Consider the following 46074-nt stretch of genomic DNA (forward strand, 5'->3'; position numbering starts at 1 on the left):
CCCGACGTCCCGGGCACGGCCACCACCGGGGTCACCGACGACCCGGTCGTCATCGTCTCCATGGCCTGCCGCTTCCCCGGCGGCGTGCGCTCGCCCGAGGATCTGTGGCAGCTGCTCACCGAAGGCCGCGACGGCATCGCGGAGTTCCCCACGGACCGTGGCTGGAACCTCGATGTCCTCGCGGGCGACGGCCAGGGCCGCAGCGCCACGCGCGAGGGCGGCTTCCTCTACGAGGCCGCCGACTTCGACCCGGGCTTCTTCGACATCTCGCCGCGTGAGGCCCTTGCCATGGACCCGCAGCAGCGGCTGCTGCTGGAGACCGCGTGGGAGGCGTTCGAGCGCACCGGGACCGATCCGGCCTCGCTGCGCGGCAGCCGGACCGGGGTGTTCGTCGGTACCAACGGCCAGGACTACGCCAATCTGATCCTCCGGGCGAACGAGGACGTGGAGGGCCACGCCGGCACCGGACTGGCCGCCAGCGTCATCTCCGGCAGGCTCTCCTACGCCTTCGGCTTCGAGGGCCCCGCCGTCACCGTGGACACCGCCTGCTCCTCCTCCCTGGTCGCGCTGCACTGGGCCGCCCAGGCTCTGCGCGCGGGAGAGTGCTCCATGGCACTGGTCGGCGGGGTCACCGTCATGTCGACCTCGACCAGCTTCGCCGGGTTCACCCGCCAGGGCGGTCTGGCCCCGGACGGGCGCTGCAAGGCGTTCTCCGACTCGGCCGACGGCACCGGCTGGTCCGAGGGCGTCGGCGTGGTGGTCGTCGAGCGGTTGTCGGATGCCCGGCGCCATGGCCACGAGGTGCTGGCCGTGCTGCGCGGGTCCGCCGTCAACCAGGACGGCGCGTCGAACGGACTGACCGCCCCCAACGGCCCCTCCCAGCAGCGGGTCATCCGCCAGGCCCTCGCCGCCGGCGGTCTCACGCCCTCGGACGTGGACGCGGTCGAGGCCCATGGCACCGGCACCACCCTGGGCGACCCCATCGAGGCGGGGGCCCTCCTCGCGACGTACGGACGTGACCGCGATCCCGAGCGGCCTCTGCTGCTGGGCTCCGTGAAGTCCAACCTCGGCCACACCCAGGCCGCCGCGGGCGTCGCGGGTGTGCTGAAGATGGTCCTGGCGCTCCGGCACGGCAGGTTGCCCCGGACACTGCATGTCAGCGAGCCCTCGACCCGGGTCAACTGGGCCTCGGGCGCCGTGCGGCTGCTCACCGAGCAGCGGGAATGGCCGGAGACCGGGCACGCCCGCCGGGCCGGTGTGTCGTCCTTCGGGATCAGCGGCACCAACGCGCATGTGGTCCTGGAACAGGCACCGCCGGCCGAGCCGGTGGCGCCGGCCCCGGCCCCCGAGGTGACGCCGGCCGCCGTGCCTTGGCCCGTCTCGGCCAAGAGCGAAGCCGCGCTGGACGCACAGCTGGACCGGCTGCGCTCCTTCGTGGCGGACCGCCCCGGGCTCTCCCCGCTCGACCTCGGTCTCTCACTGGCCGAGAGCCGGTCGGCCTTCGAGCACCGGGCGGTGCTCATCGCCCCGGGCGGCGGCGCGGACGCGTCCGCGCCGCAGGTCGCCAGGGGAGTGGCCGTGGAGCGGCCGACGGCCGTCCTCTTCTCGGGCCAGGGCAGCCAGCGGCCGGGAATGGGCCGCGAGCTCTACGAGCGCTTCCCGGTATTCGCCGACGCGCTCGACTCCGTACTCGCCCAGCTGGACGGGGAGTTGCCCCGTCCGCTGCGCGAGGTGATCTGGGGCGACGACGCGGGGACGCTGAACCGCACCGCGTACACCCAGCCGGCGCTGTTCGCCATCGAGGTGGCGCTGTTTAGGCTGGTGGAGTCGTGGGGCGTGACCCCGGACTTCGTGGCGGGTCACTCGATCGGCGAGATCGCCGCCGCCCATGTGGCCGGAGTGTTCTCACTGCCGGACGCGGCCAGGCTGGTCGCGGCCCGCGCCCGGCTGATGGAGGCGCTGCCCGAGGGCGGGGCCATGGTCGCCGTGGAGGCCACCGAGGACGAGGTACGGCCGCTGCTCACCGCCGGGGTGGCGATCGCCGCCGTCAACGGCCCCATGGCGGTGGTGATCTCCGGCGCCGAGGACCAGGTCCTGAAGGTCGCGGAACGCCTGGCCGCCGGGGGACGAAGGACGACCGGGCTCCCGGTGAGCCACGCGTTCCACTCGCCCCTGATGGACCCGATGCTGGCCGGATTCCGGGCGGTCGCCGAGAAGATCGCCTTCGAGGCGCCCCGTATCCCGGTCGTCTCGAACCTGACCGGCGAGCCGGCCACGGCCGGCGAACTGTGCTCCGCCGACTACTGGGTACGGCACGTTCGCGAGGCGGTCCGCTTCGCCGACGGGGTGAGGACCCTCGTCGGCCAGGGGGTCGGCACCTTCCTGGAGCTGGGCCCGGACGGTGTGCTCTCCGCCCTGGTCCGCGCGTCCGTACCGGACGACGCCATGGTCGTGCCCGTCCTGCGCAAGGACAGGCCCGAGGAACTGACCGCCGTCACCGCGCTCGCCCGGCTGCACGCGCACGGTGTCACCACCGACTGGGCCGGGATCTTCGCAGGCACGGGCGCGCGGCGGGTGGAGCTGCCGACGTACGCCTTCCAGCGCGAGCGCTACTGGCCCTCGGTGTCCCCGGCCGCCGTCGGCGACCCCTCCGGTCTTGGACTGGTGGCCGCAGGACATCCGCTGCTGGGCGCGGCGATGACGGTGGCCGGCTCCGACGATGTGGTGCTGACGGGCCGGCTGTCGCTCCCGGCGCACCCCTGGCTGGCCGCGCACCGGAACTCCGACGGGCCCGTGCCGCTGCCCGCGGCGGCCTTCGCCGAGCTGGCCGTACGCGCCGGTGACGAGGTGGGCTGCGCACTGGTCGACGAACTGACCGTGGAGAACGGGCTGTTCGTGCCCGAGCAGGGCGCGGTACGGGTCCAGGTGCGGGTGGGCGCCGCCGACGGGACCGGCCGCCGCACCCTGGACATGCACGCCCGCCCCGAGGCCGGGGCGGATCTGCCATGGACCCGGCATGTCACCGGAGTACTGGCCTCCGTCGACGCGGCGGCGACACCGGACGCGGAGTTCGACACCTCCGTCTGGCCGCCCGCGGGCGCCCGGGCCGTGGACCTCGAACAGGACGACGCCGGCCCGCGCGCCGCCTGGCGGCGCGACGGCGTGGTGTTCGCGGAGATCGCACTGGACGAGGAGACCGGCGGGGACAGCGCGTTCACGATCCACCCGACGCTGCTGGACACCGCCGTCCGCGCGGCGGGACTGCTGGACACCGACGCCACGGCCGGAGACGTCGAAGCGTTCGCCTGGCAGGGACTGACCCTGCACGCGGGCGCCGCCACGGCGCTGCGGGTACGGGTGACCGCCGCCGGCCGGGACACCGTGTCGCTGGCGGCCGTCGACGCGGACGGCGCGCCGGTGATCTCCGTACGCTCGCTCGCCCTGCGCCCGGCCGCCGTCGCGGCTCCCGTCGCGGCGGGAGCCACCGGAGAGCGGACCTCGCTGTTCGGGGTCGGCTGGGAGGCGGCGCCCGCCCCGGCGGTCTCCGCGTCCCCGGCGGCCCCGCGCTGGGCGGTCGTCGGCGCGGACCCGGCGGGCCTGGCGACCGCGCTGGACGCGTCGGCCCCGGCGGGCGCGGTGCCCGCCGTACGATCCGGGTCGCTCGCCGAACTCCTGGACGGCGAAGGGCCGTTGCCGGACGTCGTGCTGGCCCCGGTCATCGGCGACCCGTCCGGCACCGGGAACGTACCGGCGGCCGTGCGGACCACGACGGCCACCGCCCTGGACCTGCTGCACGGCTGGTCCGCCGATCCGCGGACTGCCGGATCGCGACTGGTGTTCGTCACCCGGCGCGCGGTCGCCGTCGGCGCCGAGGAGGTACGGGACCTGGCCGCCGCCCCCGTATGGGGCCTGGTCCGCACCGCCCAGTCGGAGGAGCCGGGCAGCTTCCTGCTGCTCGACACCGACGACCGCGACGGCATCGACGACCGTGACGGCATCGACGCCCTCGGCGCCGCGCTCACCGCCCTGCCCGGGCTGCTGGACGCCGGTGAGACCCAGGCGGCGCTGCGCGACGGCGCCCTACGGGTCGCCCGGCTCGCCCGGCTGCCCGAGAGCGGTGTCACCCCGCCCCCGGACCAGGTCCGGACCTGGGACCGCGACGGTACGGTGCTGATCACCGGTGGCACCGGCGGCCTCGGCAGCGCGCTCGCCAGGCATCTGGTGACCGCGCACGGCATGAAGCATCTGCTGCTGGCCGGGCGGCGCGGCCCCGACGCGCCCGGCGCCGAGGAGCTGCGGGCCGAACTGACCGCCCACGGCGCCGAGGTGACCGTCGCCGCCTGCGACGTCGCGGACCGTACGGCGCTCGACGCGCTGCTGGCCGCCGTACCGGCCGAACACCCGCTGACCGCCGTGGTGCACACCGCCGGTGTGCTCGGCGATGCCACGATCGGCTCGCTCACCCCCGCGCTGCTCGACCGGATACTGCGTCCGAAGGCGGACGCCGCCTGGGAGTTGCACGAGGCGACCCGCGAACTCGCCCCCGAACTGGCCGCGTTCGTCCTGTACTCGTCGGTCGCGGGCCTCACCGGAGGACCGGGACAGGCCAACTACGCCGCCGCCAACACGTTCCTGGACGCGCTGGCCGCGCATCGCGCCGCCCTCGGCCTGCCCGCGGTATCGCTCGCCTGGGGCCCCTGGACCTCGGACACCGGTATGACGGGCACGCTGAGCGACACCGATCTGCGCCGGATGGCCCGCTCGGATCTCGCCCCGCTCTCGGTGGACCAGGGCCTCGCGCTGTTCGACGCGGCGAGCGCCCGCGACGAGGTACTGGTCGTGCCCGCACGGATCGCCGTCGGCGCGGGCCCGGAGACCGCGCCCGAGGTGGCCGAGGTCCCCGCGCTCCTGCGCGGACTGCTGCGCACCAAGCGCCGCACGGCCGCCACCCGGAGCCGTGCCACCGGCCTGGCCCGGCGCCTGGAAGGACTGAACGCTCGGGAGCGGGAAACCGCCCTGGTGGAGCTGGTACGGACCGAGACCGCCGCCGTACTGGGACACCCCACCCCGGACGCCGTCCCGGCCGACCGGGACTTCAGCCGGCTGGGCTTCGACTCGCTGATGGCGGTGGAGCTGCGCACCAGGCTGACGGCTGCCACGGGCGTACGGCTCTCCGCCACCCTCGTGTTCGACCACCCCACGCCGCTCGCCGTCGCCGGGCATCTGACGCCGGCGCTGTTCGGCGCGGACACCTCCGGCACGGACGGCTCGCCGCTCGCGGTGCTCGACCAGCTGGAGGCCGCGCTCACCGACGGCGAACTCGACGAGGTCACCAGGACCGGGGTCGCCGGACGGTTGCGCCGGCTCCTCGCGCGGTGGGACGGAGCCGCCCCGGAGACCGGCGCGGCCGTGGTCACCGAACGGATCGAGGCCGCGAGCGCCGACGAGATCCTCGCCTTCATCGACAACGAGCTCGGCAGGTCAACGGATTCCTGACAGGGGCCCACTCCCTTCGCACGCGATACATCTGAGGAAGGTTCACGGACGATGCCGGACGAAAAGAAACTCGTCGATTACCTGAAGTGGGTCACGACGGATCTGCACCAGACCCGCCAACGACTCGAAGAGGCCGAATCCGGCCGCCACGAACCGGTGGCGATCGTCGGGATGGGATGCAGGTTCCCCGGCGGGGTCCGGTCCCCCGAGGACCTGTGGGAACTGCTCGCCGAAGGCTGCGGCGCCATCTCCGGATTCCCCGAGGACCGCGGCTGGGACCTGGACGCGCTCGCCGGTGACGGAGAGGGACGCAGCGCCACCCAGGAGGGCGGCTTCGTCCACGACGCGCCGCGGTTCGACCCGGGATTCTTCGACATCTCGCCACGCGAGGCCCTTGCCATGGACCCGCAGCAGCGACTCCTCCTGGAGGTGGCCTGGGAGGCCATCGAGCGCTCCGGCATCGACCCGGCCACCCTGCGCGGCAGCAGGACCGGCGTGTTCGTCGGCACCAACTCCCAGGACTACGCGCACCTGGTGCTCGCCTCGCGTGACGACATGGGCGGCTACGCGGGCAACGGCCTCGCGGCGAGCGTCATGTCGGGCCGGCTGTCCTTCGTCCTCGGACTCGAAGGCCCCGCGGTCACGCTCGACACCGCGTGCTCGTCCTCGCTGGTGACCCTGCACCTCGCCGCGCAGGCGGTACGCAACGGCGAATGCTCACTGGCGCTGGCCGGCGGGGTGACCGTGATGGCCACCTCCTCCAGCTTCGCCGGATTCAGCGTGCAGGGAGGACTGGCCGCCGACGGGCGCTGCAAGGCGTTCTCCGACGCGGCGGACGGCACCGCCTGGTCCGAGGGCGCGGGTCTGCTGGTCGTCGAGCGGCTGTCAGACGCCCAGCGCAACGGACACCCGGTTCTCGCGGTGCTGCGCGGCAGCGCGGTCAACCAGGACGGCGCGTCCAACGGTCTGAGCGCGCCCAACGGCCCTTCCCAGCAAAGGGTGATCCGCCAGGCGCTGGCCGGCGCCGGACTCTCCCCGTCCGATGTGGACGCGGTCGAGGCGCACGGTACGGGCACGACGCTGGGTGACCCGATCGAGGCGGGCGCCCTGCTCGCCACCTACGGCCAGGACCGCGAACCGGACCGTCCGCTATGGCTCGGCGCGGTCAAGTCGAACATCGGACACACCCAGGCGGCGGCGGGCGTCGCGGGGGTGATGAAGATGGTGCTCGCGCTCCGCAACGGCGTGCTGCCCCGGACGCTGCACGTGGACGCGCCCTCCTCGCATGTGGACTGGACGGCCGGTGACGTACGGCTGCTGACCGAGCCGGTGACGTGGCCGGAGAGCGACCGGGTGCGGCGCGCCGGGGTGTCGTCGTTCGGCATCAGCGGCACCAACGCGCATGTGCTCATCGAGCAGGCGCCGCCCGCCGAGGCGGCGGACGAGCCCGGGCCCGCGCCCGGCGTCACGCCGAAGGCCGTGCCCTGGCCGGTGTCGGGCCGCGGCGGGGCCGCGCTCGACGCGCAGCTCGACCGGATCCGCGCCTTCGCGCACGCGCGCGGCGGCGACCCGCTCGACCTCGGCTTCTCGCTCGCCACGACCCGTACCGCGTTCGAGCACCGCGCGGTGCTGCTGGCCACCGCGGACGCCGAGGACGGGGCGCCCGTCGAGGTGGCGCGCGGGGTCCCCGGCAAGGGCGCGCTCGCCGTGCTCTTCTCCGGCCAGGGCTCGCAGCGCGTCGGGATGGGCCGGGAGCTGTACGCGCGCTTCCCCGTCTTCGCGGAGGCCCTGGACGCCGTACTGGCCCTGCTGGACGGGGAGTTGGACCGTCCGCTGCGCGAGGTGATCTGGGGCGAGGACGCGGACGCGCTGAACGACACGGGCTTCACCCAGCCCGCGCTGTTCGCCGTCGAGGTGGCGCTGTACCGGCTGGTCAGCTCCTGGGGCGTCACACCGGACTTCCTCGCCGGGCACTCCGTCGGCGAGATCACGGCCGCGCATGTGGCCGGGGTGTTCTCGCTGGAGGACGCCTGCCGGCTGGTCGCCGCGCGGGCCCGGCTGATGCGGGCGCTGCCCGCCGGTGGCGCCATGGTCGCCGTACGGGCCACCGAGGACGAGATCACGCCCCTGCTGACCGACCGTGTGTCGGTCGCCGCGGTCAACGGTCCCGACGCGGTGGTAGTCTCCGGCGACGAGACCGCGGTGCTCGACCTCGCGGCCCGGCTGGCGGACGAGGGCCGCAAGACCACCCGGCTCGCCGTCAGCCACGCGTTCCACTCGCCGCTGATGGAACCCATGCTCGACGCGTTCCGCGCGGTCGTGGCGGGCCTGGCCTTCCAGGAGCCGTCCGTACCGGTCGTCTCGAACCTGACCGGCGAGGTGGCCACCACCGGCGAACTCACCGACCCCGGCTACTGGGTGCGCCATGTCCGCGAGGTCGTACGGTTCGGCGACGGTGTGCGCGCGCTCGCCGGGCGCGGCGTACGGACCTTCCTGGAACTGGGCCCGGACGCCGTGCTCTCCGCCCTCGTAACGGAATCCGTCCAGGACCCGGCCGTGACGGCGCTGCCGGTCCTGCGCAAGGACCGGCCCGAGGAGACCGCGGCCGTCACCGCGCTCGCCGGGCTGTACACCCGCGGTGTCGCGGTGGACTGGGCCCAGCTGTTCGCCGGTACGGGCGCGCGCCGGGTGGAGCTGCCGACGTACGCCTTCCAGAGCGAGCGGTACTGGCCCACGGTCCGCGCGGTCAGCGGCGACGCCTCGGGTCTCGGCCTGGTGGCCGCCGGGCATCCGCTGCTCGGCGCCACCGTCACGATCGCCGGGTCGGACGAGATCGTGCTCACCGGCAGGCTGTCGGCGCAGTCGCATCCCTGGCTCGCCGACCACCGGATCTCCGGCCGGATCGTGCTGCCCGGCGCGGCCTTCGCGGAGCTGGCGATCCGGGCCGGCGACCAGGCGGGCCTGGACCGCGTGGCGGAACTGACCCTGTCCGCCCCTCTCGTACTGACCGGTCGCGACGCGGTCACGGTGCAGGTACGGGTGGGCGCGCCGGACGACTCCGGCAACCGGGCGCTCACAGTGCACTCCCGCCCCGCCGACCGCGACACGGACGGCTGGACTCCGCACGCCCGAGGTGTGCTCACGACGGCCGGACAGGCCGAGGAGACCGGCGGATTCGACACCGCCGTCTGGCCGCCGCGCGACGCCAGGCCGGTCGCCCTGGACGGACTGTACGAACGGCTCACCGGAGCCGGCCTGGCCTACGGGCCCGTGTTCCAGGGCCTGTCGGGCGGCTGGCGGCGCGAGGGCGAGATCTACGCCGAGGTGGCGCTGCCCCCGGTGGCCGAGGACGCCGGCGCGTTCGGCATCCACCCGGCGCTGCTGGACGCCGCCGCCCGCGCGGCGGGCTTCCTCGACCCCGACGGCGCGCCCGCCGCCGTCCCGGTGTCCTGGAGCGGACTGACCCTGCACGCCGCGTCGGCTTCCGCCCTGCGCGTACGGATCACCGCGACCGGCCCGCAGGAGGTGGCGCTGAGCGCGGTCGACACGACGGGCGCCCCGGTGCTCTCGGTCGATTCGCTCGTTCTGGGCCCGCCCTCCGGCGAGCCCCGGCAGGCCGCTTCCACGACCGGCGGCATCGAGCGCGGCTCGTTCCTCACACTCGACTGGGTGCCCGTCCCCGAGCCGGTGGCCGCCACCGGCACCCGCTGGGCGGTCGTCGGCGTCGACGAACTCGACCTGGGCTACGCGATGCACCGCGCCGACGAGACCGTCAGCGCGTACGCGGAGTCCCTGACCGGCGCGGTCGGCGACAGCGGTGTCGCCCCCGATGTCTTCCTGGTGCCGGTGGTCGGCGACCCGGCGGCGGCCGGACCCGAGTCGGTGCGCGCCCTCACCACCTTCGCGCTCGGCCTCCTCCAGGAGTGGCTGAACGAACCGTCGCTGTCCCGCGCACGGCTGGTCTTCGTCACCCGGGGCGCCGTCGCCGTCGACGGCGAGGACGTCAAGGACGTGGCCGCCGCCGCCGTCTGGGGCCTCGTACGGTCCGCGCAGACCGAGAACCCCGGCAGCTTCCTGCTGGTCGACATGGACGACACGTTCCTGTCGGCGGGCGTCCTGCCCGGTCTGCTCGGCCTCGACGAACAGCAGCTGGTCGTCCGCTCCCACACGGTCAGGGCCGGCCGGCTCACCCGGCTGCCCGAGATCGACGAGACGCCCGCGACGGACGGCGCGGCGCGCCCCTGGGACCCCGAGGGCACCGTACTGATCACCGGCGGAACCGGTGGCCTCGGCAAGGAACTGGCGCGCCATCTGGTCGCCGAGCACGGCGTACGCCATCTCCTGCTGGCCAGCAGGAGCGGCCAGGAGGCCCCGGGCGTGCCGGAACTGCTCGCCGCGCTGGCCGAGCGGGGCGCCGAAGTCTCCGTGGTCTCCTGCGACCTGGGCGACCGGGAGTCGGTGACCGCGCTGATCGCCGGGGTGCCCGAGGAGCGCCCGCTGACCGCCGTCGTCCACACCGCCGGTGTGCTGGGCGACGCGCTGACCGGCTCACTGACGCCGGAGCTGCTGGAGCGCGTACTGCGGCCGAAGGTGGACGCCGCCTGGTATCTGCACGAGGCGACCCGCGATCTCGATCTGGCCGCCTTCGTGCTGTACTCCTCCGTCTCCGGTGTGCTGGGCGGCCCCGGCCAGGGCAACTACGCCGCGGCCAACGCCTACCTGGACGCTCTCGCCCAGCACCGCAGGAGCGAGGGTCTGCCCGCGGTCTCCCTCGCCTGGGGACCCTGGGGCCGGGGCAGCGGCATGACCAGCCATGTCAGCACCGCCGACCTGGAGCGGATGGCCCGGGGCGGTATGCCGCCGCTGGCCATCGACCAGGGCCTGGCGCTCTTCGACGCCGCGCTCGTCCGGAACCGGGCCACGGTGGTGCCGACCCGGATCAATGTCGCCGGACTCCAGGAACAGCAGGCCCTGCCGGCGCTGTGGCGGGAGCTGGTACCCCGTACCCGCCGCTCCGCCGCCGCGGCCGACCGCTCGCCGGTCACCCTGCGCGAGCGGCTGCGGCACCTGGCCGCGGCCGAGCAGGAGAGCCTGCTCACCGAGCTGGTGGTGGGCTACTCCGCCGCGCTCCTCGGCCACCCCGACCCGAGCGGTGTCGACCCCGAACGCGGCTTCCTGGAGCTGGGGTTCGACTCACTGGTCTCCGTCGGGCTGCGCAACCAGCTCGCCGAGGCGCTTGGGCTGCGGCTGCCGAGCTCGGTGGTCTTCGACAACGCGACCCCCGTGAAGCTCGCCCGCTGGCTCCACGGGGAGCTGGCCGGGCAGCTCGCCCCCGGCACCCCGGGCACCGCCGCCGGAGCTCCCGCCGCCGCGCGTGGCACCCAGAACCCGGACGAGACACTGGAGGGCCTGTTCTACGCGGCGGTGCAGGCCGGAAAGATGGTCGAGGGCATGCGCATGCTCAAGGCCGTCGCCAACACCCGCCCCACCTTCGAGACCCCCGCCGACCTGGAGGAACTGTCGGCGCCCGTCGTCCTGGCGGACGGTCCGAGCAGCCCCCGGCTGGTCTTCGTCAGCGCCCCGGGCGCCACCGGCGGCGTACACCAGTACGCGCGCATCGCGGCGCACTTCCGCGGCAAGCGGCATGTCTCCGCCCTGCCGCTCATGGGGTTCGCCCCCGGTGAGCTGCTGCCGGCCACGAGCGAGGCCGCGGCCCGTATCGTCGCGGAGAGCGCCCTGCACGCCAGCGACGGCGAACCCTTCGTCCTGGTGGGCCACTCGACGGGCGGCTCGCTCGCCTATCTGGCCGCGGGCGTACTGGAGGAGACCTGGGGCATCCGCCCCGAAGCGGTGATCCTGCTGGACACCGCGAGCATCAAGTACCAGCCGGGCGAGGGCAAGGACCTCGACAGGACCACCCGGTACTACCTGGCCGACATCGACTCGCCGTCGGTGACGCTGAACAGCGCCAGGCTCTCCGCGATGGCGCACTGGTTCATGGCGATGACCGACATCGAAACGGTGCCCACCACCGCGCCGACGATGCTGGTCCGGTGCGTGGAGTCGCTGGACGGCTTCCTGTTCGACACCGCCGGCGTCCCCGCGGACGACATCCGCGAGATCCAGGCCAACCATCTGTCCCTCGCCAAGGAGCACTCCGCGCTGACGGCGCGGACCATCGAGGAGTGGCTCGGCGGCCTGCCCGCCGGCGAGGCGTAAGCCCCTGGCGGGGCCGGGCGGGGCGGCGGTCGTACGAGGCCGCCCCGCCCGGTCCCGCCCCACAGGTAACGGGCCCCGGGGAACAACGGACCCGCGCACCACCGTCCGACCGTCCAGAGGAGAGACCCCCCATGACCACATCCCAAGAGCTGCCGTCGCTCAGGGGCGTGCCGCCCACCGTGCTGCGGCTGAGCCCGCTGCTGCGCGAACTCCAGACCCGGAGCCCCGTCTGCAAGGTGCGCACCCCCGCAGGCGACGAGGGATGGCTGGTGACCCGCCACGCCGAACTCAAGGAACTGCTCCGTGACGAGCGGCTGGCCCGTGCGCACCCCGACCCGGCGAACGCCCCGCGCTATGTCCAGAACCCGTTCCTGGACATGCTCGTCTCCGACGACGCCGAGCTGGCGCGGAAGCTGCACACCGAGACCCGCGCGATGCTCACCCCGAACTTCTCGGCCCGGCGCGTGCTCAATCTGATGCCGAAGGTCGAGGCCATCGCGGAAGGCCTGCTGGAGAGCTTCATCGCCCAGGGGCCGCCCGCCGATCTGCACGGCGGGTTCTCCCTGCCGTTCTCGCTGTCCGTGCTCGGCGAACTCATCGGTGTGCCCGCCGAGGACCGGGGCCTGCTCGTCACCCTGCTGTCCCGGATGGGCGGGCTGGACGACCCGAACACCGTCCAGGGCGGACAGCAGGACCTCTTCGGCTATCTGGTGGAGCTGGCGGGCCGTAAGAGGGCCGAGCCCGGCGACGATGTGATCTCCCGGCTGTGCGTGAACGAGCCCTCGGACGAGCGCATCGGGCCGATAGCCGCCGGAGTGCTCTTCGCCGGCCTGGAGGCCGTCGCCAGCCATATCGACCTCGGAGTGGTGCTGTTCACCCTCTACCCCGAGCAGCGCGACGCGGCGCTGGGGGACCCGAAGCTGATGTCGGGCGCCGTGGAGGAGATCCTGCGCTCGGCGAAAGCGGGCGGCTCGGTGCTGCCTCGGTACGCCACCGAGGACGTCGAGATCGGCGGGGCCACCATTCGATTCGGTGATCTGGTCCTGCTCGACTTCACCCTCTCCAACTTCGACACCCAGGTCTTCGACGACCCCGAGCTGTTCGACATCACCCGCTCGCCCAACCCGCATCTGACGTTCGGCCACGGGATGTGGCACTGCATAGGCGCGCCGCTGGCCCGTATGCAGCTGAAGACGGCGTACACCCTGCTCTTCACGCGCCTGCCCGAGCTGCGCCTGGCCCTCCCGGTCGAGGAGCTTCAGGTGCTGGGCGGCCAGCTCTCGTCCGGGCTCACCGAACTGCCGGTCACCTGGTAGCACGGCCGGTCCCGGCCGGACGGCACAACGGGCTCTGCCCCCACCGCCGGTGGGGGCAGAGCCCGTTGTGGGCGCGAGTCCGCCGCTCAGTCTTCCTTCACGGTGATCGCCTGGGACGGGCAGATCAGCCCCGCCTGCCGTGCGGCCTCCCGCCCCGGCTCGTCCGCCGGCTCCTCCAGGACCAGGACGATCCCGGAATCGTCCTGGTCGAAGACATCGGGAGCCGACAGCACGCACTGCCCCGCTCCCACACAGCGTTCGGTGTCCACGCTGATGTGAACCATCATTCCTCCGTCGGTTTCCTGCGGTCGTGCGGGCGTCGCCCGGTCTACCAGCGGACGGGCAGGGCGTGCAGCCCGTACAGCACTCCGTCGTACTTGAGCGGCAACTCCTCCACCGGCACGGCCAGTTCCAGCGTCGGGATCCGCTCGAACAGCGTCCGGTAGGCGATGTCCATCTCGACCCTGACCAGGTTCTGGCCGAGGCACTGGTGCACTCCGTACCCGAACGCCACATGCGAACGGGCGGACCTGCTCGGGTCGAACTCGTCGGGGCGGTCGAAGACGGTCCCGTCGTGGTTGGCCGCGGCGACCAGCGGGATGATGCCCTCGCCCGCCCTGATGAGCTGCCCGCCGATCTCGACATCCTCGACGGCCACCCGGAAGGCGACCAGATCGGCGACCGAGTAGTAGCGCAGCAGCTCCTCCACCGCCCGCTCGTCGCCGATCCACCGCGGGTTGGACAGCAGCGTGACCACACCGAGTCCGATGTTGTTCGCCGTCGTCTCGTGCCCGGCGATCAGCAGCAGCATCGACACACCGGACAGTTCCTGCTTGCTCAGCGTCCCCTCGGCCAGGAGCTGACTGATCAGATCGTCGCCCGGCCGCTTCTGCTTGATGGTGATCAGCCGGTTGAGATAGCGCAGCAGCGCCATGGACGCCGCCTGCCGCTGCTCGTCCGTGGAGGTGAGCGTCACCAGCACCCGGGTCTTGGTCTCGAAGAAGTCCCGGTCGGCGTTGGGCACCCCGAGCAGACTGGAGATGACCAGGGACGGCACGGACAGCGCGAAGTCCGCGATCAGATCGGCGGTGTTCCCCGCCGCGAGCATCGCGTCGATACGCTCGTCGACGATCTGCTGGATGGCCGGCCGCATCTCCCTGACCTTGCGGACGGTGAACTCGGGAATCAGCGTCTTGCGGAACCGCCCGTGCTCCGGCGGGTCCAGTGCCACGAACCAGCCGGGCACCTCGTCCTGGGACGGGACCCCGCCGGTCTTCGCCGCCCGGGGGAAGCCCGGATGCGAGGGGTTGGAGCTGATCCGCGGATCGGTGAGGACCGTACGCACGTCTTCGTGCCGGGTCACCAGCCACACCTGGACGCCGGAGGGCAGCGTCGTGCGCACCAGTCCGTCCTGCTCGCGGAAGTCCTGGTACTCCGGTGGCGGAAAGGTCCGGCCGGGCCGCCGCAGCGGGAAGGCGACCGGGCACCTGTCGGTAGTCGTCATCTTCTCAATTCCCCTGGGGATCGGAACGTCACAGGTCGCAGGTCACACGCCCTAGCCGCCGTAGAACTTGCGGATCTTTCCCGTGATGAACTCCTGGTCCTCCGCGGTGAGCCCGGTGTGGGTCGGGAGGTAGAAGCCGTCCTCGCTGAAGCGGCTGGCCTTCAGCGAGGGCCAGTCGGGGTGGAGGTAACCGGGCTGCCGGCTCATCGGCTTGAAGAAGAGCCGTGTCTCGATGCCCTCGTCGGCGAGGAAGTCCCGCAGCTCCTCCCGGCGTTCGGCCCGCAGGTCATACATCCACAGCACATCGCGCGGCGGCATCAGCGTGATCCCGTCGATACCGCTCAGGCCCTCGTCGTACCGCCGCTCGATCTCCCGGCGGGTCTCCAGGATCGTGTCCAACTGCTCGGTCTGCGCCAGGGCGACGGCCGCCTGCATGCTCGTCATACGGAAGTTGTAGGCCAGCTTCTTGTGCAGGAAGCTGTGGTCCTTGGTGAAGGCCATCGCCCGCAGATGCGCCATCTGATCGGCGAGGTGCTGGTCGTCGGTGAGACAGATACCGCCCTCACCAGCGGTGATGATCTTGTTGGCGAAGAGCGAGAAGCAGGCGATGTCGGCGACCGGCCGCACGCCGTGCGCCTCGGCGGAGTCCTCCACGACCCGCAGGTTGTACTCATGGGCCAGATCCATGATCTTGTCCATGTCGCAGCGGCGGCCGTAGATGTGCACCGGCATGATCACCTTGGTGCGGGGGGTGATCTTCTCCTCGATGAGCGAGACATCGATATTGAGATCGTCCCCGCAGTCCACGAAGACAGGCGTGGCACCGGTGTAGGTCACCGCCCACGCCGTCGCGATCATCGTGAACTCGGGAACGATCACCTCGTCGCCCGGGCCGACTCCGAGGGCGCGCAGAGCCAGCGTGAGCGCCGTCGTACCGGACGAGCAGGCGACGCCGTACGCACTCCCGTTGTAGTCGGCGAACTCGCTCTCGAACTTGCGGACGTAGGGCCCCTGCGAGGAGATCCAGCCGTCGCTGACGGCGTCCGTCACATATTCGAGCTCACGCCCGCCGAGCCAGGGCTTGGACACAGGATGGGTGTATGACATGGAAGGCCTCGATCAGTCGGTGGCGGGAGCGGGCTCGGTGAGGGCCGGAAGGCCCAGAATCAGATCCGCGGCGGCGGACCGGCCGCCCGCGGCGCGCAGCAGCTCCGCGAAGTGCTCGGCGCGCTCACGGAACGCGCTGTCGTCGAGCACCCGCGTGAGCTTGTCGAACACATCATCCGGATCGACGGTCTCCGGACGGTCGAGGGTCAGGCTGACCCCGAAGTCCTGGCCGCGGATCGCCTGGTCGTCGCAGTCGACCCAGAGCGGACGCACCACCAGCGGCTTACCGAAGTACAGTCCCTCGTGGTAGCCGTTGCCGCCGGCGTGGGTGAAGAAGACCTTGACGTTCGGATGGGCCAGCACATCCAGCTGGGACGGGACCCAGTTCTCGATCCGCAGACCGTCCGGCAGTTCGTCCCGGTGCGGCAGCAACTCCTGCTGCTCCTTGGGCAGTTTCCACAGGACCGCGTGCTTGCCCGCCAGCCGCCGCGTCACGTCCACCAGCGCGCCGACCTGTTCCCTGGTCAGCCGGGTGATCGTGCCGAACCCCATGTAGACCACGGACTCCTGGGCGTCGAGCCAGTCGGACAGCCCGTCGTCCTCCGGCGCCTGCGGCAGCGGCGGCACCATCGCGCCCACCAGCCGCATCTTCTCCGGCATCGGGAACGGATAGTCCAGCTCGGGCACCGAGTAGCAGAGCACCATCTCGGCATGGTCGATCCTGGCCATCATCTGGCGCGCCTCGGGCGCGATCCCCAGCTCGGTGCGGATCCGGTTGTCCTCCTCGACCACCTTGCGCATCGAGGACGTCATGAACATCCCCAGCGTCCGCAGCCGGAACAGCTGGTTCTCCACCCGCTGAGCGAACGTCATGTCCAGCGGCAGCCCCGAGTGCGGCACCGGGAAGCCGCCCGGCGTGTACGACGTGGCGAACGGCACATGCGAGGTGAGCACATTGCTCGGCACGAACGGCACGCCCAGCACGAAGGGAATCTTCTTCGTGATGGCCAGCTCGTGCCCGAACTGGCACATCGACTCGATGACCATCAGGGCCGGCTTCACCTCATCCACAATGGCTTCGAGGCGCTTGTACTTCTCCACCCGCGACTCCGGGGCGAAGGAGTGCTTGATGACCGCGCGATGCGCCTTGAACCGCGAACGCTGGGTCACCTCCCGATAGGTCTCGTCGTCCCAGGTGACGGCCGACATCTGAGACACCACACCGCCCAGTGAAGCGAACTCCACGGGCGTTCCCACTTTGGCCGCCCCGATATCGGAGCGCCCCTTTTCGTCGGTGGCGAACCACAGATCCTCCACCCCGCGGCGGGACAATTCCTCCGCCAGTACGAGAAGCGGGTTGAGAAGACCGCTTTCGGCATAGCTGACGAACAGGATCGGCCGCCGAATCGAGCCCATGGACAACACCCTTCGGAAGTGGCAGCCGGAGCGTTCGGTGCCACAGGTACCCACACGGCCGGTCGCCGGGTGGCCGCGCCGCGCGATGAAGCGGAACAGTTACTTGGTCTCACACCACGCTCCGGAGAATCCCTAGTCTTCCGCCGGGGGCCGCTGAATTCCTTAGGGAAAAGTACAGCCTTGACGCCCATACGATCCGGCACGGAGAGGTGTCCGAGGCCCGACTTTCCTAGGGGTGTGCAACGTCATGACGATCGGAGCCGACGAAGACCCGGTAGTGGTCGTCGGGATGGCATGCCGCTGTCCGGGAGGGGTGCGCTCCCCCGAGGAGCTGTGGGAGCTGGTCCTGAACGGCCGTGACGCGATCTCCGGCTTCCCGGCGGACCGCGGCTGGGATCTGGACGCGCTGGCCGGCGAGGGACCGGGCCGCAGTGTGACCCGCCACGGCGGATTCCTGCACGACGCGGCCGACTTCGACGCCGCGTTCTTCGGGATGTCACCCCGCGAGGCGGTGTCCACGGACCCGCAGCAGCGGCTGGTGCTCGAAACCGCCTGGGAGGCCGTCGAACGGGCCGGGATCGATCCGTACGCGCTCAACGGCAGCCGCACCGGCGTGTTCGTCGGCACCAACGGCCAGGACTACGCCACCGTCACCGAGCGGTCCGGGGAAGACCTGGCGGGCCACGCCATGACCGGACTCTCACCCAGCGTCGCGTCCGGACGGCTCGCCTACACCCTCGGTCTCGAAGGGCCGGCGGTTACCGTCGACACCGCTTCCTCCTCCTCGCTGGTCGCCCTGCACTGGGCCGCGCGCTCCCTGCGCGCGGGGGAGTGCACGATGGCGCTGGCCGGCGGCGTCACCGTGATGTCCACCCCGGTCGGCTTCGTCGGCTACTCCCGGCAGGGCGGGCTGGCCCCCGACGGACGCTGCAAGGTGTTCTCCGACGACGCGGACGGCACCGCGTGGGCCGAGGGCGTCGGCATCGTCGTACTGGAACGCCTCTCCGACGCGCGCGCCCACGGGCACTCCGTACTCGCCGTCATCCGTGGCAGCGCCATCAACCAGGACGGCGCGTCCAACGGACTGACCTCCCCGAGCGGCCGGGCGCAGGAGAACGTCATCCGTCAGGCGCTCGCCGACGCGGGCCTCACCGGCGCCGATATCGATCTGGTCGAGGCACACGGCACCGGTACGAAGCTGGGCGACCCGATCGAGGCGCAGGCGCTGCTCGCCACCTACGGCCGCGACCGTGCCCCCGGACACCCGCTGCGGCTCGGCTCCCTCAAGTCGAACATCGGGCATGCCCAGGCGGCGGCCGGGGTCGCGGGCTTCATCAAGACGGTGATGGCCATGCGCCACGGACTGATGCCGCGCACCCTCCATGTGAACAAGCGGACCTCCCAGGTGGACTGGTCGGGCGGCGCCGTCGAGCTGCTGACCGAGCCGGTCCCGTGGCACGCGGACGGCCGGCCCCGGCGCGCGGGCGTGTCGTCGTTCGGCATCAGCGGCACCAACGCGCATCTGATCGTCGAACAGGCCCCGGACACGGGCGAACCGGCCCCGTACGCTCCCGTGCACGGCACCGCCCCCGCCGTGGTGCCCTGGCCGGTCTCGGCCAGGACCGAAGCCGCGCTGAAGGACCAACTGGCCCGGCTCACGGACTTCGTGGCCGGCGCCCCCGGCCTCGCGCCGGCCGACATCGGCTACTCCCTGGCGACCGGCCGGGCCGCGCTGCGGCACCGGGCCGTACTGCTCGCGGACGGCGAGGGCGTCACCGAAGCCGCCCGCGGGGAGGCGGGCGACGGCACCACCGCGATTCTCTTCTCCGGTCAGGGCAGCCAGCGCCTGGGCATGGGGCGCGGACTGTACACACGCTTCCCGGTCTTCGCCCGCGCCCTCGACGAGGTACTGACCGAGCTGGACGGACATCTCGGCCGGCCGCTGCGTGAGGTGATGTGGGGCGACGACCCGGAGACGCTGAACCTCACCGGCTGGACCCAGCCCGCGCTGTTCGCCGTCGAGACGGCGCTGTTCCGGCTGATGGAGTCCCTGGGCGTGCGCCCCGCCGTGGTCGGCGGCCACTCGATCGGCGAGATCACGGCCGCGCATGTGGCCGGGGTGTTCTCGCTGGCCGACGCCTGCCGACTGGTCGCCGCGCGCGCCGGGTTGATGCAGGCGCTGCCCACGGGCGGCGCGATGATCGCCGTACAGGCCACCGAGGACGAGACCCTTCCGCTGCTCGCGGGCCGCGCGGACCGGATCTCCATCGCCGCCGTCAACGGGCCCGCGTCCGTCGTCGTCGCGGGCGAGGAGACCGCGGTCCTGGAGATCGCCGCGCACTTCACCGGCCTGGGGCGCAAGACGAACCGGCTGTCGGTGTCGCACGCCTTCCACTCGCCGCTGATGGACCCGATGCTCGCGGATTTCCGTCGCGTCGTGGAAAACCTCACCTTCCACGAGCCGGCCGTACCGGTCGTCTCGAACCTCACCGGCGACCTGGCCGGCGCACGGTTGGCCACCCCCGACTACTGGGTGCGGCATGTACGCCAGGCCGTGCGCTTCGCCGACGGCGTCACGGCGCTACGTGACGAGCACGTGGACGTCCTGCTGGAGCTGGGCCCCGGAAGCGTGCTCTCCGCGATGGCCAAGGACAGCCTCGGCGAGGCCGCCCGGCCCATGACCGTCGTACCCGCACTGCGCAAGGACCGTACGGAGGAAGCCGCCCTCGTCGCCACACTGGGCCGGCTGCACACCGCCGGAGTCCCGGTCGACTGGCGGGCCTTCTTCGCGGACACCGCCGCCCGCCGGGTCGAACTGCCCACCTACGCCTTCCAGCACGAGCGCTTCTGGCCGGCCCCGCCGGCGGCCGGCGCGGGCCACCAGGGCGCGGGCGCCACCGGACACCCCCTGCTCGGCGCCACCCTCGAACTCGCCGACGGCGAGGGCCTGGTGTTCACCGGGCGGCTCTCCACCCGCACCCACCCCTGGCTGGCCCAGCACGCGATCGCCGGGCGGATCACGCTGCCGGGAACCGCCCTGCTGGAGCTGGCGATCCGGGCCGGCGACGAGACGGGCTGCGACCGGATCGAGGAACTGACCCTCACCGAACCGCTCGTCCTGCCCGAGCACGGCTCCGTACGGCTGCAAGTACGCCTGAGCACGGCGGACGGCATCGGCTGGCGCACCGTCACCGTCCACTCCAGGCCGGAGGGCGCCGTCCACGAGCCATGGACCCAGCACGCGACCGGCGTCCTGACCCCGGTCGCCGGCGAGCCGCGCACCGCCGCGGACCTAGGTCCTGTCCGGCCGATCTTCGCGGGTCCGCGACGCCAGGCACGCCCGCTCGCCGCGTTGTCGGAGTCGCCCGAGTACGTGCAGTACACGGGCGATCCTCCGCCTTGCGATCGCACGCGCCGGACGCCGCGGCCTGATCCACGTAGATCGACCGGACAGGACCTCGGCTTCGGTACGGGAGCCTGGCCGCCCGAGGGCGCCGAGCCGGTGGACCTGGCGGACCACTACGAACACCTCGCCGACCGCGGCTTCGACTACGGCCCGGTCTTCCAGGGCCTGCGGGCACTGTGGCGGCGCGGCGCCGAGACCTTCGCCGAGATCGCCCTGCCCGCCGAGGTGGCGGACGCGGAGGCGTACGGACTCCACCCCGCCCTGCTGGACGCGGCCCGGCACGCCGTCATGACGGACGACGGCACTCTTCCCGACCGCTGGCGAGGGGTGTCCCTGCACGCCTTCGGGGCCTCCGCGCTGCGCGTACGGCTCGTCCCGCGCGATGACGGCGGTGAGGGTGGTGGCGGCGCCGGTGGTGACGGCGAGGGCCGTGTGATGGAGCTGACGGCCGCCGACTTCGCCGGGACCCCGGTGCTCACGGTCGAGACGCTGCGCGTACGCCCGCTGACCGCGAAGGAGCTGCTGCCCGCCCCGGCGGCGCCCGGGCGCGGAGCCCGTACGCAGTCCGCCGGCGCCCGCACCACCCGGCCGCCTGCGGCCAAGCCGGGCGTACGGGACGGAGACGTCCCCACCCTGGTCAAGCAGTTGGCGGAGATGCCCGAGGCCAAGCGGGCGCGGTATCTGCTCGATCTCGTACGGACCGAGGCCGCCGCGGTGCTCGGCCATGGCGGCGCGGACGCCATCGGCGCCCAGCACGCCTTCAAGGAAATGGGCTTCGACTCGCTCGCGGGCGTCGAACTCCGCGACCGGCTCGGCGTACTCACCGGCCGGACACTGCCCAGCACGCTCGTCTTCAACTTCCCGACGCCCGTACGGATCGCCGACCATCTCGCGGCGATCCTCACCGCACCCGCCGCCCCGACGACGGGATCGGCGGACGACGAACTCGCCCGGTTCGAGTCCGTCATCCAGTCGGTGTCGCCGGACGGTTTTGAACGCCAGGTGATCGCCGACCGCCTGGAGAAAATCATCTCCACCCTTCGACAATCCACGCCCTCCGCACCGCGCACTTCCGGCGAGGACATCGAGACGGTGTCGGTCGACAGACTGCTCGACATCATCGATGAAGAGTTCGAAACCACATAGAGAATTGTTGCTTTCGTTCGCGACCCGATGATGAGGACGGACCGGTGCCAGAAGATCAGCAGGACAAAGTCGTCGACTACTTGAGGCGGGTCACTTCCGACCTCCGCCGCGCGCGGCAGCGCATCGGCGAACTGGAGCTCAAGAACAATGAGCCCATCGCCATCGTCGGAATGAGCTGCCGGCTGCCCGGCGGCGTACGTTCCCCGGAAGCCCTGTGGGAACTCGTCGAGTCCGGAGGCGACGCCATATCGGGATTCCCCGCCGACCGAGGCTGGAATCTCGACCGGCTCACCGGGACCGGTGAAGGGAACAGCGCCACCCACGAAGGCGGCTTTCTCTACGAGGCGGCCGAATTCGACGCGGGCTTCTTCGGTATTTCCCCGCGCGAGGCCATCGCCATGGACCCCCAGCAGCGGCTGCTGCTTGAGGTGACCTGGGAGGCCCTGGAGCGGTCCGGGATCGCCCCGACCGCGCTGCGCGGCAGCCAGGCCGGGGTGTTCGTGGGCGCCTACCACTGGGGAGCGCCCTCGGCCGCCGCGGCCGGTGAACTCCAGGGACACGCGCTGACCGGCACGGCGGCCAGTGTGCTGTCGGGACGTCTCGCCTACACCCTGGGGCTCGAAGGGCCCGCCATCACGGTCGACACCGCCTGCTCGTCGTCGCTGGTCGCCCTGCATGTGGCGGCGCAGTCGCTGCGCAACGGCGAGTCCTCGCTCGCCGTCATCGGCGGCGTCACCGTACTCACCGAGCCCTCCGTCTTCGTGGAGTTCAGCAAGCAGGGCGGACTGGCCCCGGACGGACGGTGCAAGGCCTTCTCCGACGACGCGGACGGTACGGGCTGGGGCGAGGGCGTCGGCGTACTCGTCGCGGAACGCCTCTCGGACGCCCGGCGCAACGGGCACCAGGTCCTCGCGGTGCTGCGCGGCTCCGCGGTCAACCAGGACGGCGCCTCCAACGGGCTCACCGCCCCCAACGGCCCCTCCCAGGAGCGAGTGGTCCGTCAGGTCCTGGCGACGGCCGGGCTGTCCCCGTCCGATGTGGACGCGGTGGAGGCGCACGGTACGGGCACGAGGCTCGGTGACCCGATCGAGGCGCAGGCGCTGCTGGCGACCTATGGCCAGGACCGCGACCCGGAGCGTCCGCTGTGGCTCGGCTCGCTCAAGTCGAACATCGGGCACACCCAGGCCGCCGCCGGAGTCGCGGGCGTCATCAAGATGGTGATGGCGCTGCGCAACGGCGTGCTGCCCAGAACACTGCACGCGGGGACCCCCTCCTCGCATGTCGACTGGTCCTCGGGCGCGGTACGCCTGCTGACCGAGGCCGTCGAGTGGCCGGAGACGGGACGGCCGCGCCGGTGCGCGGTGTCGTCGTTCGGCATCAGCGGCACCAACGCCCACGCCCTGCTGGAGCAGGCCCCGGCGGAGGCGGAAGCGGAAGACGGAGACGACGCTCCTCCCGCCTTCGCGGGCCCCGCCGTGCCCTGGATCGTGTCCGGCCGCGGTGAGGCGGCGGTACGCGACCAGGCGAGCGCGCTCGTGGCCCGGCTGGAGACCGACCCGTCGACGCGGCCCGCCGATGTCGCCCACTCCCTCCTCTCGTCGCGCTCGGTCTTCGAGAACCGCGCGGTCGTGGTCGGCGCGGACCGCGCCGAACTCATCGCCGGAGCACGGGCGCTGGGCACCGGCCAGCCCTGGACGGATCTCGTCTCCGGCATGGCCGATGTCCAGGGGAAGACGGTCTTCGTCTTCCCCGGACAGGGCTCGCAGTGGGTCGGCATGGGCGCCCAACTGCTCGATGAGTCACCGCGCTTCGCCGCACGGATCGGTGAGTGCGCCGCCGCTCTGGGCGAGTTCGTGGACTGGTCGCTGGAGGACGTGCTGCGCGGGGCACCGGACGCCCCGTCGCTGGAGCGGGTCGATGTCGTGCAGCCCGCGTCCTTCGCCGTGATGGTCTCCCTCGCCGCCCTCTGGCGATCCCACGGCGTGCGGCCCGCGGCGGTCGTGGGCCACTCACAGGGCGAGATCGCTGCGGCCGTGGTCGCCGGCGCGCTCTCGCTGGAGGACGGCGCCCGGGTGGTCGCGCTGCGCAGCCAGGCGATCGGCCGGACGCTGGCCGGCCACGGCGGGATGATGTCCGTCCCGCTGCCGGTCGACGAGGTGGAGCGCCTGCTGGAGACCTGGTCGGGCCGGGTGTCGGTGGCCGCCGTCAACGGGCCGCGCTCGGTCGTCGTCTCGGGTGAGCCCGGCGCGCTGGACGAGCTGTCGGAGCGGCTTACGGCCGAGGACGTACGGGTCCGCCGGGTCGCGGTGGACTACGCCTCGCACTCCGCGCAGGTCGAGGACCTGCGTGCCGAACTCCTCGACGTCCTGGCGCCGGTCACCCCGCGCGCCTGCGACGTCCCCTTCTTCTCCACGGTGACCGGCGACTGGCTGGACACCGAGCAGATGGACGCGGGCTACTGGTTCCGCAATCTGCGCCAGAGAGTGCGGTTCGCCGAAGCGGTCGGCGATCTGCTGGCCGACGAACACCGTGCCTTCATCGAGGTCAGCTCGCACCCCGTACTGACCATGTCGGTACAGGACATGACCGAGGCATACGGCGAACCGGCCGTCGCCACCGGCACGCTGCGGCGCGACCGGGGCGGGCTCGGGCGCTTCCTGCTCTCCGCCGCCGAGGTCTTCGTACGCGGAGTCGAGGTCGACTGGGCCGGACTCTTCGCCGGTACGGATGTCCGCCGGGCCGATCTGCCCACCTACGCCTTCCAGCACGAGCGTTTCTGGAACATCCCCGCCGTGCTCGACCGGGTCGACGCCATCGACCCGCTGGACGCGGAGTTCTGGGCGGCCGTGGAGCGGGAAGACCTCTCCGCGCTCACCACGGCGCTGCGTACGGACGAGAATTCCGTGGCCGCCGTACTGCCGGCGCTCTCCTCCTGGCGCAGGTCCCGCAACGACCGCTCCACCGTCGACTCCTGGCGCTACCGGGTGACCTGGTCGCCGGTGAGCACGGTCCCGCAGCGGTCGCTGACCGGCGGCTGGCTCGTCGTGTCCGCCGTGGGCACCGACGACAGCGAGACCGTCGCACTGCTGGAGGGCGCGGGCGCCGAGGTGACCCGGCTGGAACTGGACGAGCCGTATACGGACCGCGCCGCTCTCACCGAACGGCTGGCCGGAATCGGCGAGTTCACCGGCATCGTCTCGACGCTCGCCGCCGCCGAGGAGCGCGGCGAGCGCCATCCGGGCCTCACCCTCGGACTCGCCCTGACCGTCTCGCTGGTCCAGGCCCTGGGCGACGCCGGAATCGAGGCCCCGCTCTGGTTCCTCACCCGGGGCGCGGTCTCCACCGGCCGTACCGACGCGCTCACCCACCCCGTGCAGGCCCAGGTCGCCGGTGTCGGCTGGACCGCCGCCCTGGAACACCCCCGGCGGTGGGGCGGCGTCATCGATCTGCCACCGACACTGGACCAGCGCACAGCCGGGCGCGTGGTCTCCGCCCTCGCGGGCGCGCTGGGCGAGGAGGACCAGCTCGCCGTCCGCCCCTCCGGCGTCTTCACCCGCCGTATCGTCCGCGCCGGAGCCGGCGGACAGGGCCCCTCCCGTACCTGGACACCGCGCGGTACGACACTGGTCACCGGCGGCTCGGGCACCCTCGCCCCCGATCTCGCCCGCTGGCTCGCCGGCCGGGGCGCCGAGCATGTGGTGCTCGCCAGCCGCCGGGGCATCGAGGCCCCGGGCGCGGCCGAACTGGTCGCGGAACTGGCCGCGTCGGGCACCGAGGCCGCCGCTGTCGCCTGCGATGTGACCGACCGTGACGCCGTCGCGGCGCTCCTCGCGGACCTCAAGGCCGAGGGCCGTACCGTACGCACGGTCATCCACACCGCCGCCGTCATCGAGCTCTACACCCTGGCCGAGACCACGATGGAGTCCTTCTCCGACGTCGTGCACGCCAAGGTCACCGGCGCCCGGATCCTGGACGAACTCCTCGACGACGAGGAGCTCGACGACTTCATCCTCTACTCGTCCACCGCCGGCATGTGGGGGAGCGGCCACCACGCCGCCTATGTCGCCGGCAACGCCTATCTCTCCGCGCTCGCCGTCAGCCGCCGCGCCCGTGGTCTGCGTACCACCTCGGTGCACTGGGGCAAGTGGCCCGACGACATCGAGCGCGAGCTGGCCGACCCGCACCACATCCGCCGCAGCGGCCTCGAATACCTCGATCCTCAGCTGGCGCTGAACGGTCTCGGCACGGTCCTGGACGACGACGAGACCGTCATCGGGCTCACGGACATCGACTGGGACACGTACTACCCGGTCTTCACGGCCGGTCGCCCCACCCGCCTCTTCGACGAGGTGCCCGAGGTCGCCCGTCAGCTCACCCGCACCGCCGAACAGAGCGGCGGACGGCCGGAGATGAGCGACCTCACGGCGCGGCTGCACGATCTGCCCGGCCCCGAGCAGGAACGACTGCTGCTCACCCTGGTCCGTACGGAAGCCGCCGCCGTCCTGGGCCACGCCTCCGCCGAGTCCTTCCCCGAGCGGCGCGCCTTCCGGGACATCGGCTTCGACTCGGTCACCGCCGTGGATCTGCGCAACCGTATCGTCGCGGCCACCGGGCTGACCCTGCCCTCGACCATGGTCTTCGACTACCCGAACGCCGTCGCGCTGGCGGGCTTCCTGAAGTCCGCCGCGCTGGGCGGCGCCGAGGGGCCGGCCGCGGCGGCGCCCACCGCGCCCGCCGGAGCCGACACGGACGACGACCCGATCGCCATCATCGGCATGAGCTGCCGCTACCCCGGCGGGGCGGGCTCGCCGGAGGAGCTGATCCGGCTCGCGCTGGACGGCGCGGACGTGATCTCCGAGTTTCCCGCCGACCGGGGCTGGGACGCGCGGGGGCTCTACGACCCCGACCCCGACCGGCAGGGCAGGACCTACTCCACCCGGGGCGGCTTCCTGCACGAGGCCGCGGAGTTCGACCCCGGCTTCTTCGGCATCTCACCGCGTGAGGCCGTGTCGATGGACCCCCAGCAGCGCCTGCTGCTGGAGACCTCCTGGGAAGCCTTCGAGCGCGCCGGGATCGATCTTGACTCACTGCGGGGCAGCGCCGCCGGCACCTTCATCGGCGCCAGCTACCAGGACTACTCGACCAGCGTCCAGAACGGCACCGAGGGTTCTGAAGTACACATGGTCACCGGCACGGCGGCCAGCGTGCTGTCGGGCCGGATGTCCTACCTGTACGGCTTCGAGGGCCCGGCCGTCACCGTCGACACCGCCTGCTCGTCCTCGCTGGTCGCGATCCATCTGGCCTGCCAGTCGCTGCGCAGCGGCGAGAGCTCCCTCGCGCTGGCCGGCGGCGCGGCCGTGATGGCCACCCCGCACGCCTTCGTGGGCTTCAGCAGGCAGCGGGCGCTCGCGCTCGACGGCCGCTGCAAACCGTTCTCCGAGGCCGCCGACGGGATGACCCTGGCGGAGGGTGTCGGTGTCGTCCTGCTGGAGCGGCTGTCGGACGCCCGGCGCAACGGCCACCGCGTCCTCGCGGTCGTACGCGGCTCGGCGATCAACCAGGACGGCGCCTCCAACGGGCTCACCGCCCCCAACGGCCCCTCCCAGCAGCGTGTCATCCGCCAGGCGCTCGCCAACGCCGGACTGACCGGCGCCGAGGTCGACGCGGTGGAGGCGCACGGTACGGGGACGAGGCTCGGTGACCCGATCGAGGCGCAGGCGCTGCTGGCGACCTACGGTCAGGACCGCGACCCGGAGCGTCCGCTGTGGCTCGGCTCGCTCAAGTCGAACATCGGGCACACCCAGGCCGCCGCCGGAGTCGCGGGCGTCATCAAGATGGTGATGGCCATGCGCGAAGGCGTCCTCCCCGGGACGCTGCACGCCGACGTCCCCTCGTCGCACGTCGACTGGTCCTCCGGCGCGGTGGAGCTGCTGACCGGCCAGACCGCGTGGCCGGACGCCGACCGGCCGCGGCGCGCGGGTGTGTCGTCCTTCGGGATCAGCGGCACCAACGCGCATCTGGTCCTGGAACAGGCGCCCCCGGCCGAGGCCGTGGCGGACATCGAGGCTTCGGTGGCCGATGCCGCGGTGTCCGATGCCTCGGTGGCCGAGGACGAGCGTGTCGTGCCCTGGCTGGTCTCGGCCAAGTCCGGGCAGGCACTGCGCGACCAGGCGGCCCGGCTGCTCGCCCTCGCCGACGCCGACCCCGGCCTCTCGCCCACCCGGGTGGGCTGGTCACTGGCGACCACCCGCTCCGCCTTCACCCACCGCGCGGTGCTGCTCGGCCGTACCCGCAGCGACTTCCTGCACTCGCTCGAAGCGCTGGCCACCGCCCGGAGCGCGGCGGGCGTCGTCCACGGCACCGTCGGCGAGGGCTCGACAGGGCCCGTGTTCGTCTTCCCCGGCCAGGGCTCCCAGTGGTGGGGCATGGGCCGTGACCTGCTCGCGCACTCCGAGGTGTTCCGGGAGGCCGTGGACGCCTGCGCCGCCGCGCTCGCCCCGTACATCGACTGGTCACTGCACGACGTCCTGGGCGGCGAGGGAGACCCCGCGCTGCTCGAACGCGTGGATGTCGTCCAGCCCGCGCTGTTCTCGATGATGGTCGCCCTCACCGCGCTGTGGCGCTCGTACGGAGTCGAGCCGTCAGCGGTGGTCGGCCACTCGCAGGGCGAGATCGCCGCCGCCCATGTGGCGGGCGCGCTCACCCTGGAGGACGCCGCCGCCGTAGTGGCCCTGCGCAGCCAGGCGCTGCCCCGGCTCTCCGGCCTCGGCGGCATGATGTCGGTGGCCGCGCCGGTCGAGCGGGTGACCGCGCTGCTGGAACCGTGGGGCGAACAGCTCTCGGTCGCGGCCGTCAACGGCCCCTCCTCGGTCGTCGTCTCCGGCGACGCCGGGGCGCTGGACGAACTGCTCGCCGCCTGCGAGGAGCAGGGCGTGCGCGCCCGCAAGGTGTCCGTGGACTACGCCTCGCACGGCGCGCACGTCGAGGCCGTACGCGACGAACTCTCCCGCGTGCTCGCACCCGTCCGTCCGGAGGCCCCGCGGGTGCCGTTCTACTCGACGGTGACCGGCGCCCGGCTGACGGACGCCGCGTTCGACGGCGCGTACTGGTACACGAACCTGCGCAGGACCGTACGCATGGAGGAGGCGACCCGGGCGCTGCTGGCCGACGGACACCGCGTCTTCATCGAGATGAGCCCGCACCCGGTGCTGGCCGCCCCCATCCAGGAGACCCAGGAGTCCCTGGCCGAGGCCGACGCCGACTCCGCGGTGGTGCTCGGCACCCTGCGCCGGGACGAGGGCGACCTCAGGCGCTTCCTGGCCTCCCTCGCCGAGGCGCACACGCACGGCACGGCGGTGGACTGGCGCGCGGCGTTCCCCGCCGGCGGGGCCGTCCCGGTCGAGCTGCCCACGTACGCCTTCCAGCGCCGCCGGTACTGGCCGGAGCCCAGGCCCGCGGCCGGTACCGGCATCGGTGGCGGCGGTGGCACGGACGCGGACGCGGCGTTCTGGAATCTCGTCGAGAGCGAGGACCTGGAGTCCCTGGCCGACGAACTCGGCGTCGGTGCCAACGGCGCGCGCTCCTCGCTCGGCGACGTACTGCCCACGCTGACCGCGTGGCGGGCCAAGTCGCGTGAGCGCTCCGCCGTCAACGCCTGGCGCTACCGCGTCCACTGGACCCGGCTGAACGAGCCGGGCACCACCGCCCCCACCGCCACCGGCCGCTGGCTCGCGGTGGTCCCGGCCGACCGCGCCGACGACGACTGGATCTCCGCCACGCTGGCCGCGCTCGGCCCGGACACGGTCCGGTTCGAGGCGGAGGAAGGCCCCGGGAGCGGCGCCGGCCGCGCGGCCTGGGCCAAGCGGATCGCGGAACTGACCGCAGACGGTACGGAGTTCACCGGCGTACTGTCCCTGCTCGCGCCCGTCGAGGAGCGCCACCCGGACCACACCTCCGTACCCGCCGGACTGGCCCTGACGCTCACCCTCGTCCAGGCACTGGGCGACGCGGGGCTCCGCGCCCCGCTGTGGTGCGCCACCCGGGGCGCCGTGTCGGTGGGCCGGGACGACCGGCTCACCCGGCCCGTACAGGGTGCCCTGTGGGGTCTCGGCCGCGTGGTCGCGCTGGAGCACCCGGACCGCTGGGGAGGTCTCGTCGACCTCCCCGGGACGCCGGACGCACGCGCCACGGCCCGGCTGACGGCCGTCCTGGCGGGCCTGGACGGCGAGGACCAGATCGCGATCCGTCCGTCCGGCGTCTACGCCCGCCGCATGACCCACGCGGCGCCCACCGCCGACCACCCCGAGCGCCGCTGGCGGGGCCGGGGTACGGCACTGATCACCGGCGGCACCGGCGGCATCGGCGGCCGGGTCGCCCGCTGGATGATCGAACGCGGCGCCGGACATGTGGTGCTGACCAGCCGTCGCGGTGAGGACGCGCCCGGCGCGGCGGCGCTCCGCGCCGAACTGGAGGACCTGGGCGCCCGCGTCACCATCGCCGCCTGCGACGCCGCCGACCGCGACGCGCTGGCCGGCGTACTGGCCGCGATCCCCGGCGAGTTCCCGCTCGCCTCCGTGTTCCACGCGGCGGGCGTGGCGGACGGCGACGCCACCGTGGAGTCGCTGACGCTGACACAGCTGGACGCGCTGATGCGGTCCAAGCTGACCGCCGCCCTGCATCTGCACGAACTGACCCGCGACCTCGACCTGGACGCCTTCGTCCTGTTCTCGTCGGGCGCCGCGACCTGGGGCAGCGGCGGCCAGCCCGGCTACGCGGCGGCCAACGCGTTCCTCGACGCCCTCGCCGAGCACCGCAGGGCCGAGGGCCTGACCGCCGCGTCCGTCGCCTGGGGCACCTGGGCCGAGGTCGGTATGGCCACCGTCAACGAGGTCCACGAGCGACTGCGGCGCCAGGGCGTCATGCCCATGGAACCGCCGCTGGCCATCGCCGCGCTCCAGCGGATGCTGGAGGACGACGACACGGCGCTCACCGTGACGCTGATGGACTGGGAGCGGTTCACGCCCAGCTTCACCGCGACCCGGCCCAGCCCGCTGCTCTCCGGGATCCCGGAGGCATGCGGGGCGCTGGCGGCCGAGGACCAGCCGTCCACGGGCGAGGGCGGACCCGCCGTCCCGCCGCTCAGGCAGCGGCTCGACACCCTGCCCACGGCCGAACGCGACCGCGCGCTGCTCGAAGCGGTACGCGCGGAGGCGTCCGCGACGCTCGGCCACGACGCGGCCGACGCCATCCCCGCCGGCCGCGCCTTCCGGGATGTCGGCTTCGACTCCGTGACCGCGGTCGAACTGCGCAACCGGCTGCGGACGGCCCTGGGCCTGCCGCTGCCGGCGGCCCTGGTCTTCGACCACCCGACCCCGGCCGCCCTCGCCCAGCACATCGGCTCGCTGCTCTTCGGAACCGCCCCGGCGCGGACCGACGGGAACCGCGCCGACGATCCCGACGCGGAGATCCGCGACGCCCTCGCCTCCGTTCCCATCAGCCGACTCCGTAAAGCGGGACTTCTGGACATGGTGCTCAAACTCGCCACCGCCGACGCCGCCGAGGCGACCGCCCCGGCCGCCGACGGCGAGGACTCACTCGACGACATGGACGCCGAAAGCCTGCTGCGGCTCGCCACCGAGATGTAGTCCCCTCCCGACGACGTCCGCCCCCTGGCGCCGGGCGGACGTCACCGGTCGTGCGGCACCTGAGAACTGAAAGAGATCTGGAGAGTCCGATGAGCACGTCCACCAACAAGTACGTCGAGGCGCTGCGGTCCTCCCTGAAGGAGATCGAGCGGCTCCGTCAGCAGAACCAGCAACTGGTGGCTGCTGCCGAGGAGCCCATCGCCGTCGTCGGGATCGGCTGCCGCTACCCCGGCGGCGTGACCTCCCCCGAGGACCTGTGGGAGCTGGTCACCGAGGGCCGCGACGTCATGGCGGGCTTCCCCGCCGACCGCGGCTGGGACCTGGAGCGCCTGGCCGGGGACGGCCCCGGCCGCAGCCTCGCCCAAGAGGGCGGGTTCCTCTACGACATGGCGGATTTCGACCCCGGGTTCTTCGGGATCTCCCCGCGTGAGGCCGTCGCCATGGACCCTCAGCAGCGGCTGCTGCTGGAAGTCGCCTGGGAGGCCCTGGAGCGCGCCGGCATCGACCCGGACACGCTGCGCGGCAGCCGGGCCGGCGTGTTCGTCGGCACCGCCGGGCAGGACTACGCCACGGTCATCAAGGCGTCCGACGAGGACGCCGAGCTGTACTCGACCACCGGGCACGCCGCGAGCGTCATCTCGGGCCGGCTCTCCTACACGCTCGGTGCCGAGGGCCCCGCCGTCACCGTCGACACCGCCTGCTCCTCCTCACTGGTCGCCCTGCACTGGGCGGCACAGTCCCTGCGCAACGGCGAGTGCTCCATGGCCCTGGCGGGCGGCGCCTCCGTGATGGCGACGCCCGGCCCCTTCGTCTCCTTCACCGCCCAGAGCGGCATGGCCGCCGACGGCCGCTGCAAGTCGTTCTCCCAGGACGCGGACGGCACCGGCTGGGGCGAGGGCGCCGCCGTCCTCGTACTGGAACGCCTCTCCGACGCCCAGCGGGCCGGCCATCCGGTGCTCGCCGTCCTGCGCGGCAGCGCGATCAACCAGGACGGCGCGTCCAACGGCCTGTCCGCGCCGCACGGCCCCTCGCAGCGGCGTGTCATCCGCGCCGCCCTGGAGAACGCCCGGCTGTCGCCCGCCGAGGTGGACATCGTCGAGGCGCACGGTACGGGGACGACACTCGGCGACCCGATCGAGGCGCAGGCCCTGCTGGCCACCTACGGCCAGGACCGCGAACGGCCGCTGCGGCTGGGGTCGGTCAAGTCGAACATCGGGCACACCCAGGCGGCCTCGGGCGCCGCCGGTGTCATCAAGATGATCATGGCGATGCGGCACGGACTGATGCCGCGCAGCCTGCACGTGGGCGAGCCCTCCCACGACGTGGACTGGACCACCGGCTCCATCGAACTGCTCGACCGGCCCGTCACCTGGCCCGAGACGGGCCGCGCCCGGCGCGCCGCCGTCTCCTCCTTCGGTGTCAGCGGCACCAACGCGCATGTGATCCTCGAACAGGCCCCGCCGGCCACCGAGAGCGCCCCCGCCGAGGACTCCGCCCCGCCCGGTGTCATCCCCTGGGCCCTCTCCGGGCGGTCCGCCGCCGCCCTGGCCGACCAGCGTGCCCGGCTGCTCTCCTTCATCGAGCGCGACCCCGGGACCCGGCCGGCCGATATCGGCCGCTCCCTCGCCACCGGGCGCTCGGTGTTCGAGTACCGGTCCGTGCTGCTCGCCGACACCACCGGCGCCGCCGAACCCCCCACCGTGCTCGCCGACGGCGTCGCCGACGAGGGCCCGCTCGCCGTACTCTTCTCCGGCCAGGGCTCCCAGCGCCTCGGCATGGGACGCGAACTCCACGCCAGATTCCCGGTGTTCGCCGAAGCCTTCGACGCCGCCGCCGACGCGCTCGACACCCATCTCGACCGTCCGCTGCGCGACATCGTCTGGGGGACCGACCCCGACCCGCTCAACGAGACCCGCTGGACACAGCCCGCGCTCTTCGCCGTCGAGGTCGCGCTCTACCGGCTCGTGGCCTCGCTCGGCGTCACCCCCGACTTCGTCGGCGGCCACTCCATCGGTGAGATCGCGGCCGCCCATGTGGCGGGCGTGTTCTCACTGGAGGACGCCTGCCGTCTCGTCGCCGCCCGCGCCTCACTGATGGCGGCCCTGCCCGCGGGCGGCGTCATGGTCGCCGTACGGGCCACCGAGGACGAGGTCGCCCCGCTGCTCAGCGGGCTCACCGAACGGATGTCGATCGCCGCCGTCAACGGACCCACGTCCGTCGTGATCGCCGGTGACGAGAGCGCCGTACAGGACATCGCCGCGCACTTCGAGGAGCGAGGCCGCAAGACCAGCCGGCTGCGCGTCTCGCACGCGTTCCACTCGCCGCTCATGGAACCGATGCTGACGGAGTTCCGCGCCGTCGCGGAGAGCCTGACATACGAGGAACCCACGATCCCCGTCGTGTCGAACGTGACCGGGCGGATCGCCGACGTCGCGGAGCTGTGCTCCGCCGCCTACTGGGTACGGCATGTGCGCGAAGCCGTACGGTTCGCCGACGGCATCCGCACCCTCACCGGACGCGGCGTCACCACCCTGCTGGAGCTGGGCCCCGACGGCGTCCTCTCCGCCATGGCCCAGGACTCGCTGCCGGAGCGGGCGGCGATGGTGCCGCTGCTGCGCAAGGACCGCCCGGAGGAACTGGCGGCGGTCACCGCCCTCGCGCGGGTCCACGTCCGCGGCGCCACCGTACGCTGGTCCGTCCTCTACGACGGCACCGGCGCCCGCCGCGTCGACCTGCCCACCTACCCGTTCCAGCGTCGGCGCTACTGGCCGACCGTCAGCCTCGACACGGCCGGTGACATGCGCGCCGCCGGACTCGGCTCCGCAGGACACCCGCTGCTCGGCGCGGCCGTCGAACTGGCCGACGGCGAGGGCGCGTTGTTCACCAGCCGGCTGTCCACGCGGTCCCACCCCTGGCTCGCCGACCACGGCGTGCGCGGTCGCGCCCTGCTGCCGGGCACCGCCTTCGTCGAACTGGCCATCCGCGCCGGTGACGAGGTCGACTGCGGCCGGGTCGAGGAACTGGCCCTCGCCGCACCGCTCGCACTGCCCGAGCGCGGCGCCGTACAGCTCCAGGTGCGCGTCGGCGCCGCCGACGCCGCGGGACGCCGCCCGCTGGGCATCTACTCGCGCGTCGAGGACGGCTTCGACCTCCCCTGGTCGCAGCACGCCACCGGTGTCGTCGCCCCCGGCACGGACACCCCCGACCCCGGCTTCGACGCCACCGTATGGCCGCCCGCCGGCGCCGAACCCGTCGACCTCGACGGCTGCTACGAACGACTCGCCGGACTCGGCTTCGACTACGGCCCCGTCTTCCAGGGCCTGCGCGCCGCCTGGCGGCTCGGTGACGAGGTGTACGCCGACGTCACCCTCCCGGAGGACGCGGGCACCGACGCGAGCGCCTTCGGCCTCCACCCGGCGCTGCTCGACGCCGCCCAGCACGCGGCGGCCTTCACCGACCTCGGCGCCATCAGCCGGGGCGGCCTGCCGTTCTCCTGGGAAGGCGTGTCACTGATCGCCTCCGGCGCCACGGCGGTACGCGCCCGGCTGTCCCCGGCGGGCGACGACACCGTCTCCATCGCGGTGTACGACACGACCGGCGGTCCCGTCCTCGCCGTGGACTCCCTCGTCTCCCGCACGGTCCCCACCGAAAACCTCGACAACACCGGCGCGGTGCACCGGGACTCGCTGTTCCGCGTGGAGTGGACCGCGGTGAAGGGCCCGGCCCCGGCCGGACCCGACGCGGTGGCGGTGATCGGCGCCGACCCTCTCGGCATGGCGGCGGCCCTGCGTACGGCGGGCGCCCCGGTGACGGTCCACCCGGACCTGACCGCGCTCGCGGCGTCCGACGGCCCGGTTCCCGGCATGGTCCTGATCGCCGCCAACAGCGCACCCGACGGCGCGGACGTGCACGAGGGTGTCGTGGCGGCGACCCACGCTCTGGGCGCCCGTGTCCTCGGGGACGTACAGCGGTGGCTGGAGGAGGACCGGTTCGCCGACGCGCGTCTGGTGTTCGTCACCCACGGCGCACTGACGGGCGACGACCTCGCCGCCGCCTCGGTCCACGGCCTCGTACGGACGGCCAGGACAGAGAACCCGGGACGCTTCGGCCTCCTGGACCTGGGACTGCCGAACCAGGCGGGACATTCGCACCACGCCCCCGACCCCGGCACGGCCTCACTCCCCCCGGAGGCCGTGCCGGACATCCTCCTCTCCGCCCTCGCGGTCGCCGCCGACGAGCCCGACCTCGCGGTGCGCGGCGGAGAACTGCTCGCCGCCCGCCTGACCCGCGTCCCCGTCCCCGAGGAGCGGGCCGTCTGGGACAGCGAGGGAACCGTCCTCATCACCGGTGGCACGGGCGGACTCGGCGGTGTCCTCGCCCGGCATCTGGTCGCCGAGCGCGGCGTACGGCACCTGCTGCTCGTCAGCCGCCGCGGCCTCGCCGCCGACGGCGCCCAGACGCTCAAGGACGAACTCACCGCACAGGGCGCCCAGGTGACCGTCGCCCCCTGCGACGTCACCGACCGGACCGCCCTCGCGGAACTGCTGGCCACCGTCCCCGCCGCACACCCGCTCACCGCCGTCGTCCACACCGCCGGCGTCGTCGACGACGGAGTGATCGGCTCACTGACCCCGGCACGGCTCGACAGCGTGCTGCGCCCCAAGGTCGACGCCGCCTGGAACCTCCACGAACTGACCCGGGGACTCGACCTCGCCGCGTTCGTGCTCTTCTCCTCCGTCGCCGCCACCCTCGGCAGCCCCGGCCAGGCCAACTACGCGGCCGCAAACGCCTTCCTGGACGCGCTCGCCACCCACCGGCGCGACAGTGGACTGCCCGGCCTCGCCCTCGCCTGGGGCCCCTGGACCCAGAGCGTCGGCATGACCAGGACACTCACCGACATCGACGTGGAGCGCATCGCGCGCTCCGGTATGCCGCCGCTCTCCGTCGACCAGGGCGTGGCGCTCTTCGACGCCGCCCTCGCCACCGACGCGCCGGCCGTCGCGCCCGTACGCCTCGACCTGCCCGTCCTCCGCACCCAGGGCGAGATCCCGCCCCTGCTGCGCGGCCTCATCCGCACCTCCGGCAGGCGCGCCGCCGCACAGGTCTCGGAGACGGCGGGCGGCCTCGCCCAGCGGCTCACCGGACTCAACGCCGCCGAACGCCGCGAGGTCCTTCTCGACCTCGTACGCGGCCAGGTCGCCCAGGTACTCGGCCACGCCGACGCCGCGGAGGTCGAGGCGTCCCGCCAGTTCCAGGACCTCGGCTTCGACTCGCTGACGGCGGTCGAGCTGCGCAACGGCCTCAACACCGTGACCGGCCTGCGGCTCCCCGCGACCATGGTCTTCGACTACCCGACCCCGAGCGCCCTCGCCGACCACATGCGCGACGAACTGCTCGGCACCGAGGCCGAAGCACCGGCCGCGCCGGTACCCGCGCCTCCGCCGGTCTCCGACGACCCCATCGTGATCGTCGGCATGGCCTGCCGCTACCCCGGCGGGGTGAACTCGCCGGAAGATCTCTGGCGGCTCGTCACGGAGGGCGGCGACGCCATCTCCGGCTTCCCCACCAACCGTGGCTGGGACCTCGACGGGCTCTACGACCCGGACCCGGACCACCCCGGCAGGACCCATGTCCGCGAGGGCGGATTCCTGCACACGGCGGGCGAGTTCGACCCGGACTTCTTCGGGATGTCGCCGCGCGAGGCGATGGCCACCGACTCCCAGCAGCGGCTGCTGCTCGAACTCTCCTGGGAAGCCATCGAACGGGCCGGAATCGACCCCGTCTCGCTGCGCGACAGCCGGACCGGTGTGTTCGCCGGTGTCATGTACAACGACTACGGACCGCTGCTCACGGGCGAGGAGTACGAAGCCTTCCGCGGCAACGGCAGCGCGCCGAGCGTGGCCTCCGGCCGTGTCTCCTACACGCTGGGCCTCGAAGGCCCGGCGGTGACCGTGGACACCGCGTGCTCCTCCTCCCTGGTCGGCATGCATCTCGCCGCGCAGGCGCTGCGGAGCGGTGAATGCTCGCTGGCGCTGGCGGGCGGTGTCACCGTCATGTCCACCCCGAGCACCTTCGTCGAGTTCTCCCGGGCGCGCGGACTGGCCCCCGACGGCCGGTCCAAGGCGTTCTCCGAGTCGGCCGACGGTGTCGCCTGGTCGGAGGGTGTCGGCATGCTGGTGCTTGAGCGGCTGTCGGACGCGCGGCGCAATGGCCATCAGGTGCTGGCGGTGTTGCGCGGCAGCGCGATCAACCAGGACGGCGCGTCGAATGGTCTGACCGCCCCGAACGGTCCTTCGCAGCAGCGGGTGATCCGTCAGGCGCTGGCCAGCGGCGGGCTGTCGCTGGACGATGTGGACGCCGTGGAGGCGCATGGTACGGGTACGACGCTGGGTGACCCGATCGAGGCGCAGGCGCTGCTGGCGACGTACGGGCGTGACCGCGATCCGGAGCGTCCGCTGCTCCTCGGATCGGTGAAGTCCAACATCGGTCACACGCAGGCCGCCGCCGGTGTGGCGGGTGTCATCAAGATGGTGCTGGCGATGCGGCACGGAACGCTGCCGCGGACGCTGCATGTGACCGAGCCGTCGTCGCACGTCGACTGGTCGGCGGGCGCGGTGGAGCTGCTGACGGAGCCGGTCGAGTGGCCGGAGTCCGGTCGCGCGCGTCGGGCGGGTGTCTCGTCGTTCGGGATCAGTGGGACGAACGCCCACGTCATCCTGGAGCAGCCGCCCACCGTCATCCAGGGAAAGGCCCTCTCCGGGTCCGAAGTCCCGGCCGTGGAGCCGGGCGTGGAGCCGGGCGTGGAGCCGGGCATGGAGCCGGGCGTGGTGCCGTGGGTGCTCTCCGGCAGGACGCCCCAGGCGCTGGCGGATCAGGCACGACGGCTGCTGTCCCTCGTCGGGTCGGGTCCGGGAGCGCGTCCGGTGGACGTCGGCTTCTCGCTGGCGACGGGCCGTTCGGTGTTCGACCACCGCGCGGTGGTCCTGGCGGGTGACCCCGCCGACACGGAGCGCGCGCTGACGGCGCTGGCGGCCGGTGAACCCGACGCGGCGGCCGTGTCGGGTGCGGTGGCGACCGGTAAGCGTGCCTTCCTCTTCTCGGGGCAGGGCAGTCAGCGGTTGGGGATGGGCCGTGAGTTGTACGGCCGGTTCCCGGTGTTCGCGGAGGCGCTGGACACCGTACTGCCGCTGCTGGATGCCGAGTTGGGGTGTTCGCTGCGTGAGGTGTTGTGGGGTGAGGACGCCGAGTTGCTGAATGACACGGGGTTCACTCAGCCGGCGTTGTTCGCGGTGGAGGTGGCGCTGTTCCGGTTGGTGGAGTCGTGGGGTGTGGTTCCGGACTTCGTGGCGGGTCATTCGATCGGTGAGGTGGCGGCGGCGCATGTGGCGGGGGTGTTCTCGCTGGAGGACGCGGCCCGGCTGGTGGTGGCGCGGGCTCGGTTGATGGGTGGGCTGCCGGCCGGTGGTGCGATGGTCGCCGTCCAGGCCGCCGAGGGTGAGGTGCTGCCGCTGTTGTCGGGTGAGGTGTCGATCGCGGCTGTCAATGGTCCGTCGTCGGTGGTGATTTCGGGCGCGGAGGACAGCGTGCTGGAGGCCGCGGCCCAGCTGGGGGCGCTGGGGCGCAGGACGAGCAGGTTGCGGGTCTCGCACGCGTTCCACTCGCCGCTGATGGACCCGATGCTGGACGAGTTCCGCGCGGTGGCCGAGGGCCTGACGTTCGAAGCGCCGCGTATTCCGGTGGTGTCGAATCTGACCGGTGGACTGGCGTCGGCGGAGGAGCTGTGCTCGGCCGACTACTGGGTACGCCATGTCCGCGAGGCCGTCCGCTTCGCCGACGGCGTACACACCCTCGGCGAGCAGGGCGTGAGCACCTTCCTGGAGCTCGGTCCCGACGGGGTGCTGTCGGCCATGGCTCAGGAGTCCGTACCGGACGGCGCCGTGACCGTACCGCTGCTCCGCAAGAACCGGGCCGGAGAACCCGCGGCGCTCACCGCTCTCGCACAGCTGTACGTACGGGGCGTTCCAGTGGACTGGGCGGCCGTGTTCGCCGGAACCGGCGCGTCGCGGGTCGATGTGCCCACGTACCCCTTCCAGCATCAGTGGATCTGGCCGGCCGGCTCACAGGCCGGTGCCGCCGGTGATGTGCGTGCCGCCGGACTCGGTTCCGCCGAGCACCCGTTGCTGGGCGCGACGGTCGAACTCGCCGAGGGCGAGGGCGCGTTGTTCACCGGACGGCTGTCCGTCCAGTCGCACCCCTGGCTCGCCGATCACATGGTGATGGGCCGGATCCTGCTGCCCGGCACCGCCCTGCTTGAGCTGGCGTTCCGCGCCGGTGACGAGGTCGGCTGCGACCGCGTCGAGGAGCTGACGCTCGCGGCGCCACTGGTGCTGCCGGAGGGCGGCGCGGTCCAGGTACAGGTGCGCGTCGGGGTCGGGGACGACGCGGACCGGCGCCCGATCACGGTGCATTCCCGGCTCGACGGCGCCGACGAGCGGTCGTGGACACAGCACGCCATGGGTGTGCTGACCACCGGACGCCGGACACCGGCCGACGGTTTCGACGCGACGGTGTGGCCGCCGGAGGGCGCCGAGGCGCTGGAAGCGGAGGGCTGCTACGAGCGGTTCGCCGAGCTGGGATTCGTGTACGGGCCGGTGTTCCAGGGCCTGCGCGCGGCCTGGCGGCGCGATGGTGAGATCTTCGCCGAAGTGAGCCTTCCGGAGAGCGCGGAGAGCGACGCGGCCGCGTTCGGACTGCACCCCGCGCTGCTCGACTCCGCGCTGCACGCCTCGCTCCTCGCGGGCGACGGCGAGGAGGGCAACGGAGGACTGCCGTTCTCGTGGGAGGGCGCGTCGCTCCACGCCACGGGCGCCTCCGTGATAAGGGTCCGCATCGCCCCGACGGCCGGCCGGGGTGCGGTGTCGATCGCGGTCGCCGACCTGTCCGGAGAGCCGGTCGCCTCGGTCGATTCGCTGCTCGTACGGGCCGTGTCGAGCGGGGAGCTGAGCGAAGACGCCGCGCTGGCCAGGGACGCGCTGTTCGGCCTCGACTGGGTTCCGGTGCCGGTGGCGTCCGGTACGGATGTGCCCGAGGCGGTCGCCCTGGTGGGGCCCGACGCGTTCGGGCTCGCCGACGGACTGGCGGCCGCCGGGGCGCGCGTCGAGACGTACGCCGATCTGGCCTCGTTGGCGGCGGGCGAGTCCCCGGTGCCGGACGTGGTGCTGGTCGCCGTGTCCGGGGACCGGGGCGGGGTGGCGGAGTCCGCTCACGCGCTGACCACCGACGTACTGGCGCTCGGGCAGGGATGGCTGGCCGAGGAGCGGTTCGCCGGCTCGCGGCTGGTGTTCGTCACCAGGGGCGCGATGGCGGCCGGTGACGAGGAAGCCACCGAAGTCGCGGCGGCCTCGGTGTGGGGACTGGTGCGCTCCGCGCAGACGGAGAACCCCGGCTGCTTCGGCCTGGTGGACCTCGGCGTCACGGACGACGGCGCCGCGCCCCTCGCGAGGTCCCTCACCACGGACGAGCCCCAGGTGGTGATCCGCGACGGCGCGATCCTGGCGGGCCGGCTCGCGCGACTGGAGTCGGGTACGGGTCTGGTGCCGCCGGCCGGGGTGCCCTGGCGGCTCGACAGCGAGACGCAGGGCAGCCTGGACGGGCTGACCCTGGCCCCGTTCCCCGAGGTCCTCGATCCGCTGACCGGCAGCGAGGTCCGTATCGACGTACGGGCCGCCGGTGTCAACTTCCGCGATGTCCTCAAGGCCCTCGACATGTACCCCGGCGACGCCGGACGCATGGGGCGCGAGGCCGCGGGCGTGGTGACCGAAGTGGGTCCCGACGTGATCGGGCTGCGGCCCGGCGACCCGGTGACCGGCCTGGTGTCCGGCGGCTTCGGCTCGCTGGTGGTCGGCGACGCACGGCTGCTCACCCGGCTGCCCGACGGCTGGTCGTGGGAGACGGCGGCCTCGATGCCGCTCGTCTTCCTGACCGCGTACTACGCGCTGGTGGAGCTGGGTGGGCTGCGGCGCGGCGAGAAGGTGCTGATCCATGCCGGTGCGGGTGGTGTGGGTATGGCGGCGATCCAGGTGGCGAACCATCTGGGCGCCGAAGTCTTCGCGACGGCGAGCGAGGGCAAGTGGGATGTCCTGCGCTCGCTCGGTGTGGCTGACGATCACATCGCCTCGTCCCGTACGACGGACTTCGAGGCGGCGTTCGCGCGGGTGAGTGAGGGGGGCGTCGATGTCGTACTGAACTCGCTGGCCGGTGAGTTCGTGGACGCGTCACTGCGCCTGGTCGGTCCCGGCGGCCGGTTCCTGGAGATGGGCAAGACCGACATCCGGGAGGCCGCCGAGGTGCCGGAGGGCGTGGACTACCAGGCCTTCGACCTCGGTTGGGTGGATCCGGACGGTATCCAGCGGATGCTGGTCGCCGTCATGGACCTGTTCGAGCAGGGTGCGCTGGAGCCGCTGCCGGTGCGGTCGTGGGACGTACGGCGGGCGCGCGACGCGTTCCGCTTCATGAGCATGGCCAGGCATATCGGCAAGATCGTGCTGACCATGCCCCGGGTCTGGAACCCCGAGGGTACGGTCCTGATCACCGGCGGTACGGGCGGTCTGGGCGGTGTGCTGGCCCGCCACCTGGTGGCCGAGCGAGGCGTACGGCACCTGGTGCTCACCAGCAGGCGCGGGCTCTCCGCCGAGGGAGCCACGGAGCTTGTCGCCGAACTGACGGCACAGGGCGCCGCGGTGTCCGTCGAGGCGTGTGATGTGGCGGACCGCGACGCCCTGGCAGGGCTCCTGGGCGCGATCCCGGACGAGCGTCCGCTGACGGCGGTCGTCCACACGGCTGGCGTGCTGGACGACGGCATCATCGGCTCGCTCACCCCCGAGCGACTGGCCCGGGTGCTGCGTCCGAAGGTCGACGCGGCGTGGAATCTGCATGAGCTGACCCGCGATCTCGATCTGGCCGCGTTCGTGGTCTTCTCCTCGGTCTCCGGTGTGATCGGCGGCGCGGGGCAGGGCAACTACGCGGCGGGCAACGCCTTCCTGGACGCGCTCGCCGCCCACCGTCAGGCGGCGGGCCTGCCGGGAGTCTCGCTCGCATGGGGTGCCTGGAACCAGGGCGCGGGCATGACGAGCGGCCTCGGCGAGGCCGATCTCCGTCGGGCCGCCGAGGCAGGCATGCCCCTGCTCTCCGTCGACCAGGGCGTGTCGCTGTTCGACGCCGCGCTCGCCACCGGCCAGGCGGCGGTGGCACCCGTACGGCTGGACCTGTCGGTGCTGCGCGCGCAGGGCGCCGTCCCGCCGCTGCTGCGGGGGCTGGTCCGTACGACAGCCCGGCGTACGGCGGTCGCGGGACCCGGAGCGGGCACGGACGGCCGCCTCGCCGACCGTCTCGGCGGGCTGGAGCGCGCCGAACGGCACGAGACGCTGGTCACGCTCGTACGCGGCCAGGCGGCGCTGGTGCTCGGCCACGCGAGCGGCGACGGGGTCGACCCGGCGCGGGCCTTCCGTGACCTGGGCTTCGACTCGCTGACGGCGGTGGAGCTGCGCAACCGGCTCAACACGGCGACCGGGCTGCGGCTGCCCGCCACGATGGTCTTCGACTACCCGACGGTCGAGGCACTGGCCGAGCATCTGCTCGACGAACTGGTCGGCCCGGATACGGACATGGACCCGGGCGCGGCGGCGCCGGAACTCGCCCGGGCCGTGCTGGACGACGATCCGGTCGTGATCGTCGGCATGAGCTGCCGCTTCCCCGGCGGCATCGGGTCGCCGGAGGATCTGTGGCGGGTGGTCACCGAGGGCGCCGATGTCGTCTCCGACTTCCCGGTGAACCGAGGCTGGGACGTCGACGCGCTCTACAACCCCGACCCCGAGCACATGGGCACCTCGTACACGCGACAGGGTGGATTCCTGCATGACGCGGGCGAGTTCGACCCCGCGTTCTTCGGCATGTCGCCGCGTGAGGCGATGGCGACGGACTCACAGCAGCGGCTGCTGCTGGAGACATCGTGGGAAGCCATCGAGCGGGCCGGCATCGACCCGGTCTCACTGCGCGACAGCCAGACCGGTGTGTTCGCCGGTGTGATGTACGGCGGCTACAACACCACCCTGAGCGGTAAGGAGTTCGAAGGCTTCCAGGGCCAGGGCAGCGCGCTGAGCGTGGCCTCGGGCCGGGTCTCGTACACCTTCGGCTTCGAGGGCCCCGCCGTCACTGTGGACACGGCGTGCTCGTCGTCGCTGGTGGCGATGCATCTGGCCGCGCAGGCGCTGCGGAGCGGTGAGTGCTCGCTGGCGCTGGCCGGCGGTGTGACCGTGATGTCGATCCCCGACACCTTCGTGGAATTCTCCCGGCAGCGGGGCCTGGCCCCCGACGGCAGGTCCAAACCGTTCTCCGAGTCGGCCGACGGCGTCGGCTGGTCCGAGGGCATCGGCATGCTTCTCCTGGAGCGGCAGTCCGACGCACGGCGCAATGGCCACGAGATCCTTGCCGTGGTTCGTGGCTCTGCCGTCAACCAGGACGGCGCGTCGAACGGGCTGACGGCGCCGAACGGTCCTTCGCAGCAGCGGGTGATCCGGCAGGCGCTGGCCGTCGGCGGACTGTCGCCCGCCGATGTGGACGCGGTGGAGGCACACGGTACGGGTACGACGCTGGGTGACCCGATCGAGGCACAGGCCCTGATCGCGACGTACGGCCGTGATCGTGACCCGGAGCGTCCGCTGCTCCTCGGCTCGGTGAAGTCGAACCTGGGACACACCCAGGCCGCCGCGGGCGCCGCCGGTGTGATCAAGATGATCATGGCGATGCGCCATGGAGTGCTGCCGCGGACGCTGAATGTGACCGAGCCGTCGTCGCACGTCGACTGGTCGGCGGGGGCGGTGGAGCTGCTGACGGAGTCCGCGCGGTGGCCCGAGACCGATCGGGCGCGGAGGGCGGGTGTCTCGTCGTTCGGGATCAGCGGGACGAACGCCCACGTCATCCTGGAGCAGCCGGTGACGGTGCTCCAGGGAACGGTGGTGACCGGGCCCGAGGTACCCGATGCCTCCGAGGTATCCGAGGCTCCGGCGGTGGAGCCGGGTGTGGTGCCGTGGGTGCTCTCGGGCAAGACGCCGGAGGCGCTGCGCGGCCAGGCGGGGCGACTGCTCTCCTACATCCAGGCACGGCCCGAGCTGCGGCCGGTGGACATCGGGTTCTCGCTGGCCACGGGCCGGTCGAAGTTCGACCACCGAGCGGTGGTGTCGGCCGGCGAGCGCGCGGAGACGGTGCGCGCGCTGGCGGGCCTGGCGGTCGGCGAGCCGGACGCCTCGGCGGTGTCGGGTGCGGTGGCGACCGGTAAGCGTGCCTTCCTTTTCTCGGGGCAGGGTTCGCAGCGACTGGGGATGGGCCGTGAGTTGTATGGCCGGTTCCCGGTGTTCGCGGAGGCGCTGGATTCCGTACTCGCCTTGCTGGAGGGCGAGTTGGGGTGTTCGCTGCGTGGGGTGATGTGGGGTGAGGACGCCGAGCTGCTGAATGACACGGGCTTTACTCAGCCGGCGTTGTTCGCGGTGGAGGTGGCGCTGTTCCGGTTGGTCGAATCGTGGGGTGTGGTTCCGGACTTTGTGGCGGGCCACTCGATCGGTGAGATCGCTGCGGCTCATGTGGCAGGGGTGTTCTCGCTGGAGGACGCCTGCTCGTTGGTGGTGGCGCGGGCTCGGCTGATGCGGGCGCTGCCGGCCGGTGGTGCGATGGTCGCGGTGCGGGCGACGGAGGACGAGGTGCTGCCGCTGCTGTTCGAGCGGCAGGACCAGGTGTCGATCGCCGCCGTCAACGGCCCCTCGTCGGTGGTGATCTCCGGCCAGGAGGACGTGGTCCTGGAGGTCGCGGCACGTCTGGAGGAGCAGGGCCGGAAGGCCACCTGGCTGCGGGTGTCGCACGCGTTCCATTCGCCTCTTATGCAGCCGATGCTGGATGAGTTCCGCGCGGTGGTGGAGGGGTTGTCGTTCGCGGCGCCGCGTATTCCGGTCGTATCGAATCTGACGGGTGGTCTGGCGTCGGCCGAGGAGTTGTCGTCGGCCGCGTACTGGGTGCGGCATGTCCGGGAGGCCGTGCGCTTCGCGGACGGGGTACGGACGCTCGGCGAGCAGGGCGTGAGCACCTTCCTGGAGCTGGGTCCGGACGGAGTGCTCTCCGCGATGGCGCGGGAGTCGGTACCGGACGACGCCCTCACGGTGCCGGTCCTCCGTAAGAACCGCGCCGAGGAGCTGTCGGCTGTCACCGCGATGAGCCAGTTGCATGTGCGGGGTGTCGTCGTGGACTGGGCCGGGTTCTTCGCCGGTACCGGGGCGTCGCGGGTGGATGTGCCGACGTATGCCTTCGAGCACCAGTCCTTCTGGCCCCGGAGTCTGCGGGGTGGTGCTGATGACGCGGCGGCGATCGGGCTTGTGGCGGCCGGGCATCCGTTGCTCAACGGTGTGGTGGAGCTGGCCGAGGGCGAGGGCGTGCTGTTCACCGGCCGGCTGTCGGTGCGCTCGCACGCCTGGCTGGCTGATCACGCGGTGATGGGCCGGATTCTGGTGCCGGGCACGGCGCTGCTTGAGCTGGCGATCCGGGCGGGTGACGAGGTCGGCTGCGATCGCGTGGAGGAGTTGACGCTTGCCGCGCCGCTGGTGCTCCCGGAGCGGGGCGCCGTACAGACGCAGGTGCGGGTGGGGGTGGCGGATGAGTCGGGGCGGCGTACGGTCGCGGTTCACTCGCGTGTTGAGGGTGAGGTGGAGTTGCCGTGGACGCAGCACGCGACGGGTGTGCTGGCGGTAGGTGCTGGGTCGGGGGCCGCTGTTGATTTCG

10 protein-coding genes and 1 pseudogene (1 of these 11 only partly in view) are annotated in these 46074 nt (G+C 72.7%); 7 read left to right on the forward strand and 4 right to left on the reverse strand.

The window, feature by feature from the left end:
• The 3 genes from ACFRMN_RS05695 to ACFRMN_RS05705 form a co-directional block, all read left to right on the forward strand.
• Positions 1–5496: the end of a type I polyketide synthase gene (locus ACFRMN_RS05695; protein ID WP_383013704.1), read on the forward strand. 10851 nt of this gene lie to the left of the window's left edge; 5496 of the gene's 16347 nt are visible here — the last part of the coding sequence; its start codon lies off the left edge, out of view; the stop codon is at positions 5494–5496.
• Positions 5497–5547: 51 nt separating this feature from the next.
• Positions 5548–11715: a type I polyketide synthase gene (locus tag ACFRMN_RS05700; protein ID WP_383013707.1), complete on the forward strand. Its 6168-nt coding sequence runs from the start codon at positions 5548–5550 to the stop codon at positions 11713–11715.
• Between the two features lie 131 nt (positions 11716–11846).
• Positions 11847–13031, forward strand: a complete 1185-nt coding sequence (locus tag ACFRMN_RS05705; protein ID WP_383013710.1) for a cytochrome P450 — start codon at positions 11847–11849, stop codon at positions 13029–13031.
• 86 nt (positions 13032–13117) lie between these two features.
• Here ACFRMN_RS05705 and ACFRMN_RS05710 read toward each other — a convergent pair whose 3' ends face one another.
• From ACFRMN_RS05710 to ACFRMN_RS05725, 4 genes are read right to left on the reverse strand one after another with little or no spacing between them, the layout of a single operon-like run.
• Positions 13118–13318 (reverse strand): ferredoxin, encoded by a 201-nt coding sequence (locus tag ACFRMN_RS05710; RefSeq protein ID WP_383013712.1) that lies wholly within the window; start codon positions 13316–13318, stop codon positions 13118–13120.
• Positions 13319–13359: 41 nt separating this feature from the next.
• Positions 13360–14535 carry a cytochrome P450 gene (locus tag ACFRMN_RS05715; RefSeq protein WP_383013715.1) on the reverse strand — a complete coding sequence of 392 codons (1176 nt, stop codon included), beginning with the start codon at positions 14533–14535 and terminating at the stop codon, positions 13360–13362.
• 51 nt (positions 14536–14586) lie between these two features.
• On the reverse strand, positions 14587–15642 hold the full coding sequence (locus tag ACFRMN_RS05720) for a DegT/DnrJ/EryC1/StrS family aminotransferase (RefSeq protein ID WP_383013718.1): 1056 nt from the start codon (positions 15640–15642) through the stop codon (positions 14587–14589).
• A 12-nt stretch (positions 15643–15654) separates the two neighbouring features.
• Entirely contained in the window at positions 15655–17058 is a 1404-nt protein-coding gene (locus ACFRMN_RS05725; protein WP_383013720.1) for a glycosyltransferase, read from the reverse strand.
• 277 nt (positions 17059–17335) lie between these two features.
• On the opposite strand from ACFRMN_RS05725, the pseudogene ACFRMN_RS05730 reads away from it, so the two are divergent.
• From ACFRMN_RS05730 to ACFRMN_RS05745, 4 genes and pseudogenes are all read left to right on the forward strand, one after another.
• Positions 17336–20974: pseudogene (locus ACFRMN_RS05730) on the forward strand (type I polyketide synthase); the annotation flags it as partial.
• Between the two features lie 144 nt (positions 20975–21118).
• Positions 21119–21610: an acyl carrier protein gene (locus ACFRMN_RS05735; RefSeq protein WP_383013783.1), complete on the forward strand. Its 492-nt coding sequence runs from the start codon at positions 21119–21121 to the stop codon at positions 21608–21610.
• Between the two features lie 44 nt (positions 21611–21654).
• A complete protein-coding gene (locus ACFRMN_RS05740) occupies positions 21655–31254 on the forward strand; it encodes a type I polyketide synthase (protein WP_383013723.1) in 9600 nt (3199 codons plus the stop codon).
• A gap of 89 nt (positions 31255–31343) precedes the next feature.
• Positions 31344–46074, forward strand: a 14731-nt coding sequence (locus ACFRMN_RS05745; RefSeq protein ID WP_383013726.1) for an SDR family NAD(P)-dependent oxidoreductase, incomplete at its 3' end; no start/stop codon positions are given.

The sequence above is a fragment of the Streptomyces sp. NPDC056835 genome (genome assembly GCF_042789485.1).
GTDB lineage: Bacteria > Actinomycetota > Actinomycetes > Streptomycetales > Streptomycetaceae > Streptomyces.

What these genes read in the sequence shown, in the direction of transcription:
- ACFRMN_RS05725 (WP_383013720.1), bottom strand. Translation starts at nt 17,058, where the DNA reads ATGGGCTCGATTCGGCGGCCGATCCTGTTCGTCAGCTATGCCGAAAGC.
- ACFRMN_RS05705 (WP_383013710.1), top strand. Translation starts at nt 11,847, where the DNA reads ATGACCACATCCCAAGAGCTGCCGTCGCTCAGGGGCGTGCCGCCCACC.
- ACFRMN_RS05700 (WP_383013707.1), top strand. Translation starts at nt 5,548, where the DNA reads ATGCCGGACGAAAAGAAACTCGTCGATTACCTGAAGTGGGTCACGACG.
- ACFRMN_RS05735 (WP_383013783.1), top strand. Translation starts at nt 21,119, where the DNA reads ATGCCCGAGGCCAAGCGGGCGCGGTATCTGCTCGATCTCGTACGGACC.
- ACFRMN_RS05715 (WP_383013715.1), bottom strand. Translation starts at nt 14,535, where the DNA reads ATGACGACTACCGACAGGTGCCCGGTCGCCTTCCCGCTGCGGCGGCCC.
- ACFRMN_RS05710 (WP_383013712.1), bottom strand. Translation starts at nt 13,318, where the DNA reads ATGATGGTTCACATCAGCGTGGACACCGAACGCTGTGTGGGAGCGGGG.
- ACFRMN_RS05720 (WP_383013718.1), bottom strand. Translation starts at nt 15,642, where the DNA reads ATGTCATACACCCATCCTGTGTCCAAGCCCTGGCTCGGCGGGCGTGAG.